The 54,841-nt window shown below is 59.8% G+C and carries 60 protein-coding genes and 1 pseudogene (2 of these 61 cut by a window edge); 33 read left to right on the top strand and 28 right to left on the bottom strand.

Annotated elements, in window-relative coordinates:
• Positions 1–56 carry the 5' portion of a YifB family Mg chelatase-like AAA ATPase gene (locus B3729_RS04745; protein WP_286787256.1) on the bottom strand. The gene continues 1,450 nt to the left of window position 1, outside the view, so 56 of the gene's 1,506 nt are visible here — the first part of the coding sequence; it begins with the start codon at positions 54–56; its stop codon lies off the left edge, out of view.
• Between the two features lie 129 nt (positions 57–185).
• A pseudogene (locus B3729_RS04740) lies at positions 186–431 on the bottom strand (accessory factor UbiK family protein); the annotation flags it as partial.
• A gap of 395 nt (positions 432–826) precedes the next feature.
• Here B3729_RS04740 and glnK point away from each other — a divergent pair.
• The 5 genes from glnK to cysE all read left to right on the top strand — a co-directional run bounded on the left by glnK (position 827) and on the right by cysE (position 4,461).
• A complete protein-coding gene (gene glnK, locus B3729_RS04735) occupies positions 827–1,165 on the top strand; it encodes a P-II family nitrogen regulator (RefSeq protein WP_003096476.1) in 339 nt (112 codons plus the stop codon).
• A gap of 42 nt (positions 1,166–1,207) precedes the next feature.
• The gene (locus B3729_RS04730) at positions 1,208–2,545 is read left to right on the top strand and encodes an ammonium transporter (RefSeq protein WP_010796512.1); all 1,338 of its coding nucleotides are present in this window, start codon (positions 1,208–1,210) and stop codon (positions 2,543–2,545) included.
• Between the two features lie 201 nt (positions 2,546–2,746).
• Positions 2,747–3,172 carry a secondary thiamine-phosphate synthase enzyme YjbQ gene (locus B3729_RS04725; protein WP_010796513.1) on the top strand — a complete coding sequence of 142 codons (426 nt, stop codon included), beginning with the start codon at positions 2,747–2,749 and terminating at the stop codon, positions 3,170–3,172.
• A gap of 68 nt (positions 3,173–3,240) precedes the next feature.
• Positions 3,241–3,570: a transcriptional regulator SutA gene (gene sutA, locus B3729_RS04720; RefSeq protein WP_010796514.1), complete on the top strand. Its 330-nt coding sequence runs from the start codon at positions 3,241–3,243 to the stop codon at positions 3,568–3,570.
• Positions 3,571–3,666: 96 nt separating this feature from the next.
• Entirely contained in the window at positions 3,667–4,461 is a 795-nt protein-coding gene (gene cysE / locus B3729_RS04715; protein WP_074821263.1) for a serine O-acetyltransferase, read from the top strand.
• A gap of 13 nt (positions 4,462–4,474) precedes the next feature.
• On the opposite strand, the gene B3729_RS04710 is transcribed toward cysE, so the two are convergent.
• Genes B3729_RS04710 through lptM form a run of 6 tightly spaced genes read right to left on the bottom strand, consistent with a single transcriptional unit; the run spans position 4,475 to position 8,972 of the window.
• Positions 4,475–5,170: an HAD family hydrolase gene (locus B3729_RS04710; RefSeq protein ID WP_125888120.1), complete on the bottom strand. Its 696-nt coding sequence runs from the start codon at positions 5,168–5,170 to the stop codon at positions 4,475–4,477.
• Positions 5,167–6,060: a tyrosine recombinase XerC gene (gene xerC / locus B3729_RS04705; RefSeq protein WP_150348291.1), complete on the bottom strand. Its 894-nt coding sequence runs from the start codon at positions 6,058–6,060 to the stop codon at positions 5,167–5,169. Before xerC ends, B3729_RS04710 begins: the two co-directional genes overlap by 4 nt.
• 1 nt (position 6,061) lies before the next feature.
• The gene (locus B3729_RS04700; protein WP_074821270.1) at positions 6,062–6,751 is read right to left on the bottom strand and encodes a DUF484 family protein; all 690 of its coding nucleotides are present in this window, start codon (positions 6,749–6,751) and stop codon (positions 6,062–6,064) included.
• Positions 6,748–7,578, bottom strand: a complete 831-nt coding sequence (gene dapF / locus B3729_RS04695; protein WP_010796520.1) for a diaminopimelate epimerase — start codon at positions 7,576–7,578, stop codon at positions 6,748–6,750. Before dapF ends, B3729_RS04700 begins: the two co-directional genes overlap by 4 nt.
• 6 nt (positions 7,579–7,584) lie before the next feature.
• Positions 7,585–8,832 carry a diaminopimelate decarboxylase gene (gene lysA, locus B3729_RS04690; RefSeq protein ID WP_286787255.1) on the bottom strand — a complete coding sequence of 416 codons (1,248 nt, stop codon included), beginning with the start codon at positions 8,830–8,832 and terminating at the stop codon, positions 7,585–7,587.
• A gap of 14 nt (positions 8,833–8,846) precedes the next feature.
• Positions 8,847–8,972: an LPS translocon maturation chaperone LptM gene (lptM, locus tag B3729_RS04685; protein ID WP_010796522.1), complete on the bottom strand. Its 126-nt coding sequence runs from the start codon at positions 8,970–8,972 to the stop codon at positions 8,847–8,849.
• Positions 8,973–9,147: 175 nt separating this feature from the next.
• On the opposite strand from lptM, the gene cyaY reads away from it, so the two are divergent.
• From cyaY to rnk, 3 genes are all read left to right on the top strand, one after another.
• Positions 9,148–9,483, top strand: coding sequence for an iron donor protein CyaY (cyaY, locus tag B3729_RS04680; protein WP_286787254.1), 336 nt, complete (start codon positions 9,148–9,150; stop codon positions 9,481–9,483).
• Positions 9,458–9,685, top strand: coding sequence for a DUF1289 domain-containing protein (locus tag B3729_RS04675; protein WP_409438594.1), 228 nt, complete (start codon positions 9,458–9,460; stop codon positions 9,683–9,685). Before cyaY ends, B3729_RS04675 begins: the two co-directional genes overlap by 26 nt.
• A 186-nt stretch (positions 9,686–9,871) precedes the next feature.
• Complete coding sequence (gene rnk / locus B3729_RS04670; protein WP_010796525.1) at positions 9,872–10,267, top strand: nucleoside diphosphate kinase regulator; 396 nt, start codon at positions 9,872–9,874, stop codon at positions 10,265–10,267.
• Here the strand turns inward: rnk and B3729_RS04665 are convergent, their stop codons facing one another.
• On the bottom strand, positions 10,268–13,123 hold the full coding sequence (locus B3729_RS04665; RefSeq protein ID WP_286787253.1) for a class I adenylate cyclase: 2,856 nt from the start codon (positions 13,121–13,123) through the stop codon (positions 10,268–10,270).
• Positions 13,124–13,248: 125 nt separating this feature from the next.
• On the bottom strand, positions 13,249–13,533 hold the full coding sequence (locus B3729_RS04660; protein ID WP_010796527.1) for a hypothetical protein: 285 nt from the start codon (positions 13,531–13,533) through the stop codon (positions 13,249–13,251).
• A gap of 62 nt (positions 13,534–13,595) precedes the next feature.
• On the opposite strand from B3729_RS04660, the gene B3729_RS04655 reads away from it, so the two are divergent.
• Positions 13,596–14,582, top strand: coding sequence for a magnesium transporter CorA family protein (locus tag B3729_RS04655; protein WP_010796528.1), 987 nt, complete (start codon positions 13,596–13,598; stop codon positions 14,580–14,582).
• Between the two features lie 3 nt (positions 14,583–14,585).
• Here B3729_RS04655 and B3729_RS04650 read toward each other — a convergent pair whose 3' ends face one another.
• Entirely contained in the window at positions 14,586–15,023 is a 438-nt protein-coding gene (locus B3729_RS04650) for a FlxA-like family protein (protein WP_286787252.1), read from the bottom strand.
• 169 nt (positions 15,024–15,192) lie between these two features.
• Positions 15,193–15,717, bottom strand: a complete 525-nt coding sequence (locus B3729_RS04645) for a hypothetical protein (RefSeq protein WP_125888128.1) — start codon at positions 15,715–15,717, stop codon at positions 15,193–15,195.
• A gap of 166 nt (positions 15,718–15,883) precedes the next feature.
• Between B3729_RS04645 and B3729_RS04640 the strand changes: the two genes are divergently transcribed.
• Both B3729_RS04640 and B3729_RS04635 read left to right on the top strand, forming a co-directional pair.
• The gene (locus tag B3729_RS04640; RefSeq protein WP_286787251.1) at positions 15,884–16,552 is read left to right on the top strand and encodes a glutathione S-transferase family protein; all 669 of its coding nucleotides are present in this window, start codon (positions 15,884–15,886) and stop codon (positions 16,550–16,552) included.
• Positions 16,553–16,637: 85 nt separating this feature from the next.
• On the top strand, positions 16,638–17,513 hold the full coding sequence (locus tag B3729_RS04635) for an NAD(P)-dependent oxidoreductase (RefSeq protein WP_239383195.1): 876 nt from the start codon (positions 16,638–16,640) through the stop codon (positions 17,511–17,513).
• Positions 17,514–17,555: 42 nt separating this feature from the next.
• On the opposite strand, the gene argH is transcribed toward B3729_RS04635, so the two are convergent.
• Positions 17,556–18,950 (bottom strand): argininosuccinate lyase, encoded by a 1,395-nt coding sequence (argH, locus tag B3729_RS04630; RefSeq protein WP_286787250.1) that lies wholly within the window; start codon positions 18,948–18,950, stop codon positions 17,556–17,558.
• Between the two features lie 142 nt (positions 18,951–19,092).
• Between argH and B3729_RS04625 the strand changes: the two genes are divergently transcribed.
• The 8 genes from B3729_RS04625 (at position 19,093) to rsd (ending at position 26,489) form a co-directional block, all read left to right on the top strand.
• Positions 19,093–20,169, top strand: a complete 1,077-nt coding sequence (locus tag B3729_RS04625; protein WP_125888131.1) for a sensor histidine kinase — start codon at positions 19,093–19,095, stop codon at positions 20,167–20,169.
• Positions 20,170–20,173: 4 nt separating this feature from the next.
• A complete protein-coding gene (locus B3729_RS04620) occupies positions 20,174–20,920 on the top strand; it encodes a LytR/AlgR family response regulator transcription factor (RefSeq protein ID WP_010796535.1) in 747 nt (248 codons plus the stop codon).
• Between the two features lie 108 nt (positions 20,921–21,028).
• On the top strand, positions 21,029–21,991 hold the full coding sequence (gene hemC, locus B3729_RS04615; RefSeq protein ID WP_230382228.1) for a hydroxymethylbilane synthase: 963 nt from the start codon (positions 21,029–21,031) through the stop codon (positions 21,989–21,991).
• A complete protein-coding gene (locus B3729_RS04610; RefSeq protein WP_286787249.1) occupies positions 21,988–22,749 on the top strand; it encodes a uroporphyrinogen-III synthase in 762 nt (253 codons plus the stop codon). Before hemC ends, B3729_RS04610 begins: the two co-directional genes overlap by 4 nt.
• Before the next feature lie 23 nt (positions 22,750–22,772).
• Complete coding sequence (locus tag B3729_RS04605; protein ID WP_073450077.1) at positions 22,773–23,942, top strand: uroporphyrinogen-III C-methyltransferase; 1,170 nt, start codon at positions 22,773–22,775, stop codon at positions 23,940–23,942.
• A complete protein-coding gene (locus tag B3729_RS04600; RefSeq protein ID WP_219651460.1) occupies positions 23,939–25,150 on the top strand; it encodes a heme biosynthesis protein HemY in 1,212 nt (403 codons plus the stop codon). The genes B3729_RS04605 and B3729_RS04600 overlap by 4 nt, the downstream gene beginning before the upstream one ends.
• A gap of 160 nt (positions 25,151–25,310) precedes the next feature.
• Positions 25,311–25,820 (top strand): disulfide bond formation protein B, encoded by a 510-nt coding sequence (locus B3729_RS04595; protein ID WP_037030661.1) that lies wholly within the window; start codon positions 25,311–25,313, stop codon positions 25,818–25,820.
• A gap of 162 nt (positions 25,821–25,982) precedes the next feature.
• The gene (gene rsd / locus B3729_RS04590; protein ID WP_286787248.1) at positions 25,983–26,489 is read left to right on the top strand and encodes a sigma D regulator; all 507 of its coding nucleotides are present in this window, start codon (positions 25,983–25,985) and stop codon (positions 26,487–26,489) included.
• A 63-nt stretch (positions 26,490–26,552) separates the two neighbouring features.
• Here the strand turns inward: rsd and B3729_RS04585 are convergent, their stop codons facing one another.
• Both B3729_RS04585 and B3729_RS04580 read right to left on the bottom strand, forming a co-directional pair.
• Complete coding sequence (locus tag B3729_RS04585) at positions 26,553–27,380, bottom strand: aldo/keto reductase (protein WP_010796542.1); 828 nt, start codon at positions 27,378–27,380, stop codon at positions 26,553–26,555.
• A gap of 76 nt (positions 27,381–27,456) precedes the next feature.
• Complete coding sequence (locus tag B3729_RS04580) at positions 27,457–28,386, bottom strand: LysR substrate-binding domain-containing protein (RefSeq protein ID WP_010796543.1); 930 nt, start codon at positions 28,384–28,386, stop codon at positions 27,457–27,459.
• Between the two features lie 110 nt (positions 28,387–28,496).
• Here B3729_RS04580 and B3729_RS04575 point away from each other — a divergent pair, with 110 nt between their 5' ends.
• Positions 28,497–29,576, top strand: coding sequence for a tartrate dehydrogenase (locus B3729_RS04575; RefSeq protein WP_286787247.1), 1,080 nt, complete (start codon positions 28,497–28,499; stop codon positions 29,574–29,576).
• Between the two features lie 62 nt (positions 29,577–29,638).
• Here the strand turns inward: B3729_RS04575 and znuB are convergent, their stop codons facing one another.
• Genes znuB through B3729_RS04560 form a run of 3 tightly spaced genes read right to left on the bottom strand, consistent with a single transcriptional unit; the run spans position 29,639 to position 31,669 of the window.
• Positions 29,639–30,424 (bottom strand): zinc ABC transporter permease subunit ZnuB, encoded by a 786-nt coding sequence (znuB, locus tag B3729_RS04570; RefSeq protein WP_037029903.1) that lies wholly within the window; start codon positions 30,422–30,424, stop codon positions 29,639–29,641.
• Positions 30,417–31,187, bottom strand: a complete 771-nt coding sequence (znuC, locus tag B3729_RS04565; RefSeq protein WP_010796546.1) for a zinc ABC transporter ATP-binding protein ZnuC — start codon at positions 31,185–31,187, stop codon at positions 30,417–30,419. Before znuC ends, znuB begins: the two co-directional genes overlap by 8 nt.
• Positions 31,184–31,669, bottom strand: coding sequence for a Fur family transcriptional regulator (locus tag B3729_RS04560; protein WP_010796547.1), 486 nt, complete (start codon positions 31,667–31,669; stop codon positions 31,184–31,186). Before B3729_RS04560 ends, znuC begins: the two co-directional genes overlap by 4 nt.
• 68 nt (positions 31,670–31,737) lie before the next feature.
• Between B3729_RS04560 and B3729_RS04555 the strand changes: the two genes are divergently transcribed.
• A complete protein-coding gene (locus B3729_RS04555) occupies positions 31,738–32,673 on the top strand; it encodes a zinc ABC transporter substrate-binding protein (protein WP_286787357.1) in 936 nt (311 codons plus the stop codon).
• A gap of 71 nt (positions 32,674–32,744) precedes the next feature.
• On the opposite strand, the gene B3729_RS04550 is transcribed toward B3729_RS04555, so the two are convergent.
• The gene (locus B3729_RS04550; RefSeq protein WP_286787246.1) at positions 32,745–33,695 is read right to left on the bottom strand and encodes a homoserine kinase; all 951 of its coding nucleotides are present in this window, start codon (positions 33,693–33,695) and stop codon (positions 32,745–32,747) included.
• Positions 33,696–33,817: 122 nt separating this feature from the next.
• Positions 33,818–34,099, bottom strand: coding sequence for a DUF2782 domain-containing protein (locus B3729_RS04545; protein ID WP_010796550.1), 282 nt, complete (start codon positions 34,097–34,099; stop codon positions 33,818–33,820).
• A 72-nt stretch (positions 34,100–34,171) separates the two neighbouring features.
• Between B3729_RS04545 and polA the strand changes: the two genes are divergently transcribed.
• Positions 34,172–36,913, top strand: a complete 2,742-nt coding sequence (gene polA, locus B3729_RS04540) for a DNA polymerase I (protein ID WP_286787245.1) — start codon at positions 34,172–34,174, stop codon at positions 36,911–36,913.
• A 426-nt stretch (positions 36,914–37,339) separates the two neighbouring features.
• On the opposite strand, the gene yihA is transcribed toward polA, so the two are convergent.
• Positions 37,340–37,984, bottom strand: a complete 645-nt coding sequence (yihA, locus tag B3729_RS04535) for a ribosome biogenesis GTP-binding protein YihA/YsxC (RefSeq protein WP_074821308.1) — start codon at positions 37,982–37,984, stop codon at positions 37,340–37,342.
• 149 nt (positions 37,985–38,133) lie between these two features.
• Here yihA and B3729_RS04530 point away from each other — a divergent pair, with 149 nt between their 5' ends.
• From B3729_RS04530 to B3729_RS04515, 4 genes are all read left to right on the top strand, one after another.
• Entirely contained in the window at positions 38,134–38,739 is a 606-nt protein-coding gene (locus tag B3729_RS04530; RefSeq protein WP_286787244.1) for a c-type cytochrome, read from the top strand.
• 216 nt (positions 38,740–38,955) lie between these two features.
• On the top strand, positions 38,956–39,585 hold the full coding sequence (locus B3729_RS04525) for a thiol:disulfide interchange protein DsbA/DsbL (RefSeq protein WP_010796554.1): 630 nt from the start codon (positions 38,956–38,958) through the stop codon (positions 39,583–39,585).
• A 256-nt stretch (positions 39,586–39,841) separates the two neighbouring features.
• Entirely contained in the window at positions 39,842–41,932 is a 2,091-nt protein-coding gene (locus B3729_RS04520) for a GGDEF domain-containing protein (RefSeq protein WP_286787243.1), read from the top strand.
• Positions 41,933–41,975: 43 nt separating this feature from the next.
• Positions 41,976–42,755: an N-acetylmuramoyl-L-alanine amidase gene (locus B3729_RS04515; RefSeq protein ID WP_286787242.1), complete on the top strand. Its 780-nt coding sequence runs from the start codon at positions 41,976–41,978 to the stop codon at positions 42,753–42,755.
• Here the strand turns inward: B3729_RS04515 and B3729_RS04510 are convergent.
• Positions 42,752–43,180 (bottom strand): MarR family winged helix-turn-helix transcriptional regulator, encoded by a 429-nt coding sequence (locus B3729_RS04510; protein ID WP_286787239.1) that lies wholly within the window; start codon positions 43,178–43,180, stop codon positions 42,752–42,754. The genes B3729_RS04515 and B3729_RS04510 overlap by 4 nt on opposite strands.
• A 37-nt stretch (positions 43,181–43,217) precedes the next feature.
• On the opposite strand from B3729_RS04510, the gene B3729_RS04505 reads away from it, so the two are divergent.
• Both B3729_RS04505 and B3729_RS04500 read left to right on the top strand, forming a co-directional pair.
• Positions 43,218–44,033, top strand: a complete 816-nt coding sequence (locus tag B3729_RS04505; protein WP_286787238.1) for a siderophore-interacting protein — start codon at positions 43,218–43,220, stop codon at positions 44,031–44,033.
• Positions 44,030–45,403 (top strand): MFS transporter, encoded by a 1,374-nt coding sequence (locus B3729_RS04500; RefSeq protein WP_286787237.1) that lies wholly within the window; start codon positions 44,030–44,032, stop codon positions 45,401–45,403. Before B3729_RS04505 ends, B3729_RS04500 begins: the two co-directional genes overlap by 4 nt.
• A 30-nt stretch (positions 45,404–45,433) precedes the next feature.
• On the opposite strand, the gene B3729_RS04495 is transcribed toward B3729_RS04500, so the two are convergent.
• The gene (locus B3729_RS04495; RefSeq protein ID WP_286787236.1) at positions 45,434–47,224 is read right to left on the bottom strand and encodes an ATP-binding protein; all 1,791 of its coding nucleotides are present in this window, start codon (positions 47,222–47,224) and stop codon (positions 45,434–45,436) included.
• The gene (gene algB / locus B3729_RS04490) at positions 47,221–48,564 is read right to left on the bottom strand and encodes a sigma-54-dependent response regulator transcription factor AlgB (protein ID WP_010796561.1); all 1,344 of its coding nucleotides are present in this window, start codon (positions 48,562–48,564) and stop codon (positions 47,221–47,223) included. Before algB ends, B3729_RS04495 begins: the two co-directional genes overlap by 4 nt.
• A gap of 526 nt (positions 48,565–49,090) precedes the next feature.
• Between algB and B3729_RS04485 the strand changes: the two genes are divergently transcribed.
• Together B3729_RS04485 and B3729_RS04480 are read left to right on the top strand one after the other, a co-directional pair.
• The gene (locus tag B3729_RS04485) at positions 49,091–49,336 is read left to right on the top strand and encodes a hypothetical protein (protein WP_010796562.1); all 246 of its coding nucleotides are present in this window, start codon (positions 49,091–49,093) and stop codon (positions 49,334–49,336) included.
• Positions 49,337–49,634: 298 nt separating this feature from the next.
• Complete coding sequence (locus B3729_RS04480; protein WP_010796564.1) at positions 49,635–49,796, top strand: DUF1328 domain-containing protein; 162 nt, start codon at positions 49,635–49,637, stop codon at positions 49,794–49,796.
• Between the two features lie 248 nt (positions 49,797–50,044).
• On the opposite strand, the gene wrbA is transcribed toward B3729_RS04480, so the two are convergent.
• Positions 50,045–50,641, bottom strand: coding sequence for an NAD(P)H:quinone oxidoreductase (gene wrbA, locus B3729_RS04475; RefSeq protein WP_286787235.1), 597 nt, complete (start codon positions 50,639–50,641; stop codon positions 50,045–50,047).
• Positions 50,642–50,865: 224 nt separating this feature from the next.
• Between wrbA and B3729_RS04470 the strand changes: the two genes are divergently transcribed.
• A complete protein-coding gene (locus tag B3729_RS04470) occupies positions 50,866–52,095 on the top strand; it encodes a nucleoside recognition domain-containing protein (RefSeq protein WP_286787234.1) in 1,230 nt (409 codons plus the stop codon).
• Positions 52,096–52,099: 4 nt separating this feature from the next.
• Here B3729_RS04470 and B3729_RS04465 read toward each other — a convergent pair whose 3' ends face one another.
• Positions 52,100–52,747 carry a hypothetical protein gene (locus B3729_RS04465; protein WP_286787233.1) on the bottom strand — a complete coding sequence of 216 codons (648 nt, stop codon included), beginning with the start codon at positions 52,745–52,747 and terminating at the stop codon, positions 52,100–52,102.
• Positions 52,748–52,903: 156 nt separating this feature from the next.
• On the opposite strand from B3729_RS04465, the gene B3729_RS04460 reads away from it, so the two are divergent.
• Positions 52,904–53,137, top strand: a complete 234-nt coding sequence (locus tag B3729_RS04460; RefSeq protein ID WP_010796568.1) for a DUF1161 domain-containing protein — start codon at positions 52,904–52,906, stop codon at positions 53,135–53,137.
• Here B3729_RS04460 and B3729_RS04455 read toward each other — a convergent pair.
• Together B3729_RS04455 and B3729_RS04450 are read right to left on the bottom strand one after the other, a co-directional pair.
• Complete coding sequence (locus tag B3729_RS04455) at positions 53,134–53,571, bottom strand: hypothetical protein (protein ID WP_122041077.1); 438 nt, start codon at positions 53,569–53,571, stop codon at positions 53,134–53,136. The genes B3729_RS04460 and B3729_RS04455 overlap by 4 nt on opposite strands.
• Before the next feature lie 33 nt (positions 53,572–53,604).
• Positions 53,605–54,024, bottom strand: a complete 420-nt coding sequence (locus B3729_RS04450; RefSeq protein ID WP_010796570.1) for a hypothetical protein — start codon at positions 54,022–54,024, stop codon at positions 53,605–53,607.
• A gap of 130 nt (positions 54,025–54,154) precedes the next feature.
• On the opposite strand from B3729_RS04450, the gene B3729_RS04445 reads away from it, so the two are divergent.
• Positions 54,155–54,841 carry the 5' portion of an aminopeptidase gene (locus tag B3729_RS04445; RefSeq protein ID WP_286787232.1) on the top strand. The gene runs 402 nt beyond the window's last position, so 687 of the gene's 1,089 nt are visible here — the first part of the coding sequence; it begins with the start codon at positions 54,155–54,157; its stop codon lies beyond the right edge, outside the window.

Genomic DNA, 54,841 nt, shown 5'->3' with positions numbered 1-54,841 from the left:
ACGCAGGGGGCTTCCACGCCCACCTGGGCGCGGCTACAAACGATGGCGAGGGACATGATCACTCCTTGATCAGTGTCCCGCCGGCCGGGTTATTCGGCGGTCGGCGGGGTAGGTTCCGTTTTGTTGTTCTGGAAAGCCATTTTGGCTGATGTCGGTGCGTCCTGTGCAGGCTGGGCGGCAGCAACAGGCTCTTTGCCCTGGCCTTCCAATTCGGCCAGGCGAGCTTCCAAGGCCTCAAGGCGAGCGCGGGTGCGTTCAAGGACCAGCATCTGGGTGTCGAATTCTTCACGGCTAACCAGATCGAGCTTGCTAAATCCGCTCTGCATCAGAGCCTTGAACTGGTTTTCGATATCGGCACGGGGCGAGCCTTCTCCGAACAGGCGGCTGGCTTGTTGGGTCAGGGAGTCGAGTAGCGCTTTGGGTGGGAACATACGCTTCATCCATTAAAAAGTGTTTGGACCAGTGTATCACGCTCCTTTCCAGCGCCAGGATGCCGGGCATCTGCACATTTTTTGGGCACCTCTTCCGGGCACTGTGCGCCAGGATGGTGCGATCTGCTGTGAAATGGACGCTATCTTATCCAACCGAAGCGCATAGAGGCGTTGCGCCATGCGGCTTTGCACGAAATGGCAAGGTTTCTGCTTTAGCCGTTATGACAGAAGCATCACGCACCAGGGATGCGGAAGCGAAGCGGTGATTGCTTCGTAGGCGGGCGAGGGTGGCGGCGAACCGTTTTAGAGCGGGGCGACGTTACAAAGCCACAGACTGCGCTTAGACTTGAGACGGGGTTCGTTCCTGGGGCAAGTCCACTTTTCGGGAGAAGTTCATGAAACTAGTCACCGCCATCATCAAGCCGTTCAAGCTCGACGACGTCCGCGAGTCGTTGTCCGAGATCGGCGTTCAAGGCATTACCGTCACCGAGGTCAAGGGTTTCGGTCGCCAGAAGGGGCACACGGAGCTATACCGTGGCGCCGAGTACGTTGTCGATTTCCTGCCCAAGGTGAAGATCGACGTCGCCATTGCCGATGACCAGCTCGACCGTGTCATCGAGGCCATTACCAAGGCAGCCAACACTGGCAAGATCGGTGACGGCAAGATTTTCGTTGTAAATCTGGAACAAGCCATCCGCATCCGGACCGGCGAAACCGATACCGACGCTATTTAAAAAACACCGTACTCCATACCCCCAAAGCCCCAGGAGAACATCATGACTCTGCGCAAGTACGCAGGGCTAGGAGCCCTTTTGTCCCTCGCTATGCCGAGCCTTGCCATGGCTCAGGAAGCAGCGGCGGAGCCGACGTTAAATAGCGGCGATACGGCATGGATGCTGGTGTCTACAGCACTCGTGCTTTTCATGACCATTCCGGGCCTGGCGCTATTTTATGGCGGCATGGTTCGTGCCAAGAACATCCTGTCGGTAATGATGCAGTGTTTCGCCATTACCGGCCTGATCAGTATTCTCTGGATGATCTACGGTTATAGCCTTGCCTTTGATACCACAGGCATGGAAAAAGGCGTAACCAATTTCAATTCCTTTATCGGCGGTTTCGGCAAGGCCTTCCTGAGTTCCATTACCCATGATGGGCTGACAGGTGCGGCTGCGCTGTTCCCTGAAAGCATTTTCGTCACCTTTCAGATGACCTTTGCGATCATCACCCCGGCGCTGATCGTGGGTGCGTTCGCCGAGCGCATGAAGTTCTCGGCCATGCTGGTCTTTACCGGTGTGTGGTTCACCCTGGTCTATGCACCGATCGCCCACATGGTATGGAGCGGTGACGGTGGCCTGATGTGGGATTGGGGCGTGCTGGATTTTGCTGGCGGCACCGTGGTTCACATCAATGCCGGTATTGCTGGTCTCGTGGCTGCCCTGGTGCTGGGCAAGCGCAAGGGCTACCCGACCACCCCGATGGCACCGCACAACCTTGGGTATACCCTGGTCGGCGCTGCCATGCTGTGGGTGGGCTGGTTCGGTTTCAACGCAGGCTCCGCCGTTGCGGCAAACGGCACTGCCGGCATGGCGATGCTGGTTACCCAGATCGCAACCGCCTCGGCAGCTCTGGCCTGGATGTTTGCTGAATGGATTACCCACGGTAAGCCCAGCGCCCTGGGGATCGCCTCGGGTGTGGTTGCCGGTCTGGTGGCCATTACTCCGGCTGCCGGTACAGTCGGCCCGATGGGTGCGCTGATCATCGGTGCGGTCGCGGGTGTGATCTGTTTCTTCTGCGCTACCAGTCTCAAGCGCAAAATTGGGTATGACGATTCCCTGGACGCCTTTGGTGTGCATGGCGTCGGCGGTATCGTGGGCGCGCTGCTGACCGGTATCTTCGCAGCACCGGCTCTGGGCGGCTTCGGCACCGTGACCGATATTGGCGGCCAGCTGTGGATTCAGCTCAAGGGCGTGCTGTTCACACTGGTGTATACCGGCATCCTGACCTTCGTCATCCTGAAGGTGATCGACATGGTCATGGGCCTGCGTGTCAGCGATGAGGAAGAGACCGTGGGTCTGGACCTGACGCTGCACAACGAGCGTGGTTACAATATGTAATAGCGAGCCGGCTACCGTTTGTCGGTCAAAAAAGGGCGCCTTCGGGCGCTCTTTTCGTATGCGCGAAATAAAGTCATTTTTCGTGCGTTATTGCCCGGAACACCCGCTCGCAGCCCCGGTCTGAACGTCAGCTTTAAAGAGCCTCTTTGTTTTTTCGAAAGCCGCGCTAGAATGCGCGCCCAGCAAGCCTAGGAGTCCGCCATGTGGCATCAGCGACAGATCACGCTGCGCGCCCGAAGCCGTGGATTCCATCTCATCACGGATGAGGTGGAATCGGCTTTGCCCGAACTGAAAAGCTGTCAGATCGGGCTGCTGAACCTGTGGCTGCAGCACACGTCGGCTTCATTGACGATCAATGAAAATGCCGACAGTGCAGTGCGTCGCGATTTCGAGCGGTTCTTCAACCAGCTCGTGCCGCAGAACGTGCCAGGGTACGAACACGATTACGAAGGGCCGGACGATCTACCGGCACACTTCAAGAGCAGCCTTCTGGGCTGCAGCCTGACCATACCCGTGCAGGCCGGAAGGCTGGCGCTAGGGACGTGGCAGGGGATTTACCTGGGTGAGCACCGTGACCATGGCGGCGCTCGTCGGATAATGGCTACCTTGCAGGGTATGCCAGCATGAATTTTTCTTGAGCAGCCACGTCAAACTCGCGGCTGGTCAGTAACTAACCTGGTTTTCGAGGGTTTTTTATGAGTGATGAAGAGCTGGAACAGGACGATATCGAGTCCACTGATGATGACGATACCGAGGACTTTGCTGCGGCTGCAGACGAGCCCGATGTAGAAGTCGACGACAGTGCCGAGGCGGAAGAACCTGCTGCAGGCAAAGGGAAGAAGAAAAAAGAAGCCGAGCCCGAGGAGTTGCCCTCCATCGAGGCCAAGCAGAAGGAGCGTGATGCGCTCGCCAAGGCCATGGAAGAGTTTCTGGCCCGTGGCGGTAAAGTGCAGGAGATCGACGCGAATGTTGTTGCTGACCCGCCTAAAAAGCCTGACAGCAAGTACGGCAGCCGCCCGATATGATTTTAAAACCCGCCTGTATGGCGGGTTTTTTATGGGTGGCGGATTCTGGCGTGGACATTATCCTGTGCAGTCCATCTGCAGGAAGACTTCATACCGATGACCTCAACCCCAACCCTTCAGGCGCGCTGGCAGAGCCTGCGTGATCTTGCCTCCAGTGCCATTGTCCAGGAGCGCGCCCTGGAGCCCTGGCTGACCGAATCCATTCTGGAGCAGAAAGAGCTGGGGAGTGCCCTGGCATTTCGCCTGAGCCGAACGCTTACCGTCGATGCGGTGCAGCGGCACACGCTGCACGCGCGTTTCGTGAGCGTGCAGCAGGAGCATCCTGCACTGATCGAGAGCGCCTGGGCTGACCTTGAGGCCACGGTCACACGCGATCCTGCCTTCGATACCCCGTTGGAGGTTTTCCTGTTTTCCAAGGGCTTCCTGGCGATCCAGGCCTACCGCCTCGGACATCGGCTCTGGCTCGACGGGAACCGCATGCTGCCGCTTTATATCCAGGCTCGCTGTAACGAGATGCTGGCTGTAGACATCCATCCAGCCAGCCGTATCGGGCAGGGCATCATGCTTGATCATGGTACTGGGATCGTGATTGGCGAGACGGCGGTGGTCGAGGATGACGTGTCCATTCTGCAGGCGGTCACCCTCGGCGGGACGGGCAAGGAGTGTGGTGACCGGCATCCCAAGGTGCGACGTGGCGTGATGATCGGCGCCGGCGCGAAGATTCTGGGCAACATCGAAATTGGCGAAGGAGCCAAGGTCGGGGCGGGCAGCATCGTGCTCAAGCCGGTCGCACCGCATACCACCGTGGTCGGCAACCCGGCCCGACCGGTTGGCACGCCACGCCACGAACAACCTGCACTGGTGATGGATCAGTCGTTCGATCAGGACTGATCCACCGTGTCGGTTAGTTCCAGCGCTCCAGTACCGCGGGGAGCTCGTTGAGGCTGCGGATCTCGGCATCCGGTGCATTTTCACCAGACCAGGGCTTGCCTGTAGGGTTGAACCAGATGGCCCGTAGCCCGGCCTGCTGAGCGCCCTGGATGTCATCGACAGGGTTATCGCCTACGTGCACCGCCGCATCGGCGGTCACGCCTGCCCGGCGTAGCGCTTCGTTGAAGGGATGCGGGTCGGGCTTGCCGATACCCAGCTCTTCAGCGCATAGGGCAAAACGGAAATAGTCAGCCAGGCCGATCTCGTGAACATCAGCATTGCCGTTGGTCAGTACGCCCAGGTCATAGCGCAGCGATAGCTGTTCCAGCGTCTCGTGCACGTCCTCGTACAGGGTGACCTGCTGACGAGCAGCCAGGTAGATGGCGAAACCGGCTTCGGCCAGCTGCCCGGCCTCAGGTTCTTCGTAACCGGCATCCTGCAAGGCCCCATGAATGACGCGGCGGCGCAGTTCGCTGACGCGGTGCCGGAGGCCGGGGTCGCGCTCCAGGAGCCGATCCCTGATCTGCCACAGGTGCTCAACCGGGACCGGTCCCAGCCGTGATGCCTCGGTTTCCATCCAGGTACGAAGCGCATCTTCGGCGCTGTGGATGACCGGGGCTATATCCCAGAGGGTGTCATCGAGATCGAAGGTAATCAGGCGGATAGTCATGTGGATTCTGTTTTTCGCTTGGCACGTGGATGGGCATCATCATAGACCTGTGCCAGGTGCTGGAAATCCAGATGGGTATAGATCTGGGTCGTGGCGATGTCCGCGTGGCCCAGCAACTCCTGTACGGCGCGCAGGTCACGGGAAGTTTCCAGCATATGACTGGCAAAGCTATGGCGCAGCATGTGCGGGTGCAGGTGCTGGCCCAGTTCGCGTACGCCCGCTTCACGGACGCGCAGCTGAATCGCTCTTGGCGTGAGGCGTCGGCCGCTCTGACCGATGAACACGGCATCATCCTGGGCGGCCAGGGCGCGTTGCGGCAGCCAGCGTTCCATAGCCTCCCGCGCCTTGCTGCCCACCGGGACGATACGCCGCTTGTTGCCCTTGCCGCGAACGCTGATCAGGCCATCTTTAAGATCCAGATCGACAATATCCAGCCCGACCAGCTCGGACAGGCGCAGACCAGAGGAGTAGAAGAGTTCAAGCATCGCCTGGTCGCGCAGGGCAATGAAGTCATCCTCTACAGCGCCATCTAGGAGCTGTGTGGTGCGGTCCACGTCGAGGTTCTTGGGTAGCTGTTTCTGGCCTTTGGGTGCACTGACACCATTGGCGGGATCATGCTGGCAGACTCCCTCGCGAATGAGGTACTGATAAAAGCCCCGGATGGCCGAGAGCAGACGAGAGAGACTGCGGCTGGACTGCCCCTTGCGGTGCAGCTGAACGATGAGCGCACGCAGCCGGCGGGCGTCAAGGTTGTTCCAGTCGGTGAGCTGTTCTTCGTGGCAGAAGGCCAGGAGTTTCAGCAGGTCACGGCGGTAGCCGTCAAGGGTATGGACCGACACCTGACGCTCGCTGCGTAGGTGTTGGCAGTAAGCGTCGAGGCGTTCTTCCATGTCAGCGTACCGAGCGAAGAGGAGTGGGAAAGCGCAGCAGGGCGCGAGACAACACTTCGGCAACATGGGTTAGAAATACCGTGCCTAGCGAGCTCTTGTAATGCTGTGGATCAGGACTTCCAATGGCAAGTACGCCATGCATGCCTTGGTGAATCAAGGGTGCAACCGCGGCCGATCCAACCTCGTCCTGCGCGGCTTCGCCAAACAGAAACTTCAGCTCATGTGAGCGCAACGCCCCGCTGACCGCCTTGCCGCCCGACAGCAGTCCACCAATACACTGGTGCGCCTCGGCGCTGGTCACGCTGCGGCCTACCGGCAAAGGCGATTCGTGAAACAGAATCAGCCCGACGTAAGGCACCTTGAACTCATGGCGCAAGCTGTCTTCGACTGTGCTGATCACATCTTCCAATGTATTGGCATCCATGAGATCAAGCACGAGACGGCGGGTTTTATCGAACAACCGGTCATTATCACGAGCCACATCCATCAGATGCGCCAGCCGATGACGCATCTCGACGTTGCGGTCGCGCAGCAGACCCAGCTGGCGCTCCACAAGGGAGACCGCCGTGCCGCGCTGGTGCGGAATGCGCATCTCGGCCAGCAGGTCCTCGCGGTCTGCAAAGAAGTCCGGATGCTGTTCCAGCCAGGCCGCAACCTGATCGGCATCGAGCGGGGGCGTTTGGTCTGTCATAAACGTACCTGGCCTTCGTATACACGGACGGCGGGTCCTGTCATGAGCACCGGCTTGCCGGGGCCGGCCCATTCGATATCGAGCAGGCCGCCGGGCAGCTCGATCTGTACAGGCGAATTTAGCCAGCCCTGGCGAATACCCGCAACCACGGCTGCACAGGCGCCGGTCCCGCAGGCCTGGGTTTCACCGGCACCGCGCTCCCAGACGCGCAGGCGCGCCCGGTGTTCATCGATGACCTGGAGAAAGCCAATATTGGCCCGGTTCGGAAAACGGGGATGATGTTCAAGTTTGGGGCCGAGTTCATGCACTGGCGCGGTATCGACATTGTCGACCCGAAGGACGCCGTGGGGGTTGCCCATGGACACCGCTGCAAGTTCGACGGTACGACCCTCGACCTGTACCGGGTAGCTGATCGCCTCGGCGTCGGCCTCGAATGGAATCTGCCTGGGCTCAAGGCGCGGCGCCCCCATGTCGACCGTCACCTGATTGTCGTTACGCAGCCGCAGCTCGATGATGCCGCCTTTGGTCTCGACCTTGATAACTTTCTTGACCGTCAGACGCTTGTCGAAGACAAAGCGGGCAAAGCAGCGCGCACCATTGCCGCACTGCTCGACCTCTGAGCCGTCGGAATTGAAAATCCGATAGCGGAAATCGACATCCGGGTTGCTTGGCGTTTCGACGATCAGGAGCTGATCGAAGCCGACCCCCGTGTGCCGATCGCCCCACTGGCGGGCGTGCTTGGGCTGGATATGCGCGTGCTGGCTGATCAGGTCAAGGACCATGAAATCATTGCCAAGCCCGTGCATCTTGGTAAACCGCAATAGCATGAGAGGTCACTCCGGTAGCCGGCTTTCGCCTGCATAGAGTTCCTCGACCGTCTCACGGCGGCGCACCTCGAAGGCCTGCTCGCCATCTACCAGCACCTCAGCCGCACGACCGCGACTGTTGTAATTCGAACTCATGGTAAAGCCATAAGCGCCTGCAGAGCAGACTGCCAGCAGATCACCTTCGGCCAGCGCCAGATCCCGGCCTTTGGCCAGGAAGTCGCCGGTCTCGCAGATCGGGCCGACCAGATCATAGGCACGGGTCTCGCCATCGCGAGGCGTCACGGGCACGACGTCCATCCAGGCTTCATACAAGGCCGGGCGGATCAGGTCGTTCATGGCTGCATCGATAATGGCGAAGTCTTTGTGCTCGGTGTGCTTGAGGTATTCCACACGCGTAAGCAGCACGCCGGCATTGGCCACGATGAAGCGGCCGGGCTCGAAAACCAGAGCAATATTCCGTCCGGCAATGCGCTCGCGGATCGCCTTGATGTAATCGCTCGCCAGAGGCGGCTCCTCGTTGCGGTAACGCACGCCCAGGCCGCCTCCGAGGTCCAGGTGACGGATCGTGATACCACGCTCGGCCAAGCGGTCAATCAGTGCCAGCAAACGATCCAGCGCATCGATGAACGGCTCGAGCGTGGTGAGCTGGGAGCCGATGTGGCAGTCCACTCCGATGATCTGAAGGTTTGGCAGCTCCGCTGCGCGAGCGTATACGGCCTCGGCCTCGGCGATATCGATACCAAACTTGTTTTCCTTGAGGCCGGTGGAGATGTACGGGTGGGTACCGGCATCCACATCAGGATTCACCCGCAGCGAGACGGGTGCCTTGCGGCCCATTTCGGCGGCGACTTCCTGCAGGCGCTCAAGCTCCACCCGGGACTCCACATTGAAGCAGTGCACGCCGACTTCCAGCGCGCGGCGCATGTCGTCTCGGGTCTTGCCGACCCCGGAGAACACCACCTTGGCGGCTTCGCCGCCAGCGGCCAGTACACGCTCCAGCTCGCCACGGGACACAATGTCGAACCCTGCACCCATCCGCGCCAGGACGTTGAGAACGCCCAGGTTGGAGTTGGCCTTGACAGCAAAGCAGACGAGATGGGGCAGCCCGGCCAGCGCATCGGTATAGGCGCGGTACTGGCCCTCGATGTGTGCCCGGGAATACACGTAAGTGGGCGTGCCGAAGCGCTCTGCAATAGCGCTCAGCGGCACACCTTCCGCATGCAGGCTACCTGCGCGGGATGTAAATGACTCCATGGAAGGCTCCCTGGTCAGAACGTGTCGTGGCGATGCTCGTGAGCCGCTTTTTCATCGTCCGGAAGGTACAGGTCACCTTTTTGGCCGCAGCCTGCCAGCAGGCATGCGAAAGCAATTAGAGCAAGGGAAAGGCGCTTCATGGCGAATCCTTTGAAAAGCATGATTGACCCGGAGTATACCCGGCACCTGCCCCCTTGCCTATGTAACGCCGCGCGTGCCTGACAGGCCTGGGCGGTGCAGCCCTCTTTGCGACTGGACGAGGGGCGGTCGCCGGGGTAACGTCGAAGTTTTTTCAATACCGATTCAAGGAATCCCATGAGCAGTCTGAGCGAAGCCCGCTTCCACGATCTTGTCGATACTACCCAGCAGGCGGTCGAAGACATCCTCGACGACAGCGATCTGGATCTGGATTTGGAGAACAGCGCCGGTGTCCTCACGATTCGCCTGGAAAACGGCAGTCAGGTCATTCTGAGTCGTCAGCCTCCGCTACGGCAGCTCTGGGTGGCGGCCCGCTCAGGCGGCTATCACTTCGATTATGACGAGGCGGGCAGCCAGTGGATCTGCGACAGCACCCAGGAGCCGCTGGGCGAACTGCTGACCCGTGTCATTCGCGAGCAGACGGGCGATGAGCTCGATTTCAGCCAGCTCTGATCCTGCGTCATCAGGGGAGGACGCCGAATCGGTGGCCTCGCCATGCGTTCGGCGCTGTTGCCTGGACGGTCATGATATCTGTCTGGGCTGCGGCCGCACGCTGGATGAGATTCTGGCCTGGGGCGAAGCGTCAGCCGAGGAGCGTCGGGCCATCATTCTGGCCGCACAGGCGCGCAGGAACCATCGATCCGCTACTAGCTGACCGGTGGTTCCGTCTAACCTGATCCCTGTGTTACGGTCAGTCCATCTGCAGCCGAAGGGCTGCACTCCCAACGCCGCCCATGCGGCATCCGTTTCGGCATGAGACATGCTGTTCAGTACCTCGAAGCGCCGCCTGCAGCCGTTGCTGCAAGCGCGTTTCCGACATCCAGCCGCCAAAGGAGGCATCATGCGCCAGATCGCTCAGCCCATCATTACGCAGACTGACTATCAGCAGCTCGACCGCCTGCTCGATAGCCTTGAGGAATTTGGCCCTGCCGCCGAGGCGCTCGAAGAGGAGCTGGAGCGCGCCAAGGTGGTACCGCCTGATGAGGCGGAAGGTGTTGTGACCATGCATTCCCAAGTGCATTGCCGCGAAGAAGGCAGCGGCAAGGAATACCACCTGCGTCTGGTGTATCCCAACGAAGCCCGGGAAGAAGGCACCGTATCCGTGCTGACGCCCGTGGGCAGTGCACTGCTGGGCCAGACGATAGGCCAGCGCGTTGAGTGCACGGCACCCGGCGGGAAAACGCTGCACCTGTCGCTACTGGAGCTGGAGCCGACGGCCAAGGCAGTCGGCTACTGATCAGACTGCCATGAATGCCTGGTTGAGCGCCTCTTCCAGCTCTGCCTTGAGCCTCAGGTAGGCCAGGGTGTGCGGGCGAGGCTCGCCAGGCACGTGCAGAAGATCCAGATCCGTCAGGTAGCAGCGGTAACGTTCTCCGGTACGGCGGCGCGCCAGGATATGGCGTGCCACCTCCTGATACAGCCGTGGGCCGTAGTCGAGCTCGGAAAACTCCCGGTGATCGCAGTATAGGGTTACCAGGCGGCGCCCGGCCTTAGTGGCGGTCACAATGGCCTGAACCGCATAGTACGGCACCGTTTCCAGAGGCAGATCAATCTGTCGCCGCTCCAGATGCCGCGCTCGTTGAGGTGCTGGGGGCAGGACCTGGAAATAGTGCATCTCAGCCAGCGGTACCCGACTGGCCTCCAGGGGCACCTGGGCACTCTGTCGACGGTGAATGGAATGCAGGAAACGCTGCAGGGGGGCCAGCAGCGTCTGCTCATCATGGAAAGGCAAGCGCTGTGACCAGAGGGCGTTGTGCTCATCCAGTACGTAGACACGTGCCGTTTCACCTTCCTGTCGATAAAACACTTGAATGCTGCCGGTACGGCCCAGCGGTAGGATAAGGCCGAGTTCGTCACCCTCCAACGCATGGGGGTCCAGGCTCAGGGGCGTCCATTCCTGCTTTGGAGCGGACAGGTGCAGCAGCAACGAATCCCGGTCGGCCAGTGGCGTATGGCTCAGCTTGCCCTCGCGCAGCTCGAGCATGTGGAAACGCTGCTGAATCTGGAGCAGATAGCGCGTCTTGTGCTCACGCAGCATGGCCGTGCGGACTTCGTCGAACACTGCTTCCACGCGCTCTACGATCAGCGGTGCCCGGTTCCGGCAAAAGCTGCGTATCGACAGGCGAGGCAATGACTCCTGATCGCCAGAGGGCAGGCTGTTGAAGTAGGCGCATAAGCAGTCGAGCAGGGCATTGGCCCCTTCGAAGCGGTTGACGTACAGTTCGTTCCAGCTGTTGAGGGTGATCTGGTCCAGCGTCAGCACCAGGTTTTCACGCATCCCGGCGTAGCCCAGGGCGTCGATACGATCGCTGGTGAGGTAGACGTTGCGCTGACTGTGCTGGTAGAGCGGATCGATCCCTACGTTGATCAGCAGCAACACCTCGCGGGGCGCGGCCGGGCGTAGCAGGACGGCTTCCGGTACGGTGTCCGGTCGGTCGTTGAAGCTCTGCTGGAAACTCTGGATCAGATTGTTGAGTTCGAACGGGGTAAGGTCGCTCTCGCCGGCATGCAAGGTCAGGCGGGTGGCATTGTCGATAATGCCGTTGTAGCGACACCAGGCCAGCAGCTCGGCCAGTTCCCAGGTGCGCTTGAGTGGGGAGTGAGAATGGCACTCTTCTGCCGTCAGGTTGCCACGGTGCAATGACCACGGGCGGCGGCGCTCGCCAAAGGGGCGCTCTTCCTGCACCAGGGTCACAAACTCCTCGGCCAGGTCTGGCGCAATGCCCGGGTTGATAAAGTCGATTTTGCCCGCCTTGCGCTCGAACGCCGCATACAGGCGGCGCCCCAGAATACTCAGGTCGCGCGGGGCGAGGTGGCTTTCAACCTGCTGTTGCTGGGCGAACTGCGCCAGGAAGCGGTAGCTGTGAGTCAGGGCATTGACCAGAATCCGACGCTCGGCGCTGACGTCATCTACCTTCCAACCCTGGCGCTCGTCCAGCTTGCGCAGCATATGCTCATCCCAGCCCCAGGACTGGGTCAGCTTCTCCATCAGCAGACGTTGCCAGCTCTTGCGGCCTTGCCGGGGCGGACGGCTCAGGGGCTTGCCAACCTTGAGGTACAGGCAACGACGGACCAGTTCGAGCCGATCCAGGTCGCCGCGCAGGAGCAGATATTCTTCCAGGCGCTGGTACACCAGCCTATAGGGATCGACCTGATCGAGATCCGTGACGCCCGAATGGACCAGCTGTTTGAGGCGTCGGCTGAGCGTGACCGTGTGCGGGTGCTCGCAGGCGTACAGCTCGGTCACCATGAGTTTCAGGACTGATTTGTAGGGCGAGCTGATCCCTTTGAATAGTTGCCACAGCCCGGCGCCAATGTATTCGCCTGGAGGGATGTGGTCGATATGGCCGAAATCCAGTACCTCGCGCGCCTTGATAAAGCGATGGTGCAATAGTCGCTGGGTAAAGCCTTCGTAGTCGCTCTCCTCCTGAGCGACCGGCACCTGCCACCATAACGGCGTACGGCCGCCTAGCCAGATGGCGGTGCGATAGAACTCGTCGAGTAGCAGAAAGTGCTGCGCCGTACCGCAATCGTCCGACGTCAGGAGCCCCGGGCGCTGGCCCTGGCTGAACTGGTCGGCGTCAATCAGAAAGATATGCAGCTCGGCATTGAGCGAGGCCGCCCAGGTTTCAAGCAGGGCGCACTTGCGCTTCAACTCGGCGAGCGCCTGTGCACTCATGCCGGGGGCATGGCAGAGCCAGATATCCAGGTCGCTGCTGTCGGCCTGGGTCAGGGTGCCCAGGCTGCCCATGAGGTAAAGGCCATGCAGCGGCTCGTCCCGATGTGTACGTGCGGGCTTATAGGCAAACGAGCGGGTCAGGCGACGGGCCTCTGCCAGCTGTTCGTCCGCCGGCTCAAAGCCGGTCAGGCCGGCCGGCGTACTGGCCGAGACATAGCCCGGCAGCATGGGATGATTGACGTGCAGCAACAGGGGCAGCAGGGTCAATACCGGCTGCTGTCGGCTGGGCAGGCCTTCCAGAGCGCGAACGAGGCGACCAGTGTTGATGGTCAGAAAGCGCGCGCGTACCTGCTTGAGGGCTTTGCGATCAATGCCCTCGTCGTCATCCAGTTGAAGGTCAGGGAAACGGGTCATGACGGGTCCATAGCTAAGCCGCAAGCGTACCAGTCGTACCCATAAAGTACGACTGGTTCACAGTGCGTTCGTCTCGCTGGACGCTACCGCCTGTCCAAAACCACTGGTGGGCGGTTCGCTCTGCGCTACTCCACGTCCGTACCGGTTTCCGGCAGGTCCGGCAGCGCCCGCAGCAATTGTTCGTAGCGGGCTGTGTCGAAGGGGCGGTCTTCGGTCATCATGGTTTCGATCTCGTTGGCCAGCACGATCGCCATCAGGTGGACGATTTCCTCACGTTCGTGCCCTACCAGGGTCAGTTTATTGAAGACGGCCTGTGTAAAAGGCGGTTCGCCGGCCGCTAACTGGTTCTCGATCGCCGAGATCAGATGGGATTCGACAAAGGATTCTTCGTTGTCATCATGGTCAGACATGGTATTGGTTCACTCAGGACAGTTGATGCCAGTCACTGGCAGATAATGGAGTTCAAGCAGCAATGATTACCTGCTACACCCTCGTTAACGGTATGTTAACCCCTAAGACCATCACGCCCGACGAGCCTTTCCCTCAGGATGCCTTGTGGATCGATCTTTTATCGCCTACCGATGAGGAAGAGCAGTTCCTGGAAAAGAGCCTGGCGGTAAACATTCCGACCCGGGAAGAGATGGCCGAAATCGAAGAGTCGTCCCGTCTGTACGAGAGTGAGCGGGCCCTGCACATGACGACAACGGTCGTCAGCGGATTCAGCGAACACCAGCCAACGGCTTCGGTGCTCAACTTTGTTTTGACGCCCGAGTGGCTGGTAACGGTGCGTTACGCTGAGCTGTCAGCGTTTCGTGCGTTTCGTACCAAGCTCAGCCAGCACCCGGGACTGCACAAGCGCAGCGACACCATTTTTATCTCGCTGCTCGACAGTCTGGTCGACCGGATCGCTGATATTCTCGAATCGGTGCAGGCCCATCATAACCGGCTGGCCAATGCCATTTTTCGGGAGCCCAAGCCTGATGACGAAGGCCCCAAGGCACCCAAGTCGGATCTGCAATCCATTCTGAAGCAGTTAGGACGCAGCAGCCTGCTGCTGGCCCGGTTGAGCGATAGCCTTCTAGGCATCAATCGATTGCTCAGCTACCTGCGCCGAGCCGCCAGCGAGTGGATCTGTCGTGAAGCCAAAGCCTGGATGAAAACCGTCGAGCGTGACTCCCGCTCGCTGGGGGACTACCAGAACCGCATGAACAACGAAATCAGCTTTCTACTTGATGCCACCCTGGGCCTGATCAATATCGAGCAGAACGGCATCATCAAGGTGTTCTCGATTGCTGCCGTTCTGTTCCTGCCGCCCACGCTGGTCGGTACGGTGTACGGGATGAACTTTGAAAACATGCCCGAACTGAGCTGGCACTTCGGTTATCCCCTTGCCCTGGTGGCCATGGTGGTATCGGCCATCATTCCATATGCCTGGTTCAAATTCCGCGACTGGCTGTAAGAATCAGGTTGTCGTGCTGACAACGGAGCCTGTTCTGCCGCTGGTGGCTTGCAGCAGCGCCGCATAGGCCTGTTGCAGCGCGGCGCTCAGGCTGCTGATCTGGGTTTGTACCGCCTGTATCCGTACTTGTTTTTCTTCTTCGGAAGCGTTGCTGGCTTGGACTTGTTGCAACTCTTTCTGGGCCTGCTGCAACTGCTTTTCCAGATCCTTAATGGTCTTCTTGAGCTTTTCGAGAGTGGTCTCGGACTCGCCGCCGCTTTGAACCTCACCACTACCAGCAGGCCCATGCTTGAGTGTCAGGCCTTGATCGGTTTTCCCGCTCTTTTCCACGGACGTCGTAGAGGTGTCAGTGTCTGCAGAAGTGGCAGATGAAGGCGAAGTGGATGGCGGTTGGAAGGCAACGTTCAGCGAGGTGGCGAGTCGGTCGGTTATTGTGGACATGGCATCCTTTCTCTTCGAAAGGGTGCCATGCCATCGGCTGGTTGTCGCGGAAGTTGATTCAGTATTGGTGAGTGGTTGCTAACCATTACTCGTCGGTCGTAACGGCGTTGTTGGCAACGTTTGTAGAGGCTGACCGATGATCAGCAGCTCACATCCGTAGCCCATTTACTTAGCCGTACAGCAGATGCAGCGAGACCGCCAGCACACCCAGAAACGCCCATACCACACTAAAGATAAGCGGGGAGCGCAGCGAAAACAGCAGCGACTTTCGGTAACGGCTGCCATTGAGAGGCTCGTTTCCTGCGCCGTAAAGCGGCGTCACGCGGGTTACACAGGGTTCGTTCAGGGTGTCCAGCAGCTCGCATTGTTTGCGGTGCCAATGCTCGATTACATCAAAGGCAGCCTTGATGCCAGGCCAGGCGTGGATCGATGTCACCAACCCCAACAATGCCAGCAGAGTAGGCACATATAGGGTGAACTGAGTGCCCCATTGGCTGTTGGTATTGCTCATTGAAGACGCGAACGCAATCATCAGAAAGGACTGCGACGACAGATAGGCGTTGGTCCGGTTGGACAACATCGACGACTCAAACTGGATCTCCGCGCGGTAGAAATCAAGCTGCTCCCGGAGGCTGCCAAAGAGTGTTTCCGCCTTGTCCGTACGGGGATGCGCGGCTCCCGTAGGGCTCATCATGTGGATCGCTCCTGCTCAAAAAGCTCTCTTGTAGGGCTTTTAAGACCGTGTAGAGTTCCGGTTCAAAGGCAGCGCGCGAAGTCTTGTACAAGAAAAACTTTTCACCGACGCATTGGGCGTCTACGGTTATCTGGCTTATCTGTCCAATGCCTTGGAGGCATGTCGAATGCTCAAGCTCTATGGGTTTCCCGTCAGCAACTACTACAACATGGTTAAGTTTGCGTTGCTCGAAAAGGGGCTGGAATTCGAATCCGTCACGGTTTTCCCCAGCCAGGACGAACAGTTTCTTGCGATCAGCCCCTGCGGCAAGATACCGGTGCTGGAAACCGAACATGGCTTTATCAGCGAAACCAGCGTGATTCTCGAGTACATCGAGGAAACCCAGTCGGGAACGCCGCTGCTACCGGCCGATCCCTTCGCGCGTGCCCGCGTGCGAACCCTCATGCGTGAGATCGAGCTTTATATCGAGCTGCCGGCGCGCCAGTGTTACCCGGAAGTGTTCTTTGGCGCCAAGGTCGACGAAGCCATCAAGGAGAAGGCCCGGCATGAATTAAGGTCCGGTATCGCTACGCTCAAGCGGCAGGGGTCGTTCTCGCCTTATGTGGCAGGCGATACTCTGACCCTGGCCGATGTCTACTTTCTCTACAGCATCGACCTTGCCCGTGGGGTTGCCGAGCAATTGTTCAGTCTTGACCTGATGGCAGGCTTTCCGGCTGCCCAGGCGCTGCTGGATCGCCTGAAGCAGAACGCCCATGTGCAGCAGCTATATGAAGAAAAGGCCCAATCCATGAGCAGTTTCCTGGCCATGGTTCGCAAGCGTCTGGAAAGCGCCTGACCCAAGCGTTTTGTCGATCGCAGGGCACACTCGTCTGGCATGATGGTCAATCCAGCACTTAGCCATCAGTAACGAGGACATTGTCATGCGTATCGGATTCATCGGTTTGGGTGGAATGGGCAAGGGCATGGCCGGCAACCTGATCAAGGCCGGCCATGAGGTCCTGGTCTGGAATCGCTCGCAGCAGGCGGTTCAGGAAATGGTCAGCCAGGGTGCCAAGGCCGCCAGCGAGCCCGCGGACGCATTTGATGCCGAGGTGGTGGTGTCCATGCTGGCGGACGACGCCTCTACCCGCGCCGTCATTCTCGACAGTGGCGCGCTGGACCGTGCCCGCGCGGGGGCGATCCACCTCAGCATGGCCACGCTGTCGGTTGCCTTTGTAGCCGAATTGATCGAGCGTCATGCCAAGGCAGGCGTCGACTACATCTCCGCGCCGGTCTTCGGGCGTACCGATGTGGCCGTAGCCGGCAAGCTGAACATTGTGGTGGCTGGCCCGCAGGCTGCGGTGGATAAGGTCCAACCGTTGTTGGATGTCATGGGCCAAACGACATGGCCGCTGGGCGAGGACCCGCTACGGGCCAATATCGTCAAGATTGCCGGTAATTTCATGCTGGCAAGCGCTATCGAGACGATGGGCGAAGCGTCCGCCTTGACCAAGAGTTATGGCGTCGAGCCAGCGGATCTGCTGAATATCCTCACCAACACCCTGTTTGCGGCACCGGCTTACAAGAATTACGGAGCGATGATTGCTGAGCAGCGCTTCGAGCCGGCTGCCTTCAAGCTGACCCTTGGTCTGAAGGATGTCGGGCTGGCGCTGAGTGCTGGCCAGGCGAAGAACGTACCGCTGCCGTTTGGCAGTGTGCTGCGGGATAACCTGCTGGAAGCCGTTGCCCAGGGCGAGGGGCATCTGGACTGGTCTGCATTGGGCGGTCGTGCGCTCAAGCGCTCCGGGCAGGCATAGGCAGAGCAGGGCGCCATCACGTATATGGCGCCCTGTTCCGATTTACCGGCTCGCCAGTAATTCCCGGCCGCGCTGAACGGCGGCGCGGACTTGCGCCGGTGCGGTGCCGCCGATGTGGTCACGGGCGTTGACCGAGCCTTCCAGGGTGAGGACTTCAAATACGTCCTGCTCGATCTGGTCGCTAAAGCGGCGCAGTTCCTCTAGGCTCATCTCGGCCAGATCCTTGCCGGAATCCACGCCATACTTCACGGCGTGTCCCACGATCTCGTGGCAGTCACGGAAGGGCAGCCCCTTGCGCACCAGATAATCAGCCAGGTCGGTAGCCGTGGAGAAACCACGACGGGCGGCTTCACGCATGACGTCGCGTCTGGGCTTGATAGCCGGGATCATATCGGCAAAGGCGCGCAGGGAGTCACGCAGCGTGTCGGCAGCGTCGAACAGCGGCTCCTTGTCTTCCTGGTTGTCCTTGTTGTAGGCCAGCGGCTGGCCCTTCATCAGCGTCAGCAGGCCCGTCAGAGCACCGAAAACACGGCCCGTCTTGCCGCGCACCAGCTCCGGTACGTCCGGGTTTTTCTTTTGCGGCATGATCGAGGAGCCCGTGCAGAAGCGGTCGGGCAGATCGATGAACTGGAACTGGGCGCTCGTCCACAGTACTAGCTCTTCAGAGAAGCGCGACAGGTGCATCATGGCCAGCGAGGCAGCCGAGCAGAATTCGATGGCGAAGTCGCGATCGGATACACCGTCCAGCGAATTGCCGCCAACGGCCTCGAAGCCCAGCAGCTCACGTGTGATCTCGCGTTGGATCGGGTACGTGGTTCCGGCCAGGGCGGCGCTGCCCAGCGGCATGCGGTTCACGCGCTTGCGGCAGTCCACCAGACGCTCATGGTCGCGTGACAGCATCTCGAACCAGGCCAGCAGGTGATGCCCGAACGTCACGGGCTGCGCGGTCTGCAAATGGGTGAAGCCGGGCATGATGGTGTCGGCTTCACGCTCGGCCTGCTCCAGCAGACCCTGCTGCAAGCGGGTGATCTCCGCGAGGATTACATCGATCTCGTCGCGTAGCCACAACCGAATGTCTGTCGCGACTTGATCATTTCGACTGCGACCGGTGTGAAGTTTTTTACCAGTGATGCCGATACGGTCAGTAAGACGGGCTTCGATGTTCATGTGCACGTCTTCGAGATCGACGCGCCACTCGAACTGGCCTGTCTCGATTTCGTGCTGGATCTGGTTCAGTCCGTCTGCGATGGCGTCGCGTTCGGCATCCGTCAATACACCCACTTTGGCCAGCATGGTGGCGTGAGCGATGGAGCCCATGATGTCGTGGCGGTACAGGCGCTTATCGAAGTCGACCGAAGCGGTAAAACGTGCGACGAAGGCGTCGACGGGTTCGCTGAAGCGACCGCCCCAGGATTGATTGGTTTTTTCGTTGCTCATTGGTGGGCTCGCAAATGGCACTGAACGTGAATGGACGTAACGGGATGATAACAGCCTTGCGCTGGTGCAACGTGCACCACAGTTATCCCGTTAACTTTAAAACAACCTTGCCGTTCGTCGGATAGTAGTAAACACTTTGACCATGCCTATCAAATACCTGACCAAGCGCCGGCCTGCCCCGGTCGATGAGTTTTTCGTACCGGAGCTATGCGAGTCGGAAGCCCTGCTTGTCCTGATTGTGCTGGCGGAACTGCTGGTCCTGGTGCTCGTTTTGGCCGATCCCCTGACCACGTCCTTCAACTGGGTACGGTTGGCGCTGGTCTCGCTGTTCGTGCAATGGAACGTGCTGCTCTCGGCCGCCGTTCTCTGCCGTTTGCGGCCTTTTCTGGCACGCCTGAAGCCGGCATTGGCTGGAGTTATCTGCTGCGCCCTGGTGGTGGGGCTGACCCTGGCCTGCACTGCCGTGGCTGACTGGCTGGAGCTGGCCGGCCCTATGCAGCAGTCCGGCGAGGTCAAGCTGTATGAGCGGCATGCCCTTATCGCGCTGATCATGTCGGCCTTGATGCTGCGGTATTTCTACCTGCAGAGCCAGTGGCGGCGCCAGCAGCAGGCCGAACTCAAGGCCCGGATCGAGTCGCTTCAGGCCCGTATCCGTCCGCATTTTCTGTTCAACAGCCTCAACAGTATTGCCAGCCTGATCGCCATCGATGCCGACAAGGCTGAACGTGCCGTGCTAGACCTGTCCAGCCTGTTTCGGGCAAGCCTGTCCAAGCCAGGAACACGGATTCGCTGGTCGGAAGAACTGGAGCTGTCACGTCGCTACCTGGAGATCGAGAAGCTACGCTTGGGAGATCGTCTTCAGGTCGACTGGCGCATCGATGGTGTGCCGGATGATCTGCCGATCCCGCAGTTGACGCTGCAACCGCTTCTGGAAAACGCCTTGATTTACGGGATTGCGCCGCGGATCGAGGGTGGATGTGTAGTGGTCGAGGCGACCTATGTCGCAGGGATATTCGAATTATCGATGAGCAATCCATTCGATGAGCAGGCCGAGCAACATCCTCGGCCGCCAAAAGGTACGAAACAGGCTTTAACCAATATCGAATCGCGACTAACGGCACTTTTCGGCCCGGGAGCGAGTCTCAAAATCGAACGCCGTGACCAACGGCACATAACCTGTCTTCGCTATCCATGCGAGCGACTCACGCAGGAAGCCTGAGCCTATGAACGTCCTAATCGTCGATGACGAACCGTTGGCGCGCGAGCGTCTGGCCCGTCTGGTTGGGCAACTAGACGGCTATAAAGTCTTGGAGCCCTCCGCCAGCAATGGCGAAGAAGCGTTGGCCCTGGTCGAAAGCCTGAAGCCGGATATCGTATTGCTCGATATTCGTATGCCAGGTCTGGACGGGCTACAAGTAGCTGCCCGACTATGCGAGCGAGAAGCACCGCCTGCGGTTATTTTCGTAACCGCCCATGATGAATTTGCACTGGAGGCCTTCAAGGTCAGTGCCGTGGGGTATCTGGTCAAGCCGGTACGCCAGGAAGATCTTGAGGAGGCCCTGAAAAAAGCCGAACGCCCTAATCGCGTTCAGCTGGCTGCACTGACCAAGCCGCCGTCCAGCGGCGGTCCGGGGCCGCGCAGCCATATCAGCGCCCGGACCCGCAAGGGCATCGAGCTGATTCCGCTGGATGATGTCGTTTATTTCATTGCCGATCACAAATACGTGACCCTGCGTCACGGCAACGGTGAAGTCCTGCTGGACGAGCCGCTGAAGGCGCTGGAAGACGAGTTCGGTGACCGGTTCGTCCGTATCCACCGCAATGCCCTGGTGGCGCGGGAGCGGATCGAGCGCTTGCAGCGTACGCCGCTGGGCCATTTCCAGCTGTATCTGAAAGGGCTCAATGGCGATGCGTTGACGGTCAGCCGACGACATGTAGCCGGTGTACGGCGCCTGATGCAGAACCTGTGACGCTCAGGGGCAGGACCTGCCGTTCTGCGCGCACGGCGCGCGGACGATTGGTCTTGCCTATCAGGCCGAAAGCGGCTTGCGACAGGAGAGCCTGTTATCATTCCGGTCATGTTTCAATCCCGGAATAGGCTCATGAACCGCGAGATTCGCATTGCCACGCGTCAAAGTGCGCTTGCCCTGTGGCAGGCCGAGTATGTAAAGGCCCGTCTGGAGGCAGCCCACCCGGGGTTGCATGTCAGTCTGTTGCCGATGACCAGCCGGGGCGACAAGCTGCTTGATGCACCGCTGGCGAAGATTGGTGGCAAGGGCTTGTTCGTCAAAGAATTGGAAACGGCGCTGCTCGAAGGCGAGGCCGACATTGCCGTGCATTCTATGAAGGATGTGCCGATGGAGTTTCCCGAAGGCCTTGGGCTCTATGCCATCTGCGAGCGGGAAGATGCACGCGATGCCTTCGTTTCCAACACCTATTCCAGTCTGGCGGATCTGCCGGCCGGTAGCATTGTGGGTACTTCCAGTCTGCGCCGTCAGGCCCAGCTGCTGGCCCAACGCCCAGACCTTGAGATCCGTTTCCTAAGGGGCAACGTCAATACGCGCCTTGCCAAGCTGGATGCAGGCGATTATCACGCCATCATCCTGGCAGCGGCCGGGCTGATCCGTCTGGGCTTTCAGGACCGCATCCGTGAATCCATCAGTGTCGAAGACAGCCTTCCGGCAGGTGGACAGGGCGCGGTAGGCATCGAGTGCCGCACGGACGATGCCGAAGTCCACGAACTCCTGAAGCCGCTCCATCATCTGGAGACCGAGCAGCGCGTCATTGCCGAGCGCGCCATGAACCGCCATCTCAACGGCGGCTGCCAGGTGCCCATTGCCTGCTATGCCATCCGCGAAGGCGAAGAACTCTGGTTGCGTGGCCTGGTGGGTCAGCCGGATGGCACCCTGCTGCTGCGCGCCGAAGCGCGGGGATCGGTCATCGACCCGTCTGCATTGGGTATCCAGGTTGCGGATGAGCTACTTGCCCAGGGCGCCGGTGACATTCTGCGGGCCGTTTACGACGAGGCTGCTCAGCCATGACGGCCTGGCGGCTGCTTCTGACCCGTCCGGCCGAAGAGTGCATACCTCTGGCGGCTGCACTGGACGAGCGGGGCATTTACAGCGCCAGCCTGCCGTTACTGGCCATCGAGCCGCTGCCTGAGACACCGGAGCAGCGCACCCTTATGCTGGATTTGGACCGCTACAAGGCGGTCATCGTGGTCAGCAAGCCGGCCGCCCGACTCGGCCTGGAGCGGCTTGACCAGTACTGGCCGCAGCCGCCTATTAACCAGACCTGGTTCGCCGTAGGCGCCGCCACGGCGGATATTCTCGAAGCCTATGGCCTTTCGGTCATCACGCCCGACCAGAGTGAAGACAGCGAGGGCATCCTGGCCTTGCCGCAGCTTGATCAAGCCTTGCAGGAGGCCGATTCCCGCGTGCTGATCCTGCGGGGCGAAGGTGGCCGGGAAACCATGGCCGACACGCTGCGTGAGCGAGGCGTGCAGGTCGACTACCTTGAGTTGTACCGGCGCGTATTGCCGGATCATCCACAAAATGCCCTGACCGAGTGCCTTGCAGCGGAACGCCTCAATGGCATCATGGTCAGCAGTGGGCAGAGTTTCGCGCACCTGCGTACCCTGGCCGGCTCCGCATGGCCGGACGTGTGTTCGGTGCCGCTGCTGGTACCCAGCGAGCGTGTGGCCGAGCAGGCCCGCGCGGCCGGTATCCAGCGTGTCATTACCTGTCATGGCGCCAGTACCGCTGCGGTACTGGCGGCGCTTGAAGAGCATCATCCTTGAATAACCGATCAAAGGAAGGACTTGTGAGCGAAACAGTCACTCCCACTGACGATGCCGTACCGGCATCTGGCGAGACCGTCAACGCGACGCCTCCACCTGCCCCGACTCCGGAAAAGCCCCGGCGTGGCAGTGCCGGGCTGGCTCTGCTGGCATTGCTTGTAGGCGCTGCCGGCCTGGCGGCCGGTGGCTGGAGCCTCTGGCAGACACGGACCCTGCATGAGCAGGATCATGCCCAGCTGGCTCAGCTTGAAGATGCCCGTAGCCTGACGCGTCAGGTCGAGCAGCGTGAGCAGGCCCTGGCCGCTCAGCTGGAAAAACTGCCCAATGCAGAAGATTTCGAAAGCCGCCGCCGGCTGATGAGCCAGCTGCAGGCCGACCAGCAGCACCTGGCCCAGCAATTCAATGAAGTGGTTGGGCAGAGCCGGCAAGTCTGGCGCCTGACCGAGGCCGAGCACCTGATGCGCATGGCCACGCTGCGCCTGACAGCGCTGCAGGATGTGCCCAGCGCGCAAAACCTGCTCCAGGCGGTCGATGAGATTCTCAAGTCGCAGAACGATCCGGGCGCCTTTGCCGTGCGCCAACAGCTGGCGAACAGTCAGCAGGCGCTGCGCCAGCTGCCGGATCTGGACCGCACCGGCCTGTTCGTTCAGCTGTCCGCTTTGCGAGATCAGGTACAAACGCTTGAGCCGCTGCCGCCGCGCTTTGTGCATCCCGAAGGGGATCAGCCCGGTGTCCAGGCCAGCGAGGAAAGCACGAACCGCTTCGTGCGTGCCTGGCAGCGTCTGCGCGAGCGTGTTTCCGGCTACTTCCGGATCGATTTTTCGGCGGACAAACCCATCAAGCCGCTGCTGGCTGAGGAAAGCCTGGCCCAGGTCCGCCTGGCCATGAACCTGGCCCTTGAGCAAGCTCAGTGGGGAGCACTCAATGGCAACCAGGCGGTCTACCAGCGTGCGCTGACCCAGGCGCAAGGCGTTCTTGAGGCTCACTTCAATAGCCAGAACGCTGAAAGCCGCGCGGTTCGTGAGACCTTGAGCGAGCTGGCGGACAAGCCTGTAACGCTCAATCCACCGGATCTCAGCCCGACGCTGTCGGCTCTTCAGGCGTATATCGCCCGCCGTCAGCAACCTGAATCGACTACTTCTGCCCAGCCTGCACCCCCGGCTGCGTCGCCTGCCCAGGAGGAGCAACTGTGAAACGATTGACCCTGCTGTTCCTATTTGCCGTACTGGTTGCCCTCGGGGTAGCCGTCATCATGGCGGATGAGCCAGGCTATGTGCTGTTCTCCTACAACAGCTTCCGTTACGAATCGAGCTTCTGGGGGTTCCTCGCCCTGATCGTAGCGGCCGTGATCGTCCTGTACCTGTTGCGGCTGGCCTTGTCGGCCCTTGGCGTTTCGGGCCGAGTGGTCAATCCCTGGTCGCGTTACAACAAGCAACGCCGTGTCGCCCAGGCCGCTCATCGTGGTCAGCTGGAGCTGGCTGAAGGTGACTGGTCGTCAGCGCTCAAGCACCTGAAGACTGCAGCGGAAAGCGATGCACACCCGCTGACTCACTATCTGGGTGCCGCCCGGGCTGCCAACGAGATGGGTCAGTACGAAGAAAGCGACGCGCTTCTGCAGAAGGCCCGAGAGCGCGAGCCCCATGCCGATGTGGCCATCGGTCTGACTCAGACTCAATTGCAGATCCATCGGGCGCAGTATTCCGAGGCACTGGCAAGCCTGGCGCCTTTGCATGCAAAGTATCCCAAGCATCCCTACGTACTCTCACTGATGCAGCGCCTGTATGTGACCACGCGTGATTGGCCGGCACTGATCGGCCTGTTGCCGGAGTTGCGCAAACAGCGGGTTCTGGGCGAATCGGAATTAAGTGATCTTGAGCGCCGCGCCTGGTTGGCCTCGCTGGATGAGGTTAGCCCCATTGGCGATGAGGCACCTACACAGGCAATAGCGCGCCAATGGCAGCAGGTGCCCAGCGCGCTGAAAAGCGACGTGGAAATCGCCCATGCCTACGCGGCTCGTTTGCATGAGCTGAACCGAGAGGATGATGCCGAGGACGTACTGCGTGCTGCCATCAAGCGTAATTACGACGACCGGTTGGTCCGTCTGTATGGCTACATCAAGAGCCGTGACCCGGCCAAACAGCTGCAGTTGGCCGAGGGCTGGCTACGTAACCGTCCAAACGACCCCGTTCTGTTGCTGACGCTGGGCCGTCTGTGTCAGACCAACCAGCTCTGGGGTAAGGCGCGGGATTATCTCGAGGCCAGCCTGAGCGCCCAGCGCACACCCGAGGCCTGCGGTGAATTGGCGCGTCTTCTGACCCATCTGGGCGAGACGGATCGCAGCAACCAATTGCTGCTGGAAAGCACCGGCAGCCGCCCGACTCCTCCGGCGCTGCGGGCCTGAGAGGTGTTTATGCAGGGTCTGGTGCGGTTCTTCACGCCAGACCCTTTATCCCTCTTGCAGCACCTCTCATCCGCCCTACCGCGTATAAGCTGCTTTACTTCGCTTGAAAGGCCGCAACGCTTTCACTACCGTAGCGACCTCTATTTCTTTTGGAGCCGTCCTGCTCGTGACTAGCCCGCGTTTTATTTTTTCGCTGATCGCTATTGCTTGCGCCGTGCTCATGGCCGCCGGCCTTTACCTTGAGCACGTCCTCGGCCTTGAACCCTGCCCGCTCTGTATCGTCCAGCGGATATTCTTCATCATCGCCGGCATCCTGGCGTTCATCGCGGCCCTGCATAATCCGGCTACCCGCGGCCAGCGTGTCTATGCGGTCCTGATCTTTCTGTCCTCGGCCCTGGGCGCTGCGACCGCCGGTCGGCAAGTGTGGCTGCAGACATTACCGGCCGACCAGCTGCCTGCCTGCTTGCCCAGCCTGGATTACATGATGCAGGCCCTGCCATTCCAGGACGTTGTGCGCCTGGTTCTGCATGGCACGGCCGATTGCGCCGAAGTGAACTGGACATTGTTTGGCATGAGCGTGCCGGAGTGGAGCCTGCTGGCCTTTACCGGCTTTATTCTGCTTTCGATCTATCAGTTCTTCCGCCGCTCCCGTGGTGTCATTGTCCGATAATCGGAATGCCGTTCAGCAGGTCGCAGGGGTTGCAGTCGATCACTGAACGGCACTACTCTGCTTCGACGGTGTCCGAACAGTCTCTGGTTGGATTAACCGGGTCGAACGCCTTACGACGAAGACCGTCGGGGCTATTGTTTCGCCGCTGAGGAAGAGTTCGTCATGCTTGAACGTTGCCGAAATGCACAAGAACGTTGGGGTGGGGTGCACCAGATGATCGATCGCTGGTTGCAGGAACGTCAAAAACTGGTAACGGCATATCAAGCCCTGCAGCTAGAGCCTCAGTTGGCTCCGATGGTAAACCAAAAGGGCCTTGAGCAGCTGTGCGATCTGCTCGTGGACTATGTATCGGCAGGGCACTTCGAAATCTATGAGCAACTGATGAACGAGGCAAAGGCCTTTGATGATCAGCGTGCCATGGAATTTGCCCATACCGTTTATCCACGCCTGCAGGCCTTGACCGAGGCTGCCCTGAATTTCAATGACCGTTGCGACAGTGGCGACTGCCATGAGCCGGCTCGCCTGCTGGTTGAGCTGCAGCAACTGGGCAAACTGCTCGATGAGCGCTTCGAGCTTGAAGACTGCCTGATCGAAGTGCTGCACAATTCGCATCAGCTGCAGCCAATGTCCACGCCCGGCGTGGCCGCGTCTCAACAGCCGGTCTATTGAGTGACGCGCTGATCGATGCACATGAAAAACCCCGCCCAGGCGGGGTTTTTTGTGCCCGATGGATTAGCAGAATTCTGCCGGGTCCGGGCCCAGGCGCTTGCCTTCATCCAGAGCGGCGATCTTTTGCATGTCATCGCTGTCGAGGCTGAAGTCGAAAATATCGGCATTTTCGCGGATACGTTCGGGATTGGTGGATTTGGGAAAAATGATTGAACCAAGCTCGACATGCCAGCGCAGGATGACTTGGGCAGGCGTCTTGCCATGCTTTTTCGCCAGTTCCTGGAACAAGGGATGCTTGAGCAGCTCGCCGCCCTGAGCGAGCGGACTCCAGGCTTCGGTCAGGATATTCTTCTGACGGTTCACTTCGCGCAGGTCATTTTGCTGTAGCAGCGGATGAACTTCGATCTGGTTCACCACTGGGGTTACACCAGTCTCCAGAATGATCTGCTCCAGATCTTCCTGGCGGAAGTTGGATACGCCTACCGAGCGAACGCGACCCTCTTCACGCAGGCGCAGGAACGCTTTCCAGGTATCCAGAAACTTGCCAGCCTTGGGGCAGGGCCAGTGAATGAGGTAGAGGTCTACGTAGTCCAGCTTGAGCTTGGACAGGCTCTCGTCAAAGGCCTTGAGGGTTTCGTCGAAGCCCTGGCGCTCGTTCCACAGCTTGGTTGTCACGAAGAGTTCGCTGCGGTCGATGCCGGATTCGGCGATGCCCTGGCCTACGCCTTCCTCGTTGTTATAGGCAGCCGCTGTATCGATGTGGCGGTAGCCCATTTCGAGGGCTGAGCGGATCAGCTGGGGCGCTTCTTCGTTCGGGGTTTTCCAAGTGCCCAGGCCGAACTGGGGAATATGGTGACCGTCATTGAGTTGAAGGCTCGGAATCGAGGACATGATTACTCCTGTGTTGAGGTGAAGGGAGTCGTATATTTCCGGCGGTATCGGTGATACGACCGGGGAGGAGCCGTTTCTATCCCGGCGCGTTACGAACGGGCTCGGGAGCATTGGGCAGGCGCGCCTCCAACGCTTGGGCCAGATAGCGGACAAAGACCTTGATACGGCGAGGCACGTGCCGGCGGTACGGGTAGACCGCGTAGATGTCGGCACGGGGTGCCTCGTACGCGGTCAGCAGCGGCAGCAGGGCGCCCGAGGCGAGGTGCTCATGGACATCCCACCAGGAGCGCAGGATCAGGCCATGGCCGTCCAGCGCCCATTGCAGGGCAACTTCTCCATCATTGCTCGACAGGCTGCCGCTGACCTTGTGAGCGTACTCACGTCCCTCCTTATGGAAACGCCAGATAGCGTAGTCGCTGCCATCCTGGCGCAGCACGATGCAGTTATGTGCACTCAGCTCGGATACCTCATGGGGCGTACCGGCGCGGCTCAGATAGGCTGGAGAGGCACAGAGCAGGCGCGGATTGCCCAGCAGGCGATGGCCGACCAGGCGTGAGTCCGGCGGCTCGCCCATGCGAATACCGATATCCATGCCCTGGTCCAGCAGGCTGAGCGGCTGGCTGGTCAGCTCAAGGGATAGCTCGACATCAGGGTACTCCTGGGCAAAGCGGGACAGGACAGGGGCGAGGTGGCGTCGCCCAAAGCCAAAGGTTGCGTTGATTCTGAGCTGCCCGCGCAAGGTCTGGCGTTGGTTGCCCAAGGCGCTTTCTAACTCCTCCAGCTGCTGGAGAATCGGCCGGGCGCCCTCCAGGTACAGCTCGCCTTCTGCCGTCAGGTCAAGCCGTCTCGTCGTGCGTTGTACCAGCTGAACACCCAGGCGCTGTTCCAGCTGCGTCAGTCGCTTGCTTACTGCAGGGAGTGACAGCCCCAGCTCACGCGCCACGGCGGTAAGGCTGCCCCGTGTGGCGACGCGCTGGAAAAAGCTGAGGTCATCGATGGCGGACATGCAATTCTTTACCTGAATTCAATAATGGCTTTCTTCAAAGGCGAATTGTGTGGATCGGAGGAGTGAATAACACTGGCCGGACTGTGTATCAACTACAAGAGGATTCGCCCATGAGCACGCCCTGTTACCGGATTGCAGTCATTCCCGGCGATGGCATCGGCAAGGAAGTCATGCCTGAGGGCATTCGGGTCATGGATGCCGCTGCAAAGGCATTCAACCTGACGCTGCAATGGGACTGGTTTGATTTTGCCTGTGCGGATTACTACGTGAAGCACGGCAAGATGATGCCGGACAACTGGTTCGAACGGCTCAAGGGCTACGACGCGATTTACTTTGGCGCGGTGGGCTGGCCCGAGGTGGTTCCTGATCATGTCTCCTTGTGGGAGTCGCTGCTGAAATTCCGCCGTGACTTCGACCAGTACGTGAACCTGCGCCCCTGCCGCCTGATGCCGGGCGTGAGAAGCCCGCTGGCCAACCGCAAGCCGGGTGATATCGATTTCTATGTGGTGCGCGAGAATACCGAAGGCGAATACTCCAGCATCGGCGGCAAGATGTTTGCCGGCACCGAGCGCGAAGTGGTCATGCAGGAAACGGTCATGAGCCGTATCGGGGTCGATCGCATCCTCAAGTTCGCCTTTGAGCTGGCGCAGCGGCGTCCGAAGAAACACCTGACCTCGGCCACCAAATCCAACGGCATTTCCATCACCATGCCTTACTGGGACGAGCGGGTGGAAGCCATGGCGGCAGGCTATCCAGAGGTCAAGATCGACAAATACCACATCGATATCCTGACGGCGAACTTTGTGCTGCATCCGGACTGGTTCGACGTCGTCGTGGCAAGCAATCTGTTCGGGGACATTCTTTCCGACCTTGGCCCGGCCTGCACGGGTACGATCGGTATTGCGCCTTCGGCCAACATCAATCCGGACCGCCGCTTCCCCAGCCTGTTCGAGCCCGTCCATGGCTCGGCGCCGGACATTGCAGGCCAGGGGATTGCCAATCCCATCGGACAGATCTGGTGCGGCGCGATGATGCTGGAGCACCTGGGCCACCATGACGCCGGCGCGGCAGTACTGGCCGCCATCGAGACCGTCCTGGCAAAAGGTCCGGACAATGCACCGTTGACACGGGATATTGGCGGGATGGGAACGACCGAGGCGCTTGGCAAGGCCATTGCCGTGCAGTTCTGAAGCATCTCCTCTGGCTCAATAAAAAGCCCCGCCTAGGCGGGGCTTTTCAGGTCCAGTGACGCTTAAGCCCGTCGGGGCAGGGTAAAGCTGAGCAGGAAGAGCGCTGCGGCCGAGACCACGATGGAGGGGCCGGCAGGCGTGTCCTGATACCACGACAGCGATAGGCCCAGGCACACCGCAATGATCCCCAGCACACTGGCGCCAAAGGCCATTTGCTCGGGGCTGCGGGCATGGCGCTGCGCGGCAGCGGCGGGAATGATGAGCAGCGACGTGATCAGCAGGACGCCGACGATTTTCATCGCGACCGCAATCACGATGGCAATGAGCAGCATCAGGGCCATGCGGATGGCCGTGACCGGCAGGCCTTCCACCTGGGCCAATTCCTCGTGGACGGTAATGGCCAGCAGGGGGCGCCAGAGCGCGGCCAGCGCGGCCAGTACGATCACGCTGCCGATCAGAATCCACCACAGATCGCTCTGGCTGACGGCAAGCAGATCCCCAAAGAGATAGCTCATCAGGTCGATCCGTACGTCCTTCATGAAGGACAAAGCCACCAGGCCTAGCGACAAGGTGCTGTGGGACATGATGCCCAGCAGCGTATCGGCGGCCAGGCCCCGGCGGCGCTGGAGCAAGACCAGAAGGACAGCCAGAACGACGCAGCCAACGGTAACCGCCAGGGTCGGGCTGACATCGAGCAAAAAGCCCATTGCCACACCGAGCAGGGCTGCGTGGGAAAGGGTGTCGCCAAAATAGGCCATACGTCGCCAGACCACGAACGAGCCCAGCGGCCCGGCAACAACCGCCAATGCAAGCCCGGCGAGCAAGGCGTAAAGAAGAAAATCAGCCATGCTTGCAGTGTTCACCATGGACGTGGGGTTTCATCACGACGCCGCCATGCAGTTCATGGGCATGGTCGTGGTGATGGTGGTAGATCGCGAGGCTGCGCGCGTCCTGGCCGAACAGTTCGACAAAGGCCGGATCGCCGCTGACTTGCTCAGGATGGCCGGAGCAGCAGATGTGATGATTCAGGCAGACGACCTGATCAGTGGTGCTCATGACCAGATGCAGGTCATGGGAAACCATCAGCACGCCACAGCCGTAGCGGTTGCGTAATTGGGTAATGAGCCGATAGAGCTCCGCCTGACCGCTTACGTCCACGCCCTGGACCGGCTCGTCGAGCACCAGCAGCTCGGGCTTGCGCAAGAGCGCACGGGCCAGCAGCACGCGCTGCAACTCGCCTCCGGAAATGGTTTGCAAGGGGCTGTCGAGTAAGTGATCTGCACCTACCTCGGCCAGGGCGCTGGCGGCACTTGTACGGTCTACACCCGGCACGAGCCGCAGGAACCGCAGCACAGAGAGCGGAAGCGTTGCATCTACGTGCAGCTTTTGCGGCATGTAGCCAATCGTCAGGCGTGGCTGACGCCAGACGCTGCCGGTGTCCGGCTTGAGCAGACCCAGCACGGTGCGCACCAGTGTTGTCTTGCCGGCCCCGTTGGGCCCGATCAGCGTGACGATTTCGCCACGCGTGAGGGTCAGGTTTACCTGATCAAGAATGTTCTGCCCGGAAAAGCGCACGCCCACATCGGACAGCTGGATCAGCGCATCGCTCATTGAGCGTCCTGGCAGGCAGAGCAGAGGCCGATGACTTCGACCGTCTGGCCTTCGACCTTGAAGCCGACCGTGCCGGCACCTGCCTGAATAGCCTCATGAATGGCAGGCTGTTCAAGCTCGATCGCCACATGGCAATGGCGGCAAATCAGGAACTGACCCTGGTGGGCATGCCCTGGGTGATTACAGCCAATAAAGGCGTTCAGGGAGGCGATGCGGTGCACCAGGCCGTTTTCGAGGAGGAAATCCAGTGCACGATAAACGGTCGGCGGTGCAGCACGGCGGCCGTCCTGCTCGCTAAGGACCGCCAGGATGTCATAGGCCCCGAGCGGCTTGTGGCTTTGCCAGACCAGCTCCAGCACGCGGCGGCGCAGGTCGGTCAGGCGTACACCGGACTTCGTGCACAGCGATTCGGCCTCACCCAGCGCATGGGTGACGCAATGGGAATGGTCATGCGGGCGAGAAGCCAGAGGGATACTCGTCATTGAAATGAGCCGTTTGTGAATAGGGACGTTATTATATTGCAAACGTACTGCTTTGAGACCCTTCCGTGATCCGATCCCTGATTGCCGGCGCTCTGTTCGGCCTGACCGCTTTTGCAGCCTCGGCCTATGCCGAGGTCAACGTACTGACCAGCATCAAACCCCTACAGCTGATTGCCGCGGCGGTGCAAGAGGGCGTCGATACGCCCGACGTTCTGCTGCCGCCAGGCGCCTCCCCGCACAACTACGCCCTGCGGCCTTCCGACATACGGCGCATCCGCGAGGCGCAGCTGTTCTATTGGATAGGGCCGGACATGGAAGTCTTTCTCAAGGATGTGCTGCCCGGCCGGGACAAGCCCAGCGTCGCTATACAGGAGCTACCTGATCTGCACCTGCGGCGCTTCGTCAATTTCAGCGCCGAAGCAGATCACGAGCACGACCATGGCCATGACGAAGCTTTCGAGCACGACCATGACCATCGTCCCGGCTCCATCGATGCGCACCTGTGGCTCTCGCTGAACAACGCACGCGTGATCGCTGCCAGGATGGCGGCTGATCTTTCGGCCCAGGACAGTGCCAACGCCGACCGCTACAAGGCGAATCTGGCAGCCTTTAATCAGCGGCTCGACCGCCTCGATGGCCAGCTCAAGCAGGATCTGACGCCCTTGATCGGCAAGCCGTATTTCGTCTTCCATGAGGCCTTCGACTACCTCGAGGAAGCCTACGGCCTGTCACACCGTGGTGTATTTGCCATCAGTGGGGATGTGCAGCCGGGCGCCCGCCATGTTGCCGCAATGCGCGCCATGCTGAAGAGCGCCGGGCCCACCTGTGTCTTTACCGAGCCGCCGCTGCGCCCACGTCTGGCCGATACGCTAAGCCAGGGCCTGCCAGTCACGCTGTCCGAACTGGATCCGCTGGGCGCTGATGCGCCAGTCAATGCCTCCGGTTATGAGACGCTGCTGACCAACCTGACGGGCAAGCTGACGGATTGCCTGGGTAAAATTTAGGCAAAGGCGATTTTGACTAGCTGAGTCGTTGAGGCAGGGGCTTCGTACACAGGACGAAGCCCTCGAAGAGCTTACAGCGACAGGGGGAGTCGCAGCGCAACACTCTGGCGCTGGGCGAGACGGTGCTCGAACTCAGCAGGGTCGTGGATCAGCACATCCTGACCGGCAAAGGCCTTGGCGGCAATCAGGCGGGACAGCCAGAAGCGTACACAGGCAATCCGCAGCATAACCGGCCAGAGTTCGACTTCGAGCGGCGTGAAGCGGCGCTTGGCGGCATAGGCGGCCAGTAATGAGCGGGCGCGCGGCTCGTCGAGCGAGCCGTCTTCGCGGGAGCACCAGTCATTCACCGTGATGGCGAGGTCATAGAGCATCCAGCCTGAGCAGGCATTGTAGAAGTCGATTACGCCAGACAGGTGCGGCCCGTCGAACATCACGTTGTCGCGGAACAGGTCGGCATGGAGGTTGGCGCATGGCAGGCTGGGGTTTCGCTCCTGCAGCGCGCGAATCTCATCCAGTGTGTTATGCAACATCGCCTGGGCCGATTCGGGTAGCTCGTTTGCCAGTTGTGGGCCCTGCTCCAGCATCCAGGCAATACCCCGGTCGCTTGGGCGCTCGATAATTCGATCGCGTGTTGCCAAGTGAATGCAGGCCAGCAGCGAGCCGACTTCCTGGCAGTGATGAGGGTTCGGTGCGCGCTCATGCTTGCCCGGTAGCCGCGGCTGCAACAGGGCAGGCTTGCCCTTCAGGGTCCGTAGTCCGTCTCCCGCCTCGGTGCGCAGCGCATACGGCACTGGCAGATCGGCTTCATGCAGCACATCCAGGAGCTGGATGAAAAACGGCAGATCGGCTGCCGGACCGCGCTCGACCAGCGTTAGCACGAACTCGCCGCCTTCCAGGCTGATAAAGTAGTTGGTGTTCTCGGACCCTTCGGCAATACCGCGAAAGTCGCGCAGGCGGCCAAGGCCATAGTCTGCCAGGAAAGCTTCAAGCGTCGGGCGGTCGAGCGGGGTAAAGACGGACATGGGGTGAAGCTTTCCTCAAAGCGTCATGGACGAGAACGGCCTGCAAGCCGAAAAACGGCGGGCAGTTTACCGCCTGCTGCCGCCTGAGGAACAGCCACCCGTACCGACAGGGCCGAATAAAATCACCAGCGGAAGATTTCCCATTGGGGAATCAGCATGTCGGGCTGGTCCGAGCGGATGAAATTGCTGTCGCCATCGGCGCGCACCAGAAAATACGGCTTGCCGTGCTTGGGAGTGATTTTGATGGCATACAGAAAACCGTTCACGCGGTATTCCTGGATGGTCTTGTCGCCATCATGACGGATGGTCACGTCCGGCTCGGGCGAAGGGTCCTCCTGGGCCAGTACGGGTACGGTAGGGGCAGCTAAAAGACCGATGAGTAAAAGTCTGCTGAGCACTCGCATGGTAACCTTGTCCTTTTGAATAGGTCAGAGGAAATTCTACCTCTAGGCCTCGCGAAAAGGTTGATCTCGCTCATGAGCCAAGCGCCTCTCGTCCTGGTGGACGGTTCCTCCTATCTCTACCGTGCCTTCCATGCCCTGCCGCCGTTGATGACATCGACCGGCCGGCCGACCGGCGCCGTGAAAGGCGTCCTCAACATGCTGCTGTCCCTGCGCAGACAATACCCGGACAGCCCCTTTGCCGTAGTCTTCGATGCCAAGGGCCCAACGTTCCGCGATGAACTCTTCGCCGACTACAAGGCTCATCGCCCGGCCATGCCCGATGACCTGCGCAGTCAGGTCGAGCCGCTGCACGCCTGCATTCGTGCCCTGGGCCTGCCGCTGCTCAATGTGGAAGGCGTCGAGGCGGACGATGTGATCGGCACTCTGGCCCGGAGCTGCGCAGCTGCTTCTCGTCCGGTGGTGATTTCCACAGGCGACAAAGACATGGCCCAGCTGGTCTGCGAGCATGTCACGCTGGTCAACACCATGAGCGGCAGCGTGCTGGACGTCGAGGGCGTGAAGGAGAAGTTCGGTGTGGGACCTGAGCACATCATCGACTTCCTGGCACTCATGGGCGATAAGATCGACAACATTCCCGGCGTACCGGGCATTGGCGAGAAGACGGCCTGTGGCCTGCTCAACGGGATTGGCGGCGGCTTGGACGCGCTGTATGCCAATTTGGACAAGGTGGCTACGCTACCGATCCGCGGCGCCAAGTCGCTGGCGGCCAAGCTCGAGCAGCACCGCGATCAGGCGTATCTTTCCTATCAGCTGGCAACCATCAAGATCGATGTTCCGCTCGACGTGAAATTCGATGAACTGATGCCGGAGGAACCGCACCGCGAAGCGCTGATCGCCCTGTACAAGGAAATGGAATTCAAATCTTGGCTGGACGACCTGTTGCGGGAGGCCAAGGACAGCGGCGAGCCGCTGCCACTGGGTGAAAGCGAGCAGGCGACGCTGGAGCTCGATTACCAGACGGTCCTGACCCAGGACGAATTCGACGCCTGGCTGGAAAAGCTGAAGGCGGCCGACCTGTTTGCCCTGGACACCGAAACCAACAGCCTGGACGCTCATCAGGCGGATCTGGCCGGTATCTCGTTCGCGGTAACAGCAGGCGAGGCGGCCTATGTGCCGGTTGCGCACAATTACATGGGGGCACCCGCCCAGCTTGACCGTGACGCCGTACTGGCTGCGCTCAAGCCGCTACTGGAAGACGAGACCAAGCTCAAGGTCATGCAGCACGGCAAATACGACAAGAACGTTTTTGCCCGCTATGGCATCACCCTGCGCGGCATTGCCTTCGACACCATGCTCGAATCCTACGTGCTGGACGCTACCGCCACCCGTCATGACATGGACAGCCTGGCGCTCAAGTATCTGGGCCATAGCACCATCCGCTTCGAGGATATCGCTGGCAAAGGGGCCAAGCAGTTGACCTTTGACCAGATTGCCCTGGAACAGGCAGGCCCTTACGCCGCCGAAGATGCTGACGTTACCCTGCGCCTGCATCAGGCCCTCTGGCCCAAGCTGGAGGCCGTTCCGGCGCTGGCCAGCGTGCTGAAAGAGATCGAGATGCCACTGGTGCCGGTACTGGCGCGTATCGAGCAGAACGGGGCCTATGTGGACCGCGATCTGCTTGGCGTGCAGAGCCGCGAGCTGGGTGAAAAGATGATCGCGTTGGAAAAAGAGGCCTACGAATTGGCCGGGCAGGAGTTCAACCTGGGCTCGCCCAAGCAGCTCGGTGAGATCCTGTTTGTGAAGCTAGGCCTGCCGGTGGTATCCAAGACCGCGTCCGGCCAGCCGTCCACGGCCGAAGCCGTGTTGCAGGAATTGGCCGATCAGGATTATCCGCTGCCCAAGGTCATCATGCAGCACCGCTCGATGAGCAAGCTCAAGAGCACCTATACCGATAAGCTGCCCCAGCAGATCAACCCGCACACCGGGCGTATCCACACCTCTTATCATCAGGCGGTGACGGCGACGGGACGGCTGTCTTCGTCTGACCCGAACCTGCAGAATATCCCGATCCGCACCGCGGAAGGTCGCCGCATCCGTCAGGCCTTCATCGCGCCCAAAGGCTATAAGCTGATGGCGGCGGACTATTCGCAGATCGAGCTGCGCATCATGGCGCACCTGGCACAGGACGAAGGCCTGCTGCATGCGTTCCAGAACGATTTGGACGTGCACCGTGCCACGGCTGCCGAGGTCATGGGTGTGAGCCTGGACGAGGTAACCCATGAGCAGCGCCGCCGCGCCAAGGCGATCAACTTCGGCTTGATCTACGGCATGAGTTCGTTTGGCCTGGCCAAGCAGATCGGCGTGGATCGTAAGGAGGCCCAGGCCTATATCGACCGGTACTTCCTGCGCTACCCCGGGGTGTTGGCCTACATGGAGCGTACCCGAGCCCAGGTCGTGGATCAGGGCTATGTGGAAACGCTGTTTGGCCGCCGTCTGTACCTGCCGGATATTCACTCCAAGAACCAGAACATCCGTCGTGGTGCCGAACGTGCAGCGATCAACGCACCCATGCAGGGCACGGCGGCAGACATCATGAAGCGCGCCATGGTGCGTGTGGATGACTGGCTACAGCGTTCGGGTATTGATGCCCGCGTCATTTTGCAGGTACACGACGAACTGGTACTGGAAGTACGGGAAGATCTCGTCGAGACCGTCCGTGAAGAACTCTGCCCATTGATGAGTGGTGCGGCTGAACTGGACGTACCGCTGCTGGTGGAAGCAGGCGTTGGCTGTAACTGGGACGAGGCGCACTAAGAGGGCAACGCAGAAGGCTCCGCTGGGGCCTTTTGTAGCCTTTTATGGCGAAATAGTGGCTAAAAGGAGCGAATTGGCCAGCATCTTGAGGTTCAGGAATGAACCTTCGAAAAAATAACAAGCGGTTATGACATTTTTTCGATGAACGGAGAACTTTTGTGAAGCCGTTCTGTCTGATTTTGTGAATGGCTTGGAGAAGCCCTTCGATGCTCCTTTGCTGTTTAGTGTTGGCAGATTAACGGACCCCGCCCTAGCGGTCCGAACTTAAACCCCGATCTTTTCCCCTCCCCAATGAAGATCGGGGTTTTTTTTGCGTCCGGAAAAATGCGGCAGAGGTTTTTGCCTGAACAAGAGCGGTAGCGCTTCGATGGACATGTGCTGCCAGCCTATGGCGCACCCACAATTCAGTGCGCCATGCTCCTGTGCTTATTCCACGTCGCTGGCCGCTTCGTCCTCAAGCAGCCCCAGCCATTGAGCCAATACCTTGTGGGCTTCTTCGATCCCCTGACGCTTGGGAGCTGAGAACAGCTGTACGCTGGCGTTGTCGCCCCAGCCTTTCTTGATATCGCGCTGCACCTTGAGCAGTGCATTCTTGGCTGCGCCAAAAGCCAGCTTGTCGGCCTTGGTCAACAGAACATGGATCGGCATATGGCTTGCCTTGCCCCAGTCCAGCATCAGGAGGTCGAACTCGGTCAGCGGGTGGCGGATATCCATCAGCAAGACGATACCCACAAGGCTCTCACGGCTGCCCAGATAGGCTTCCAGGTGCTGCTGCCAGTGCTGTTTGAGCGGAATCGGGACCTTGGCATAGCCATAGCCAGGCAGGTCGACCAGACGTCGCTCCTCATCCAACTGGAAGAAGTTGAGCATCTGGGTACGGCCAGGGGTTTTGGAGGTACGGGCCAGGCTGGCATGGGTCAGGGTATTGAGCGCACTGGATTTGCCCGCGTTAGAGCGGCCGGCAAAGGCGACTTCGTAGCCAATATCCGGCGGGCACTGGTCCACCCGGGTGGCGCTAATCTGGTAGGTCGCTTGTTGGCAAAGGCCAATAATAGGGTTTTTGAACGTCATAGTAGGTCTCGATGGCGCCGCAGCGCTGCGACTCCCGCTTTCGCTCAGCGGAGCCGTCTCTATAGAATGATGCAGATTCTGTACGCATAGTATGCCTGGGGTCGAGCAGGCTGGCTTGCGTCCCGTACACAGGCGTAATGGATCGACGGATGAAAACACTGATGGTGAGCCTTTTGCTCACCCTGGGAATCAGCATGACGGCCCAGGCCGCAGGCGATGTTGCCGCCGGACAAAGCAAGTCGATGGTCTGTGGTGCCTGCCATGGTCCCGATGGTAACAGCCCTATACCCAGTTTTCCCAAGATTGCCGGTCAGGGCGAGCGCTATCTGATCAAACAGCTCCACGATATCAAGAGCGGCGCCCGGCCCGTGCCTGAAATGATGGCGTTCATGCCAGCCCTGAGCGATCAGGATATAGAAGACCTGGCGGCCTATTTTGCCTCGCAGAAGCCGGTGATCGGTGCCGCTGACCCTGCGCTTGTGGCTGCTGGCGAAGCGCTTTATCGAGGCGGACGTCTGGAAACGGGTCTGCCTGCCTGTACGGGCTGTCACGCGCCGGATGGTGTCGGCAATCGCCAGGCCGGTTTTCCATTGCTTTCGGGCCAGCACGCCGTTTATACCCTCAAGCAGTTGACCGCCTTTCGCGAAGGACAGCGTACCAATGATGGCGAAGCCATGATGATGCGCAGCATTGCCGGCAAGCTGTCTGACCAGGATATTTCAGCCTTGGCAACCTATATTGAAGGATTGCACTAGAGCTGTTTACGGTGCGTCCCCTTAGGTGGACGCGTTGAGAAGTTGAATCAAGCCTGAATGTCACGTTAAAAAGCGCCGCACCAGCCGTCATTTTGGTGGTTATGACCGCTACAATGGCAGACCCCGTCGCACGCTTCGATTGAAGCATGGCTTTATCCGGCGTGGCCTGCCTGCTGCGGGCTTCGCAGCATGGCCTTTCAGCCCAGGAGTAGATTAATGCGTAACCTGATTCTTACCGCTGTATTAGCCTTTTCCGGCCTGTTTGGTACGTTTGCCAACGCCCAGGAGATTGAGGCTGGCAAACAATACACGGAAATGAGCAACCCGGTCCCAGTGGCTACACCGGGCAAGATCGAAGTGGTCGAACTGTTCTGGTATGGCTGCCCGCACTGCTATGCCTTCGAGCCGACGTTGAATGCCTGGGCCAAGAAGCTGCCTGACGATGTGAGTTTCCGTCGCGTGCCGGCCATGTTTGGTGGTGTCTGGAACGTTCATGGCCAGCTGTTCGTGACGCTGGAAGCCATGGGCGTCGAGCAGAAGGTGCATGAGGCGATTTTTGCGACCATTCATAACGGCCAACAGAAGCTGGCCACTCCTGAGGAGATGGCGGACTTTCTGGCTAATCAGGGTGTTGATCGCGAGAAATTCCTGAGCACCTACAATTCCTTCGCCGTGAAGGGACAGGTCGAGAAGGACAAGAAACTGGCAATGGCCTACCAGATCAGCGGCGTTCCGACCATGGTCGTCAACGGTAAATACCGCTTTGACCTAGGTAGCGCAGGTGGTCCGGACCAGGCCCTGCAAGTGGCTGATTTCCTGATCCAGAAGGAACGCGCCGCCAAGTAATACCCTGCCGGGCCTGCCATTCTGGCGGGCCCTTCCAGGCGGCGCTGCTGGCTGAATCTTCCATGCTGCCCAACCAGCTGGCGCAGACCTGTCGCTATTTACAACCTGTATCACACTTCTGCTGTGTACGTTAAAGGCCGGGTTATTTCGGCCGTTACAACTGCCATGAACCTTATCGAAGCGATACAACCTGTGGCGTCTGCTAAAACATGCATAACGCTTTAGATTTACCCATGCTCTTTTCTCGGGGCCTGACATGAGCCAGGACGATCTCGAACGCTGGAAAAACAAGTACCTGGAGGTCGTCGAGCGCCAGGAAGAAGTGGAGGCGCGCTGGGAAGCGCGTCTTGACCTAGTACGCCGTGGCCTGACCCGCACCAGTATCGCAGCCGAAGGCAACGACAAGGCTGTGGATGAGTGTCTCCATGATCTGCGCAATATCCTGCGCCACGAGAACATGGACGACGAGCTCTCGCGCATGATTCCGCGTCTGGAGAAAACTGTACTCGAGTCGGAGCGTCGCCGTAGCGAGCGCGCCGAGCATGCGGCCAAGGCCTTTGCGGACCTGTCTCATATGCTGATGGCGCTACCGCTGCCTCGGGATATCCGCAAGTCGCTGAAGCGCTTTGCCAAGAAGGCGGCCAATTCAGCCGAGCAGCCAGGTGATTTCCCCAAACTGGTGATCGAGTTGAGCCGACTGCAGCGTCAGGCCCTGGAGGCTCAGGCCAATGCCCAGCCCCATAAGCCTGGTTTTCTGGAGCGGCTGCTGGGTAAGGGAAAGGAGGAGGCGCCTGTTATTGCCAAACCCGTACCGGCCCGGCATGACGAGGCGGATGACGAAGACGACCTGGATGACGAGCCGGCTTCGAGCGCTGCCGACCTGCCGGTGGTTGCGGAGCCCGCTAAGCCTGAGCAAGTCGTACTGCCCGTAGCAGAGGCGCCTCAGCCCTCGCCTATCACTGTGCCGATCGAGGGAGCCAGCTCTGCGGTCGAGCAGGAGCCGCTTGCCGAGCCTACTGCTCAGGCTGCGCCGATTGCTGCCATCGCACCGGATGTACCCAGCGAGACACCAGCCAGCATACCCGTTGAGGCTGAGGGCGATAAGCCTGAGGTCGCTGAGCCAGCAGAAACTGCTATTGAAACCGCTACTGTCGAAGACGAGAAGCCCGCCGAGCTAGAAGCCGCAGTAGAAGAGCCGTCTCAAGTCATGGAAAGTACTGAGGCCGAGCAGTCTAAAATGGCTATGGCTGAAGTTACGTCAGACGAGTCCCATTTTGATCTGCCACCACCGCCAGAGCCTGGATACAGCGCTATCGCTCCGCATATCGAGGCGACGCTGATTCATCTATTGGACGAGCTGCAGCTGCCGGATAGCCACAAACCGCAGGCTGAAGCCTTGCGCCAGCGCATGTTCGGACGGTTGAACTGGTATGAGCTGGTGCCGTTGCTGGATGACCTGTCGGGCCTGGTGCTTTCACTCAACGACCAAGGCCATCGCGAGTTCGAGGGCTATCTCAAGCAGCTCAATCAGCGCCTGGACAGCTTCCAGAATCATTTGCAGCAGGTCAACGAAGGCCATGACGAGGCTCGTGAGCAGGAGCGTTCCTTCAGCGAAGAGCTCCGTGAGCAGGTCAGTGACTTGCAGACTCATGTGCAGGAAGCCGCTGAGCCAGATAATGTGAAAAAGGCGCTGGAAAGCCGCTTGGATGGCATGCTGACTCATATGGAGCAGTATCAGCAGCAGCGTGAGGCGCGCGAGCTGGAAATGGCCGAGCGGCTGAAAACGCTTTCGGAGCGTGTGGTCAGCATGGAGCAGGAGGCCAACGACTATCGCTCCCACGTCGAAGAGCAGCGCAAGAAAGCCCTGACCGATCCGCTGACCGGACTGCCTAACCGTGCGGCCTGGACCGAGCGCCTGGATGCCGAGGTCTCGCTCTGGCAGCGTTACCATAACAGTCTGCTGCTGGCGGTGATCGACGTGGATCACTTCAAGCGGGTCAACGCTGATTTCGGCCATCTGGCGGGAGACAAGGTGCTCAAGATCATCGGTACCCAGTTGAGCAAGAAGCTACGGCGGACCGACTTTATTGCGCGCTTCGGTGGAGAGGAATTTGTCGTCCTGTTGCCTAACACGTCCATGGAGGAGGGCGAGCCCCTGATTCAGGCGTTACGTGCAGCCATTGAAGCCTGCCCGTTTCATTTCAAGGGCGAGCGCGTCACCATAACCTGCTCGGCCGGCCTCACGGCGTTCCAGACAGGCGAAGGCAGCAAGCAGGCTTTCGAACGTGCGGATCAGGCGCTTTACCGCGCCAAGCGCGGAGGGCGGAACCGAATCGAGCTGGCCTGATGGCCTGCCATACCCTACAAAAGTTGTCCGAGGTTCTTGCGTCATGCGTCTGCTACTGCCCTTGTTATTGCTCTTCAGCACCTTGCTCGCCGGTTGTGCCGGTGGGCTTCGCATCAATACGGACCACACGGCCAAGGATCAGGACAGCCGTGTGCAATACATCGTGCTGCACTACACCGCGTCGGACTCGCAACGCTCTCTGGCCATGCTGACCCATGGCGGTGTAAGCGCCCACTATATGATTGACCGGGACGGCACGATCTACCGGTTGGTCGACGAAAATCGCCGTGCCTGGCACGCCGGGGAGAGCGAGTGGGAAGGGCGGACCTGGCTCAACGCGACGTCCATCGGGATCGAGATGGTAAACCTGGGCTTCCGTGACACGCCCACAGGACGTCAGTGGTATACCTTCACGGAAGAGCAGATCAAGGCGCTTATCCCGCTACTCAAGGATATCCAGCAGCGTCACCACCTGGGGCCGAATGCCGTGATTGGCCATAGCGACATCGCACCGTCCCGCAAGCAGGACCCGGGCCCGATGTTCCCTTGGGCGCGTCTGGCCGCTGCCGGTATCATCAACTGGCCAACCCCGGCTACGGTCGCACAGCGGCAGGCCAGCCTGGGTGGCGTTCTCCCTCCGCCTGCGTGGTTCCAGCAGCAGCTGGCCCGTGTTGGTTATGCCGTACCGCAGACCGGCCTGCTGGATAAGGCGACCCGCGATGTGATTGCGGCCTTCCAGATGAAGTACCGCCCAGGTCGATTCGACGGTGAGCCGGATCTGCAGACGGCAGCCTTGCTGCTCAGCCTGCCAACGGGCCGTTAACCTCCCTTCGGGTTCGCGTCACGAACCTTGCCTAGCAGGCGCAGCAGCTGCGCCTGCTCATCGGCTTCAAGCGGTGCAAAGACAGCCTCCAACGCCTGCCGACGGGGTGCCTGCGCGAGCGTAAGCGCATGCCGGCCCGCATCAGTCAGGTACACCAGGACCGCCCGGCGGTCATCCGGGTGGGGCTCACGGCGAACCAGTCCGTCACGTTCCAGTGCATCAATGGCATCTGTCAGGGTGCGGGGCGCGTGCTTCAAATGTTCCGCAAGCACACCGGGGCGACAGGGGCCTAGCTTATCCAGAAGGCTCATGACCTTATAACGGGCAAACGAGAGCCCCGAGGCTTGCAGCGCGCTATCCAGATGCTGACGCATGCTGCGCTTGATGTCGTGCAGGGCTTCGGCAATTTCAAAAATGGTTGACATGGTGCATCACTTATCTTGAATATAGTGAGGAACCTCAATGAATGGGTCCTCTTTAATGGCTGCATCATTTCATAGCCGCACGGCAGATTCCAGTACACGTCACGTTTTTCAGCGCGTCCGCCATGAACTCAAACGTCGCTGGGCCCAGGTCGTACGCCGTGAAAGCCTGGGTGGCGATATGCTGCGCCTGACCTTTGGCGGCCCGGATCTCGCGGATTTCAACAGCCCGGCCTTCGATGACCATATCAAACTGTTTCTCCCAGCCGATGGGGCGCCTATCCGCAGCGTTCCGCTGGATAGACTTGTGGGCCGCCATTACACGCCGCGCCGCTATGACTCTGCTACCGGTGAACTCGACATCGACTTTTACCTGCACGAAACAGGTGTAGTCACCGCGTGGGCTGCCCAGGCCCAGCCGGGTGACGAGATCGTCATTGGCGGTCCCAGAGGCTCGATGCTTCCGCCCAGCGACTTTGACTGGTATCTGCTGGCTGGTGACGAAACGGCCCTGCCGGCCATGGCACGCCGTCTTGAGGAGCTGCCCGCCGACAAGACAGCTATTGCGCTGGTAGAGGTAGCCCGACCAGGCGGCGAAATCCCCTTGCCGAGTCAGGCGGCCGTGACGCTGATCTGGGTCTACCGTGAGACGACGAGTGATTCGCTGGCGGACTCGCTGGCGCGATTGCAACTGCCCGCAGGTGAAGGCTACGCCTGGATCGCCAGTGAAGCCGGTGCTGCCCGCGCCGCTCGGCAGGTGATGATCGAACAGCACGGACTGCCTCGCGAATGGGTCAAGGCAGCCGGCTACTGGAAGCGCGGCGAAAGCGATCAGCACGTGAAGCTTGAAGATTGAACACAACTACCTCTTCCTCAGCCCCGGCGGGCACTGATGGCCTGCCAACGCCCCGGCGCTATCAGGCCATTGCGGCGCTGCTAGCGGCCATCAGCATGACAGTTCTGGATTCGGGCATTGCCAATCTGGCGCTGCCTACCATTGCCCAGGCACTTGATGTTTCCGCCGCGCAGTCAGTCTGGATCGTCAGTGCCTATCAGCTGGCGCTGGTGGCCCTGCTGCTGCCCTTGGCAGCGTTGTCCGAGCGGATCAGTCTGCGCCGTGTATTCGGCGCCGGGGTCTGTCTGTTCAGCCTGGCGTCGCTCGGGTGTGCCCTGGCGCCGGATCTCTTCTGGCTGGTGCTGGCGCGAGCACTTCAGGGCATTGGGGCTGCTGCCATCATGTGTGTCAGCGCTGGCATCGTAAAGCTGACCTATCCCAGGCATCTGCTGGGACGGGGCATCGGTATCAATGCGCTTTGCGTTGCCCTGGGATCAGCCCTGGCACCCAGCCTGGGCGCCGGCATCCTGGCCCTGGGTGGATGGCCCTGGCTGTTTGCGATCAACCTGCCCATAGGACTGGCTGTCCTGATGCTGCTCAAGGCCTTGCCGGATAACCCACGGGCGCAGCGCCGTATCGATCCATTCAGCGCACTGCTCAATGTCGGCTTGTTCTGCGGTGCCATCGGTGGGCTTGAGCGACTGGCAGTAGAGCCCCTGCAAGGTGCTGTGCTATTGCTCGTGGCGGTCGGCTGCCTGTGTGGGTTGCTACGCCGTGAACGGGGTCAGACGGCGCCGCTGCTGCCGGTGGATCTGCTTGAACACTCAGCGTTCCGCCATGCGATCATGGCGTCTATCTGCTCGTTCGCTGCACAAATGCTGTGCTTTCTGGCTATTCCGTTTTACCTGCAGCATCAGCTGGGGCTCACACCGGTACACGTAGCATTGCTGATGCTGTCCTGGCCGCTGACGGTGGCCGTGGCCGCTCAGGTCGCCGGGCGTCTGGCGGATCGTTACCGCCCCCAGACACTGTGCATGCTGGGTGGATTGGGTATCGCCCTGGGATTGGGAATTACCGCGGTCTGGCCGCTGGCACAAGGGCAAGGCCCACTGGTGGCTTTCATGATCATCGGCGGGCTGGGCTTCGGCTTTTTTCAGGTGCCCAACAACCGGGTCATGCTGACGTCCACGCCGTCTTCCCGGACCGGAGCGACAGGAGGCATGCAGGCGACTGCACGGCAAACCGGCATGGCCCTGGGCGCCGCCGCGCTGGCCATCCTGCTGCATCTGTGGCCGGAGGGAGCGCCTCGTCTGGGATTGGCCCTGGCTTCGGCATTGGGTCTGCTGGCGGCCTGGATCAACTGGCACGTGCCCAAGGAAGACAAGGCATGAAAAAAGCCGCCCGGTGGGCGGCTTTTGCGTTCAGGTCGGCAGGGTCATGAAGAATTGCGTTCCCTGGCCCGGTCGCGAGACGACGCCAATGCGCCCGCCGTGGAGCTGAATGATCTCCTTGCAGAGCGCAAGGCCAAGACCGGCACCGCCTTTCTTGGAACCAATCTGCACAAACGGCTCGAATACCCGGCCTTGTTGGGCATAGGCGATCCCTTCACCGTTGTCCTGTACAGCCATGAGCAGGCGATCGTTCTGACGCATGGCCTGAAGCGAAACGCGGCCGCCCGCAGGGGTATGGCGAAGGGCATTGCTGATGAGGTTGTCCAGCACCCGGCCCATTTGTGCCGGGTCCAGCGTGACGCGGGGAAGCGGGGTATGCAGCAGTTCCACCACCAGCTCGACCGACTTGTCCCGAGCGGCATCGGCATGCCGTGCGCGGGCCTGATCGAGCAGCTCGCTGACTTCACTCGGGACCTTCTCGGGACGTTGCAGGCCACTCTGATAGCGTGAGAAATCCAGCAGGTCGTTGATCAGGCGGACCAGGCGATGGGTTTCCTCATCCACTGTCTGCAGCAGGTAAGCCTCACGCGAGTCTTCGGGAAACTTCAGGCGCTCCTGCAACAGGGCAAAGGCCATGTGCATGCCGGTTACCGGCGTCCGTAGTTCATGGGAGGCTCGCAGGACGAACTCGTTGCGGACCCGGTCGAAGGCACGCTGCTCGGTCACATCACGCAGGACCATCAAGGCACCAACACTGCGGCCGTCGGCATGGTTGACCGGCGTGACTGTCCAGGCGAGCAGGCGTGTCTCACCCGCAATATCGATCTGCAGATCTTCCGGGACGGCTTCCAGCGTTTTGCCGGACAGGGCACGCTGGACGGCTTCGTCAATATCCGGGCGTTGCAGGGCCGCGCCCAGGAGCTGACCCTGACGCTCGTCATCCCAGCCCAGCTGACGGTTCGCCACCGGGTTGGCATGTTCGATATGCCCGAGGTAGTCCAGGATGATCAGGCCGTAATCGATACTGTCCAGCACCGCTTGCAGACGACGTTGCCCGGCCACCAGGGCCTCGATGTTGGTCTGGCTCAGCTGGCGCAGGGACTCCGCCATGGAACCGAAGCGGCGACTCAGCAAGGCCAGCTCGGTTACCTTGGAGGTCGGCAGGGTAATGTCGAAATGCCCTTGGCTGATCTGGTCGGCTGCCTTGGCCAGCGAGTCGATAGGACCGCCAAAGCGACGTGCAATGGTGTTGGCCGTTGCAAATCCAATCCCCAGGATAGCCAGCCCGACGAGCCCCAGCAGGACGGCAATCAGCGTGGCCCGGTTATGGGCGTGTTGCTGGGTACTGTCCATGTCGCTGATAAAGCTGGTCTGCAGGTCATACACCTGATTGCGCAGGCTGTTGACCAGGTCCAGAAAAACCTTGTTTTCCCTGAGCGCAGAGTATCCATCCGGTGGATTGCCCAGCATCTTGTAGTACTGGTTGTACTTGCTCTCGAGCTGACTCAGCTGCTGGATATCGTCCGGATGGCTGACCAGGCTCTGGGTCGTGGCCAGGTAGTTACGAAACTCCTGATCATGATTGCGAAGCTGATTGGCGTCCGGCGCCCCATCCATGAGCGAGTACAGCTCGTTGCTCAGCTCCTGCCGCATGCCCAGTGAGGCGTTGATGAACAGCAGCGTGTGCTTGTTGTAGCTCTCCTGGCTATTGGAGAACTGCAGGACACTGACCAACCCGATAATGAGTCCGAGCAGCGCAACGGTAATGAGCGCGGAAATGCTCAGGAACAGGCGTGTCCTAAGTTTTATCGGAAGCTTCATAGCCCGTACTGCTTGCGTTTACGGTAGAGCGTCGAGGAGTCGATGCCGAGAATTTTGGCGGCCTGATCCAACGTCTCGCTTGTCGCCATGACCGCCGCAATATGCGCCTTCTCGAGCGCTTCCAGGCTCATGGTCTCACCCACACGCGGAGCGCTACTGGCGGAGCTGGGCTGTTCGGTCAGGCCAAGGTTGGTAACGTCCACCAGATCCTTGCTGCAGATAATGCTGGCGCGCTCGATTACGTTGCGCAGCTCGCGGACGTTGCCGGGCCAGTCATACTTGCGCAGCGCTTCCTTGGCTTCCTCACTGAATCCATGGGCCGGACGGCCATAGTCCTTGACGAAGCGGGCCAGGAAACGCTCGGCCAGATCAATGATGTCTTCCTTACGCTCGCGAAGCGGCGGCAGGGTCAGCACGATGACGTTCAGGCGGTAGAGCAGGTCTTCGCGGAACTCACCTTCCGCCACCATCTGCTCGAGGTTGCGGTTGGTCGCGGCAAGAATGCGTACATCCGCACGGCGCGTGACCGGATCGCCCACCCGCTCATATTCCTTATCTTGGATGAAGCGCAGCAGCTTGGGTTGCAGGGCAAGCGGGAAATCACCGATTTCGTCGAGAAACAGAGTACCGCCATCGGCTTGGCTGACGCGACCCAGGGTGCTTTCACTGGCTCCGGTAAACGCGCCGCGAGTGTGGCCAAACAACTCGCTTTCCATCAGGTCGGCGGACAGGGACGGGCAGTTGATGGTGACAAAGGTTTTCTTGGCGCGGCGGCTCCAGGCATGGATGGAGCGGGCCAGCTCACCCTTGCCGGAACCGGATTCGCCCAGAATAAGAATATTGGCGTCGGTCGTAGCGACCTGTCGGGCCGTTTCCAGTATCGACATCATGGCCGGACTACGGGATTCCAGACCCAGGCTGGACTTGCGTACTTCGCCTTCGAGCGCTTCAAGGCGAGCGGACAGCTGGCGAAACTCCAGCTGCTTGGCCGCAGCCATGCGCAGCTGATCAGGGCTGCAAGGTTTAACCAGGTAATCGGCAGCACCAGCCTGCATGGCATCGACCGCTGTATCCACCGCCGAATGGGCGGTAACGATGACTACCCGCATCCAGGGTGCCTGGATACGCATCTGTTGCAATACATCTAGACCGTTGTCCTCGCCCAGGCGTAGGTCGAGAAAACAAAGGTCGTATACCTGCCGCAGCAGCAGGGCCTCGGCCTGAGCGGCCGAGTTGGCCGTAGCGACACTATAACCAGCATCTTCAAGGCAGAAACGGAAAGTACGCAGGATCGCTGCCTCGTCATCGACGAGAAGAATCCTTCCGCTCGGTTGATCCATGGAATGTTCTCCGTAGGTACATCCCGCACCTATATAAACAGAAGGGGGCGGGAGGTCTGTGCCTTAGTCAGTTGTAAGTCGTGCAAGTTGCAATATGCACGACAAACGATGCAAGTCTTTTGATGAGATGTCATGACGCGCTGACAGGGGCAGATGGAGGAGGGGCCATGCAAATTGCAGGGAAGCCTCGAAAAACACCAGCCTTACTACCGATCCGGCCAGGAATTCGGTACAGACAACGAGGCACTGACGCTGAGGTTTCGCCTTTTCCTTTAAGGAAGGCAACACAAGTAGAGGCCGTTTGGCTTGAGAAGTTCGCCAGGACGGTCAGTTTTTCTCTATAGGCATCATGCAAAACGCAATGCTTGAAACCCTGCATCTTGCAGTATGCAAGCGGCAGAAAGTGGATCTAATTTTTAACTTATTGATTTTAAAGGATTTTTTTTATTCAAAAACTTGGCATGCCGTCTGCAATATCTCTTGCATAGAGCCTGAAACGGCCAATAACAGTTGAAGGAGTAAACCCATGGTCAGCCAGATTGCACGTAACAATATGATCTGTTCGGCATTCTTCGCAGGTGTAGCAGCAGTGCTGTTCACCACTGGCCATACCTCTACTCCTGTTGCTGCTCCGCAAGCCGTACCTCACATTGAAGTGAAGGCACCGGCGGCCAAGCCTCTGGCAAGCCATGTAAGCGTCGAGCAGCAAAAAGCTATTCCGGCTCAATCTACTGTTGACCGTTTCCCCCGTCAGACTCGCTGGGTTTTCTAAGGAGACGCTTGCGATGTCCGGGACCTACACAACCTTCGCTTTGACCTTCGCCAGCGCGATAGTTCTATTGGGCCTTGTAGCCAGCATGATTTTGATCGGCCGTGCGTTAAAACAGACGGATAGCCGGAACACACGCGATTTAGAAGTATCCATACCGAGGAGCCTATCTTTCTCGGAAAGCGGTGCCAGAGAGTCTCGGATAAGACAGTCGGCCTGGCCTGAGAAAGTAAGTGTGTCTCGATAATCAACTAGAAATCCAAACTAGAAACCAGAGAAAAGTAAGACGAGGAGAATCATCATGCTGAGCTGGGCTATCACGTTTCTAATCATCGCTATCATTGCAGGTGTTTTGGGCTTCGGCGGCATCGCCGGTACAGCAGCAGGTATTGCCAAGATCCTGTTCGTTCTGTTCCTGATCCTGTTTGTGGTGTCCTTCTTCTTCGGTCGCCGCCGACCCTGACACGGGGCCTGCGATTGTCATCAAATCGTAGCCGTAGGCCGGTTTAATGACCTGACCGAACAAACGCCCCGACTTGTCGGGGCGTTTAGGCCAAGGGGCTTGGGTGCTTTGCGGTAAGAGGAGCATCCTCAGGGTACAGGGAGTACCTTCGTCGTTACGAGCCAGGCTGGACGATATATCCCCCAGACGTTTTGGGCCTCGACCGTGGGTCTTGAGGACTAAAACGCCTGGGGGACATAATTTTTGGGTTACTGCATTTTTACCGCCAGCTTGGCGACATGCTCGCCCTGATGGCTCGCCAGTTGTAGTTCCTTGGCGCTGGGCAATCGAGAGCCATCGGCTCCTGCCAGCGTGGCTGCGCCGTAAGGCGAGCCTCCCCTCACTTCAGTAATATCCGCCAGCATGGGGTCGGTATAAGGCATACCGACAATCAGCATGCCATGGTGCGCCAGCGTGTTCCAAAAGGACGTAATGGTAGTCTCACTACCGCCCCCGGTTCCCGTCGAAACGAACACACTGCCCAGCTTGCCTACCAGCGCACCCTTCACCCACAGACCGCCCGTCTGATCGAGGAAGGTGCGCATCTGGCCGGCCATGTTGCCGAAACGGGTTGGTGTTCCAAAGATGATTGCATCGTAGTCAGCCAGCTCTTGAGGCGTGGCGACTGGCGCTGCCTGATCAAGCTTGGCGCCAGCATTGCGGGCCACGTCTTCAGGCATGGTTTCGGGGACGCGCTTGATCGTCACTTCAATGCCCGGTACACGTCGCGCACCTTCTGCCATGGCTTCAGCCAGGCGCTCGATATGTCCATACATGGAATAGTACAGAACCAGAACTTTCTTCATGTCGTCTCCTTGATTAACACAGAGGGCCGCGTGACGGCCTTTTGATGGCTTAAGAAAGGACAACAGCGGTCAAGAATCGTCGGCAGGTTTCTCTTCCTGAACCATCTCAATTCTGGTTGATACCTATCGACGCGTTCGACTTTTTACAGGCGCAGGGCTGCTCGACCTTCGCCATCGGGAGTTAACCCTCGTATCATCCCCGGCTGGTTTCGGGGAGATGCATCATGCTGAACGGGTTATGGCTGGGCTTTTTCATCGTGGCGGCGATCAGTGCGCTGGGACGATGGTTGATCGGAGACGATGCAGGCGTGTTTGCAGCCATGGTCGAGAGCCTGTTTGCCATGGCCAAGCTGTCGGTAGAGGTGATGATCCTGTTATTCGGCACACTGACGCTCTGGCTGGGTATCCTGCGTATTGCCGAGAAGGCCGGTCTGGTCGAAAAACTGGCTTATGTCCTTGGGCCGCTGTTCCGCCGTTTGATGCCGGAAGTACCTGCCGGCCACCCGGCGCTGGGGCTGATTACGCTCAACTTTGCAGCTAACGGCCTGGGGCTCGATAATGCGGCTACGCCCATTGGCCTCAAGGCCATGCGGGCTTTACAGGACCTGAACCCCAAGCCGGAAACGGCTAGTAATGCACAGATTCTATTTCTGGTGCTGAATGCATCCTCCCTGACGTTACTGCCCGTCACTATCTTCATGTATCGCGCCCAACAGGGTGCGCCTGATCCAACCCTGGTCTTTCTGCCTATCCTGCTGGCGACCAGTATCTCCTCGCTGGTCGGGCTGCTATCCGTTTCGTTCATGCAACGGCTCAAGCTGTGGGATCCGGTCGTCCTGGCGTGGCTGGGTGGCGGCGCACTGCTTCTGGGCGGCTTCATGAGCATTCTGGTCACCTTGTCGGCAACGGCCCTGGCGGCATTGTCGTCGCTATTGGGTAATCTGGTGCTGTTCGGCCTGATCCTGATGTTCCTGATCTTTGGCGCGCTCAAGCGGGTGCCGGTTTACGAAACCTTTGTCGAGGGTGCAAAAGAAGGGTTCGAGGTTGCCAAGAACCTGTTGCCCTATCTGGTTGCCATGTTGTGCGCGGTGGGCGTGTTACGGGCATCAGGCGCACTGGAAATCATTCTTGACGGTGTTCGCCATGCCGTGGGCTGGCTGGGTTGGGATACCCGCTTCGTCGATGCGCTGCCTACAGCACTGGTCAAGCCGTTTTCGGGCAGCGCCGCCCGCGCCATGCTGATCGAGACGATGCAGGCCAAAGGTGTGGACAGTTTTCCAGCCCTGATTGCGGCCACTGTCCAAGGCAGTACCGAGACGACCTTTTATGTACTGGCTGTCTACTTCGGCTCGGTAGGAATCCAGCGGGCTCGCCATGCCGTCGGATGTGCACTGTTGGCCGATGGCGCCGGGGTGCTGGCGTCCATCCTGGTCTGCTATTGGTTTTTCGGCTGAGTCATCAATTTTCGAATTCCGCCATCCAGTGCTTGCGAACGATGCGGCGCTGGCGACGGGTTGTGAACTGTTCTGTCTGCCGGCTTTCGGCAATCAGTGAACAGTAATGCCCTTTGTACTGACCCAGGCGGAAGCGGCGGCGTACACCGATGGGGTGCCTGTCGGAGCCATAAAATGCGATCACGTGGATTTCCAGACCATCAAAGACCCAGCCTTCTGGCGGGTGCATGCCATTGAGTTCCAGATCGTGTGCAGCGGCTATCCGGGAGATCAATCGTTGAAAGGTGCCAATGTGCGTAAAGTCACCCGTTTTCAGGGGGCCCTGGCGGGTGGCTTTATACAGCTCGGCATCCTGATCGAAATCATCCTCGCTGCTCTCGCGAACATCCGTCACATCCGCCTTGAGCGTACCGTGCGAGGTGTGCAGGTGCACAATCAGCTGGTTGATGAAGATCGGCTCGGCGCTCATGTTGGAAAGCAGGCACAGGGCGCCTACTCCCTTGCCTGCGCCGCGGTTGATAATGAGCCGCGGTTGACGCTGGCGCTTGAAGCCGCTCAGCAGCAGCTGCGCATAAAAGATCCATACCAGCAACGTGCAGCCGGAGATGAACAGCGTCAGGACGTCACGGTACTCGCGTAACCAATCCAGCATTGGGCTACCTTTAAGGGAAAATTTGCACCTTATTGGAAGAGCCCCCGGTAGGCTGGTTCCCCGCGTGGTGCCTTTCCGTGACGGGGTACTAGAAACTCAATGTGACGGCCCTAGTCAAAATCAAGAAGGGCATTGCCCGCTCAAGGAGTGAAACCTATGAAAACGCTTGGATTGTTCGTTGCAGCCAGCCTGTTTACAGCCCCGCTCTGGGCGGCACCGTTACCATGCGATCAGCTCAAATCTGAGATCGAGGTAAAGATCCAGGCCGCCGGAGTCAGCTCGTACACGCTGGAAATCGTACCGAACGCAGACGTCACCGATCCCAACATGGTGGTGGGCAGCTGTGAAAACGGCACCAAGAAGATCATTTACCAGCGTAACGACGGCTAGAGCGGAATGCACTGACGCTGACGAACCGTTCCAACCGACTGCCCCCGGCTATCGTGCAGCTCCAGCCGGGGCTGGTCCATGTAGGCTGATGCCTCGATGCGGTAGCGTTCGCCTGCCTTGAAATCACCGTACTGGACGATCATGTAGCAGTTGATCTCCACCGGCTCGTAGCCAAAGCCCATCATGCCGCCGCCCGGAACCATGCCGCCCAGCTCGAACTGATAGCGAACCTGTAGCTCATGCGCGCCGGGCGAGACCTGGAAGTAGCGTCCGTCGTCGAGCCGCTTGCCATCCAGACGATCCGCCATCAGCACGTTGCCTACCGAGGCCATCTGCATGTGCAGATCCACCCAGGCCATATTTGGGTCCTTGGGCGGAAGAGGACTGGCGCAGCCTGCCAGCAGTACGGCGGCGAACAACAGGTGCTTTTTCATGGCCTTTAGCCCGAGCGAGTCTGAGAGTATCGATTAGACATCGCCGCAGCGACTTTCTCCACCCCGTGCGACTTCCTGCTGACTGGCATCGTACAGCTTGGCCCAGGCGCGGAACCCGGCTTGCTCAGCCTGTAGCCGATAGCGTTCGCCCGCCGAGAAATCCTTGTAATGGACATTGAGCAGGCAAGTGCGGACCAGGGGCGTGGCACTGGGGCCGATATTGGCCGGATCGACCTTGAACTGGTAGCGCACCTGAAGATCATGGCTACCGGGTTGCACCTGGAAGTAACGGTCGTCCTCGAGGGTCTGGCGATCGGCTTGCTGGGCTTGGAGCAGATCCGGTTTTTCGGTCTTGAGGTCGATCCAGGCCTGGGAAGGGTCCGGCTTGGGCAGCGGCATCAGGGAACAGGCAGTCAGTGCCAGGGCAGGGCACAACAGGAGAATACGACGCATGAGTGAGCTCCAGACAAAGGTAATGCAACGGGGCAGGATTCTCGGCTTCCTTCCTCAGTGCCGGTTTCCATGGGGCCGATACTCATACTAGAGTGTCGCCTCCTCATACCGGCGCTCCAGGTTATTTACCATGTCCCGTCTCTGGTTAGCCCAAGTCGACCTTAAAAGCTTGAGATGGGTTCCATTTATCGCGGCCCTTTGGCTGTGCGGCTGCTCGTCTGTCGGATATTACGGGCAGATGGCAAAGGGGCAGGCGGCCCTGTTATGGCAGCGCACACCCATCACCCAGGTCATTGATGATCCTTCTACCGATCCGGCCCTGAGGCGTCGCCTTGAGCTGGCCCTGCGCGCCCGTGAGTTCGCCAGTCAGCAATTGGGCTTGCCGGATAACCGCAGCTATCGTCTGTTCGTAAAGCTGGACCGGCCCTACGTTGTCTGGAATGTCTTTGCAGCACCGGAGTTCTCACTCTCGCCCCTGACGCATTGCTTTCCCATTGCCGGTTGCGTGGCGTATCGCGGTTACTACCATGAAGAGGCAGCGCAAAAGGCGGCAGAGCCGCTCAAGGCCAAGGGGTGGGATACCTATGTGGCAGGTGTGCCAGCGTATTCGACGCTGGGATGGTTCGATGACCCGCTGCTCAGCAGCATGCTGCGTTGGGATGACGATCAGTTGATTGCAACGATCTTCCACGAGCTGGCCCATCAGAACCTCTATGTGCAGGACGACACGACCTTTAATGAGTCCTATGCCAACTTCGTCCAGCAGGAAGGGCTGCGCCAGTGGCGTGCGGCTCAAGGGTTACCGCCACCTGATCCG

This window comes from Pseudomonas sp. UBA3149, from assembly GCF_002364655.1.
In the GTDB taxonomy this organism is placed as follows: Bacteria; Pseudomonadota; Gammaproteobacteria; order Pseudomonadales; family Pseudomonadaceae; genus Chryseomonas; species Chryseomonas luteola.
Note: the sequence above shows the minus strand (reverse complement) of the source record. Positions and strands in the feature narration are given on the sequence as shown.

Bases quoted from the DNA above. Each gene is read 5' to 3' on its own strand.
- hemC (WP_230382228.1), top strand. From the start codon at position 21,029: ATGTTTCAATCCCGGAATAGGCTCATGAACCGCGAGATTCGCATTGCC.
- B3729_RS04545 (WP_010796550.1), bottom strand. From the start codon at position 34,099: ATGCGAGTGCTCAGCAGACTTTTACTCATCGGTCTTTTAGCTGCCCCT.
- B3729_RS04665 (WP_286787253.1), bottom strand. From the start codon at position 13,123: ATGACCCGTTTCCCTGACCTTCAACTGGATGACGACGAGGGCATTGAT.
- B3729_RS04480 (WP_010796564.1), top strand. From the start codon at position 49,635: ATGCTGAGCTGGGCTATCACGTTTCTAATCATCGCTATCATTGCAGGT.
- cyaY (WP_286787254.1), top strand. From the start codon at position 9,148: ATGAGCAGTCTGAGCGAAGCCCGCTTCCACGATCTTGTCGATACTACC.
- glnK (WP_003096476.1), top strand. From the start codon at position 827: ATGAAACTAGTCACCGCCATCATCAAGCCGTTCAAGCTCGACGACGTC.
- B3729_RS04585 (WP_010796542.1), bottom strand. From the start codon at position 27,380: ATGTCCTCGATTCCGAGCCTTCAACTCAATGACGGTCACCATATTCCC.
- B3729_RS04510 (WP_286787239.1), bottom strand. From the start codon at position 43,180: ATGTCAACCATTTTTGAAATTGCCGAAGCCCTGCACGACATCAAGCGC.
- B3729_RS04450 (WP_010796570.1), bottom strand. From the start codon at position 54,024: ATGCGTCGTATTCTCCTGTTGTGCCCTGCCCTGGCACTGACTGCCTGT.
- B3729_RS04660 (WP_010796527.1), bottom strand. From the start codon at position 13,533: ATGTCTGACCATGATGACAACGAAGAATCCTTTGTCGAATCCCATCTG.
- lysA (WP_286787255.1), bottom strand. From the start codon at position 8,832: ATGGAGTCATTTACATCCCGCGCAGGTAGCCTGCATGCGGAAGGTGTG.
- B3729_RS04620 (WP_010796535.1), top strand. From the start codon at position 20,174: ATGAACGTCCTAATCGTCGATGACGAACCGTTGGCGCGCGAGCGTCTG.
- znuB (WP_037029903.1), bottom strand. From the start codon at position 30,424: ATGGCTGATTTTCTTCTTTACGCCTTGCTCGCCGGGCTTGCATTGGCG.
- B3729_RS04580 (WP_010796543.1), bottom strand. From the start codon at position 28,386: ATGTCCGCCATCGATGACCTCAGCTTTTTCCAGCGCGTCGCCACACGG.
- B3729_RS04525 (WP_010796554.1), top strand. From the start codon at position 38,956: ATGCGTAACCTGATTCTTACCGCTGTATTAGCCTTTTCCGGCCTGTTT.
- B3729_RS04610 (WP_286787249.1), top strand. From the start codon at position 21,988: ATGACGGCCTGGCGGCTGCTTCTGACCCGTCCGGCCGAAGAGTGCATA.
- sutA (WP_010796514.1), top strand. From the start codon at position 3,241: ATGAGTGATGAAGAGCTGGAACAGGACGATATCGAGTCCACTGATGAT.
- lptM (WP_010796522.1), bottom strand. From the start codon at position 8,972: ATGAAGCGCCTTTCCCTTGCTCTAATTGCTTTCGCATGCCTGCTGGCA.
- B3729_RS04520 (WP_286787243.1), top strand. From the start codon at position 39,842: ATGAGCCAGGACGATCTCGAACGCTGGAAAAACAAGTACCTGGAGGTC.
- B3729_RS04655 (WP_010796528.1), top strand. From the start codon at position 13,596: ATGATTACCTGCTACACCCTCGTTAACGGTATGTTAACCCCTAAGACC.
- xerC (WP_150348291.1), bottom strand. From the start codon at position 6,060: ATGGAAGAACGCCTCGACGCTTACTGCCAACACCTACGCAGCGAGCGT.
- B3729_RS04495 (WP_286787236.1), bottom strand. From the start codon at position 47,224: ATGAAGCTTCCGATAAAACTTAGGACACGCCTGTTCCTGAGCATTTCC.
- znuC (WP_010796546.1), bottom strand. From the start codon at position 31,187: ATGAGCGATGCGCTGATCCAGCTGTCCGATGTGGGCGTGCGCTTTTCC.
- B3729_RS04465 (WP_286787233.1), bottom strand. From the start codon at position 52,747: ATGCTGGATTGGTTACGCGAGTACCGTGACGTCCTGACGCTGTTCATC.
- B3729_RS04650 (WP_286787252.1), bottom strand. From the start codon at position 15,023: ATGTCCACAATAACCGACCGACTCGCCACCTCGCTGAACGTTGCCTTC.
- B3729_RS04460 (WP_010796568.1), top strand. From the start codon at position 52,904: ATGAAAACGCTTGGATTGTTCGTTGCAGCCAGCCTGTTTACAGCCCCG.
- rnk (WP_010796525.1), top strand. From the start codon at position 9,872: ATGCGCCAGATCGCTCAGCCCATCATTACGCAGACTGACTATCAGCAG.
- polA (WP_286787245.1), top strand. From the start codon at position 34,172: ATGAGCCAAGCGCCTCTCGTCCTGGTGGACGGTTCCTCCTATCTCTAC.
- wrbA (WP_286787235.1), bottom strand. From the start codon at position 50,641: ATGAAGAAAGTTCTGGTTCTGTACTATTCCATGTATGGACATATCGAG.
- yihA (WP_074821308.1), bottom strand. From the start codon at position 37,984: ATGACGTTCAAAAACCCTATTATTGGCCTTTGCCAACAAGCGACCTAC.
- B3729_RS04575 (WP_286787247.1), top strand. From the start codon at position 28,497: ATGAGCACGCCCTGTTACCGGATTGCAGTCATTCCCGGCGATGGCATC.
- B3729_RS04730 (WP_010796512.1), top strand. From the start codon at position 1,208: ATGACTCTGCGCAAGTACGCAGGGCTAGGAGCCCTTTTGTCCCTCGCT.
- B3729_RS04700 (WP_074821270.1), bottom strand. From the start codon at position 6,751: ATGACAGACCAAACGCCCCCGCTCGATGCCGATCAGGTTGCGGCCTGG.
- B3729_RS04640 (WP_286787251.1), top strand. From the start codon at position 15,884: ATGCTCAAGCTCTATGGGTTTCCCGTCAGCAACTACTACAACATGGTT.
- B3729_RS04645 (WP_125888128.1), bottom strand. From the start codon at position 15,717: ATGATGAGCCCTACGGGAGCCGCGCATCCCCGTACGGACAAGGCGGAA.
- B3729_RS04635 (WP_239383195.1), top strand. From the start codon at position 16,638: ATGCGTATCGGATTCATCGGTTTGGGTGGAATGGGCAAGGGCATGGCC.
- B3729_RS04530 (WP_286787244.1), top strand. From the start codon at position 38,134: ATGAAAACACTGATGGTGAGCCTTTTGCTCACCCTGGGAATCAGCATG.
- B3729_RS04455 (WP_122041077.1), bottom strand. From the start codon at position 53,571: ATGAAAAAGCACCTGTTGTTCGCCGCCGTACTGCTGGCAGGCTGCGCC.
- B3729_RS04550 (WP_286787246.1), bottom strand. From the start codon at position 33,695: ATGTCCGTCTTTACCCCGCTCGACCGCCCGACGCTTGAAGCTTTCCTG.
- argH (WP_286787250.1), bottom strand. From the start codon at position 18,950: ATGAGCAACGAAAAAACCAATCAATCCTGGGGCGGTCGCTTCAGCGAA.
- B3729_RS04485 (WP_010796562.1), top strand. From the start codon at position 49,091: ATGGTCAGCCAGATTGCACGTAACAATATGATCTGTTCGGCATTCTTC.
- B3729_RS04725 (WP_010796513.1), top strand. From the start codon at position 2,747: ATGTGGCATCAGCGACAGATCACGCTGCGCGCCCGAAGCCGTGGATTC.
- B3729_RS04675 (WP_409438594.1), top strand. From the start codon at position 9,458: ATGAGCTCGATTTCAGCCAGCTCTGATCCTGCGTCATCAGGGGAGGAC.
- algB (WP_010796561.1), bottom strand. From the start codon at position 48,564: ATGGATCAACCGAGCGGAAGGATTCTTCTCGTCGATGACGAGGCAGCG.
- rsd (WP_286787248.1), top strand. From the start codon at position 25,983: ATGCTTGAACGTTGCCGAAATGCACAAGAACGTTGGGGTGGGGTGCAC.
- B3729_RS04560 (WP_010796547.1), bottom strand. From the start codon at position 31,669: ATGACGAGTATCCCTCTGGCTTCTCGCCCGCATGACCATTCCCATTGC.
- B3729_RS04625 (WP_125888131.1), top strand. From the start codon at position 19,093: ATGCCTATCAAATACCTGACCAAGCGCCGGCCTGCCCCGGTCGATGAG.
- B3729_RS04710 (WP_125888120.1), bottom strand. From the start codon at position 5,170: ATGACTATCCGCCTGATTACCTTCGATCTCGATGACACCCTCTGGGAT.
- B3729_RS04505 (WP_286787238.1), top strand. From the start codon at position 43,218: ATGAATGGGTCCTCTTTAATGGCTGCATCATTTCATAGCCGCACGGCA.
- cysE (WP_074821263.1), top strand. From the start codon at position 3,667: ATGACCTCAACCCCAACCCTTCAGGCGCGCTGGCAGAGCCTGCGTGAT.
- B3729_RS04470 (WP_286787234.1), top strand. From the start codon at position 50,866: ATGCTGAACGGGTTATGGCTGGGCTTTTTCATCGTGGCGGCGATCAGT.
- dapF (WP_010796520.1), bottom strand. From the start codon at position 7,578: ATGCTATTGCGGTTTACCAAGATGCACGGGCTTGGCAATGATTTCATG.
- B3729_RS04515 (WP_286787242.1), top strand. From the start codon at position 41,976: ATGCGTCTGCTACTGCCCTTGTTATTGCTCTTCAGCACCTTGCTCGCC.